This is a genomic window from Cupriavidus oxalaticus (genome assembly GCF_004768545.1).
Classification (GTDB): Bacteria; Pseudomonadota; Gammaproteobacteria; order Burkholderiales; family Burkholderiaceae; genus Cupriavidus; species Cupriavidus oxalaticus_A.
Genome location: NZ_CP038639.1, coordinates 114,206 through 170,325, shown reverse-complemented (window position 1 = coordinate 170,325; position 56,120 = coordinate 114,206). Strand labels below are relative to the sequence as shown.

At 58.0% G+C, this 56,120-nt stretch carries 54 protein-coding genes, 6 pseudogenes and 1 riboswitch (1 of these 61 cut by a window edge); of the genes and pseudogenes, 39 read left to right on the top strand and 21 right to left on the bottom strand.

Annotated elements, in window-relative coordinates; all coding sequences use genetic code 11:
- Positions 1-340 precede the first annotated feature (340 nt).
- Both E0W60_RS35315 and E0W60_RS35310 read left to right on the top strand, forming a co-directional pair.
- Positions 341-1,189, top strand: coding sequence for an AraC family transcriptional regulator (locus E0W60_RS35315; RefSeq protein ID WP_135707457.1), 849 nt, complete (start codon positions 341-343; stop codon positions 1,187-1,189).
- 76 nt (positions 1,190-1,265) lie between these two features.
- Positions 1,266-2,372: a threonine aldolase family protein gene (locus E0W60_RS35310; protein WP_135707456.1), complete on the top strand. Its 1,107-nt coding sequence runs from the start codon at positions 1,266-1,268 to the stop codon at positions 2,370-2,372.
- A 251-nt stretch (positions 2,373-2,623) separates the two neighbouring features.
- Here E0W60_RS35310 and E0W60_RS35305 read toward each other — a convergent pair whose 3' ends face one another.
- From E0W60_RS35305 to E0W60_RS35295, 3 genes are all read right to left on the bottom strand, one after another.
- Complete coding sequence (locus tag E0W60_RS35305) at positions 2,624-3,787, bottom strand: trans-sulfuration enzyme family protein (protein ID WP_135707455.1); 1,164 nt, start codon at positions 3,785-3,787, stop codon at positions 2,624-2,626.
- Positions 3,788-3,849: 62 nt separating this feature from the next.
- Positions 3,850-5,475, bottom strand: coding sequence for an MFS transporter (locus tag E0W60_RS35300; RefSeq protein ID WP_135707746.1), 1,626 nt, complete (start codon positions 5,473-5,475; stop codon positions 3,850-3,852).
- 95 nt (positions 5,476-5,570) lie between these two features.
- Positions 5,571-6,011 (bottom strand): tautomerase family protein, encoded by a 441-nt coding sequence (locus tag E0W60_RS35295; protein ID WP_135707454.1) that lies wholly within the window; start codon positions 6,009-6,011, stop codon positions 5,571-5,573.
- Positions 6,012-6,739: 728 nt separating this feature from the next.
- On the opposite strand from E0W60_RS35295, the gene adh reads away from it, so the two are divergent.
- The 15 genes and pseudogenes from adh to E0W60_RS35220 all read left to right on the top strand — a co-directional run bounded on the left by adh (position 6,740) and on the right by E0W60_RS35220 (position 22,122).
- Complete coding sequence (adh, locus tag E0W60_RS35290; protein WP_135707744.1) at positions 6,740-8,260, top strand: aldehyde dehydrogenase; 1,521 nt, start codon at positions 6,740-6,742, stop codon at positions 8,258-8,260.
- 104 nt (positions 8,261-8,364) lie between these two features.
- Positions 8,365-8,724: a DUF779 domain-containing protein gene (locus E0W60_RS35285; RefSeq protein ID WP_135707453.1), complete on the top strand. Its 360-nt coding sequence runs from the start codon at positions 8,365-8,367 to the stop codon at positions 8,722-8,724.
- A gap of 93 nt (positions 8,725-8,817) precedes the next feature.
- Positions 8,818-9,864: an IS110 family transposase gene (locus E0W60_RS35280; protein ID WP_135707452.1), complete on the top strand. Its 1,047-nt coding sequence runs from the start codon at positions 8,818-8,820 to the stop codon at positions 9,862-9,864.
- 383 nt (positions 9,865-10,247) lie between these two features.
- Positions 10,248-10,406, top strand: a pseudogene (locus E0W60_RS35275) (IS5/IS1182 family transposase); the annotation flags it as partial.
- Between the two features lie 80 nt (positions 10,407-10,486).
- Positions 10,487-11,290 (top strand): annotated as a pseudogene (locus E0W60_RS35270) (IS5 family transposase); the annotation flags it as partial.
- 87 nt (positions 11,291-11,377) lie between these two features.
- Positions 11,378-11,740, top strand: coding sequence for an IS66-like element accessory protein TnpA (gene tnpA / locus E0W60_RS35265; RefSeq protein WP_135707451.1), 363 nt, complete (start codon positions 11,378-11,380; stop codon positions 11,738-11,740).
- The gene (gene tnpB, locus E0W60_RS35260; RefSeq protein WP_012354502.1) at positions 11,740-12,087 is read left to right on the top strand and encodes an IS66 family insertion sequence element accessory protein TnpB; all 348 of its coding nucleotides are present in this window, start codon (positions 11,740-11,742) and stop codon (positions 12,085-12,087) included. Before tnpA (E0W60_RS35265) ends, tnpB (E0W60_RS35260) begins: the two co-directional genes overlap by 1 nt.
- A gap of 29 nt (positions 12,088-12,116) precedes the next feature.
- Positions 12,117-13,676 (top strand): IS66 family transposase, encoded by a 1,560-nt coding sequence (gene tnpC, locus E0W60_RS35255; RefSeq protein ID WP_135707449.1) that lies wholly within the window; start codon positions 12,117-12,119, stop codon positions 13,674-13,676.
- 25 nt (positions 13,677-13,701) lie between these two features.
- Positions 13,702-14,010 (top strand): annotated as a pseudogene (locus E0W60_RS35250) (transposase); the annotation flags it as partial.
- A 938-nt stretch (positions 14,011-14,948) separates the two neighbouring features.
- Entirely contained in the window at positions 14,949-15,818 is an 870-nt protein-coding gene (locus E0W60_RS35245; protein ID WP_135707742.1) for a fumarylacetoacetate hydrolase family protein, read from the top strand.
- 315 nt (positions 15,819-16,133) lie between these two features.
- Positions 16,134-16,973, top strand: a complete 840-nt coding sequence (locus E0W60_RS35240) for an AraC family transcriptional regulator (RefSeq protein WP_135707448.1) — start codon at positions 16,134-16,136, stop codon at positions 16,971-16,973.
- 93 nt (positions 16,974-17,066) lie between these two features.
- A protein-coding gene (locus E0W60_RS35235) for an IS5 family transposase (RefSeq protein ID WP_135707447.1) occupies positions 17,067-17,878 on the top strand; the annotation gives its coding sequence in 2 pieces (ribosomal slippage) (positions 17,067-17,415 and positions 17,415-17,878; 813 coding nt in all).
- A gap of 320 nt (positions 17,879-18,198) precedes the next feature.
- Positions 18,199-19,407 carry a trans-sulfuration enzyme family protein gene (locus E0W60_RS35230; protein ID WP_167884698.1) on the top strand — a complete coding sequence of 403 codons (1,209 nt, stop codon included), beginning with the start codon at positions 18,199-18,201 and terminating at the stop codon, positions 19,405-19,407.
- On the top strand, positions 19,407-20,570 hold the full coding sequence (locus E0W60_RS35225) for a pyridoxal phosphate-dependent aminotransferase (RefSeq protein WP_135707445.1): 1,164 nt from the start codon (positions 19,407-19,409) through the stop codon (positions 20,568-20,570). The genes E0W60_RS35230 and E0W60_RS35225 overlap by 1 nt, the downstream gene beginning before the upstream one ends.
- 60 nt (positions 20,571-20,630) lie before the next feature.
- Positions 20,631-20,728, top strand: a riboswitch (glycine riboswitch).
- Positions 20,729-20,895: 167 nt separating this feature from the next.
- A complete protein-coding gene (locus tag E0W60_RS35220) occupies positions 20,896-22,122 on the top strand; it encodes a D-amino acid dehydrogenase (RefSeq protein ID WP_135707444.1) in 1,227 nt (408 codons plus the stop codon).
- Positions 22,123-22,252: 130 nt separating this feature from the next.
- On the opposite strand, the pseudogene E0W60_RS35215 reads toward E0W60_RS35220, so the two are convergent.
- A pseudogene (locus E0W60_RS35215) lies at positions 22,253-22,498 on the bottom strand (transposase domain-containing protein); the annotation flags it as partial.
- Positions 22,499-22,622: 124 nt separating this feature from the next.
- Here E0W60_RS35215 and E0W60_RS35210 point away from each other — a divergent pair.
- Positions 22,623-23,855, top strand: a complete 1,233-nt coding sequence (locus E0W60_RS35210) for a site-specific integrase (protein ID WP_135707443.1) — start codon at positions 22,623-22,625, stop codon at positions 23,853-23,855.
- Entirely contained in the window at positions 23,852-24,406 is a 555-nt protein-coding gene (locus E0W60_RS35205) for a hypothetical protein (protein WP_240746164.1), read from the top strand. Before E0W60_RS35210 ends, E0W60_RS35205 begins: the two co-directional genes overlap by 4 nt.
- A gap of 73 nt (positions 24,407-24,479) precedes the next feature.
- Here the strand turns inward: E0W60_RS35205 and E0W60_RS35200 are convergent, their stop codons facing one another.
- A complete protein-coding gene (locus E0W60_RS35200; protein WP_240746163.1) occupies positions 24,480-24,680 on the bottom strand; it encodes a hypothetical protein in 201 nt (66 codons plus the stop codon).
- Between E0W60_RS35200 and E0W60_RS35195 the strand changes: the two genes are divergently transcribed.
- Positions 24,643-24,945, top strand: coding sequence for a tyrosine-type recombinase/integrase (locus tag E0W60_RS35195; RefSeq protein WP_221221545.1), 303 nt, complete (start codon positions 24,643-24,645; stop codon positions 24,943-24,945). The two genes, E0W60_RS35200 and E0W60_RS35195, sit on opposite strands and share 38 nt — an antisense overlap.
- Positions 24,946-25,022: 77 nt before the next feature.
- On the opposite strand, the pseudogene tnpC (E0W60_RS35190) reads toward E0W60_RS35195, so the two are convergent.
- From tnpC (E0W60_RS35190) to surE, 4 genes and pseudogenes are all read right to left on the bottom strand, one after another.
- Positions 25,023-26,029, bottom strand: a pseudogene (gene tnpC, locus E0W60_RS35190) (IS66 family transposase); the annotation flags it as partial.
- Between the two features lie 65 nt (positions 26,030-26,094).
- Entirely contained in the window at positions 26,095-26,430 is a 336-nt protein-coding gene (gene tnpB / locus E0W60_RS35185; protein ID WP_133303138.1) for an IS66 family insertion sequence element accessory protein TnpB, read from the bottom strand.
- A complete protein-coding gene (tnpA, locus tag E0W60_RS35180; protein ID WP_135707441.1) occupies positions 26,427-26,822 on the bottom strand; it encodes an IS66-like element accessory protein TnpA in 396 nt (131 codons plus the stop codon). The genes tnpB (E0W60_RS35185) and tnpA (E0W60_RS35180) overlap by 4 nt, the downstream gene beginning before the upstream one ends.
- A gap of 301 nt (positions 26,823-27,123) precedes the next feature.
- Complete coding sequence (gene surE / locus E0W60_RS35170; protein WP_135707440.1) at positions 27,124-27,897, bottom strand: 5'/3'-nucleotidase SurE; 774 nt, start codon at positions 27,895-27,897, stop codon at positions 27,124-27,126.
- Between the two features lie 248 nt (positions 27,898-28,145).
- Here surE and E0W60_RS38505 point away from each other — a divergent pair.
- From E0W60_RS38505 to E0W60_RS37950, 5 genes and pseudogenes are all read left to right on the top strand, one after another.
- Positions 28,146-28,398, top strand: a pseudogene (locus E0W60_RS38505) (alcohol dehydrogenase catalytic domain-containing protein); the annotation flags it as partial.
- Positions 28,399-28,581: 183 nt separating this feature from the next.
- A complete protein-coding gene (locus tag E0W60_RS35165; protein WP_135707439.1) occupies positions 28,582-29,394 on the top strand; it encodes an AraC family transcriptional regulator in 813 nt (270 codons plus the stop codon).
- 343 nt (positions 29,395-29,737) lie between these two features.
- Positions 29,738-30,370 carry an alanyl-tRNA editing protein gene (locus E0W60_RS35160; protein WP_135707438.1) on the top strand — a complete coding sequence of 211 codons (633 nt, stop codon included), beginning with the start codon at positions 29,738-29,740 and terminating at the stop codon, positions 30,368-30,370.
- A gap of 67 nt (positions 30,371-30,437) precedes the next feature.
- Positions 30,438-30,905 carry a RidA family protein gene (locus E0W60_RS35155; RefSeq protein WP_135707437.1) on the top strand — a complete coding sequence of 156 codons (468 nt, stop codon included), beginning with the start codon at positions 30,438-30,440 and terminating at the stop codon, positions 30,903-30,905.
- Between the two features lie 919 nt (positions 30,906-31,824).
- Positions 31,825-32,253 (top strand): integrase catalytic domain-containing protein, encoded by a 429-nt coding sequence (locus E0W60_RS37950; protein ID WP_240746162.1) that lies wholly within the window; start codon positions 31,825-31,827, stop codon positions 32,251-32,253.
- Positions 32,254-33,112: 859 nt separating this feature from the next.
- Here the strand turns inward: E0W60_RS37950 and catC are convergent.
- From catC to E0W60_RS35120, 5 genes are all read right to left on the bottom strand, one after another.
- Positions 33,113-33,388, bottom strand: a complete 276-nt coding sequence (catC, locus tag E0W60_RS35145) for a muconolactone Delta-isomerase (protein ID WP_135707436.1) — start codon at positions 33,386-33,388, stop codon at positions 33,113-33,115.
- A 93-nt stretch (positions 33,389-33,481) separates the two neighbouring features.
- The gene (locus E0W60_RS35140) at positions 33,482-33,823 is read right to left on the bottom strand and encodes a 4-methylmuconolactone methylisomerase (protein WP_135707435.1); all 342 of its coding nucleotides are present in this window, start codon (positions 33,821-33,823) and stop codon (positions 33,482-33,484) included.
- Positions 33,824-33,944: 121 nt separating this feature from the next.
- Positions 33,945-34,439: an MFS transporter gene (locus E0W60_RS35135; protein ID WP_240746161.1), complete on the bottom strand. Its 495-nt coding sequence runs from the start codon at positions 34,437-34,439 to the stop codon at positions 33,945-33,947.
- A 50-nt stretch (positions 34,440-34,489) separates the two neighbouring features.
- A complete protein-coding gene (locus E0W60_RS35130) occupies positions 34,490-34,741 on the bottom strand; it encodes a hypothetical protein (protein WP_346769585.1) in 252 nt (83 codons plus the stop codon).
- Between the two features lie 467 nt (positions 34,742-35,208).
- Positions 35,209-36,102, bottom strand: a complete 894-nt coding sequence (locus tag E0W60_RS35120; protein WP_135707434.1) for a LysR family transcriptional regulator — start codon at positions 36,100-36,102, stop codon at positions 35,209-35,211.
- Between the two features lie 117 nt (positions 36,103-36,219).
- On the opposite strand from E0W60_RS35120, the gene E0W60_RS35115 reads away from it, so the two are divergent.
- The 6 genes from E0W60_RS35115 to E0W60_RS38270 all read left to right on the top strand — a co-directional run bounded on the left by E0W60_RS35115 (position 36,220) and on the right by E0W60_RS38270 (position 39,830).
- On the top strand, positions 36,220-36,963 hold the full coding sequence (locus tag E0W60_RS35115; RefSeq protein WP_135707433.1) for an SDR family oxidoreductase: 744 nt from the start codon (positions 36,220-36,222) through the stop codon (positions 36,961-36,963).
- A 701-nt stretch (positions 36,964-37,664) separates the two neighbouring features.
- Positions 37,665-38,858 (top strand): iron-containing alcohol dehydrogenase, encoded by a 1,194-nt coding sequence (locus E0W60_RS35110; protein WP_135707432.1) that lies wholly within the window; start codon positions 37,665-37,667, stop codon positions 38,856-38,858.
- 61 nt (positions 38,859-38,919) lie between these two features.
- Positions 38,920-39,168: a helix-turn-helix domain-containing protein gene (locus E0W60_RS38500; RefSeq protein ID WP_431189939.1), complete on the top strand. Its 249-nt coding sequence runs from the start codon at positions 38,920-38,922 to the stop codon at positions 39,166-39,168.
- The gene (locus tag E0W60_RS38280; protein WP_346769584.1) at positions 39,090-39,392 is read left to right on the top strand and encodes a hypothetical protein; all 303 of its coding nucleotides are present in this window, start codon (positions 39,090-39,092) and stop codon (positions 39,390-39,392) included. Before E0W60_RS38500 ends, E0W60_RS38280 begins: the two co-directional genes overlap by 79 nt.
- Positions 39,389-39,574 (top strand): hypothetical protein, encoded by a 186-nt coding sequence (locus tag E0W60_RS38275; protein ID WP_346769583.1) that lies wholly within the window; start codon positions 39,389-39,391, stop codon positions 39,572-39,574. Before E0W60_RS38280 ends, E0W60_RS38275 begins: the two co-directional genes overlap by 4 nt.
- 7 nt (positions 39,575-39,581) lie before the next feature.
- Entirely contained in the window at positions 39,582-39,830 is a 249-nt protein-coding gene (locus E0W60_RS38270; protein ID WP_346769582.1) for a hypothetical protein, read from the top strand.
- 9 nt (positions 39,831-39,839) lie between these two features.
- Here the strand turns inward: E0W60_RS38270 and E0W60_RS35100 are convergent, their stop codons facing one another.
- Complete coding sequence (locus E0W60_RS35100; protein ID WP_135707431.1) at positions 39,840-40,607, bottom strand: GntR family transcriptional regulator; 768 nt, start codon at positions 40,605-40,607, stop codon at positions 39,840-39,842.
- Between the two features lie 301 nt (positions 40,608-40,908).
- Positions 40,909-42,123: an MFS transporter gene (locus E0W60_RS35095; protein ID WP_135707430.1), complete on the bottom strand. Its 1,215-nt coding sequence runs from the start codon at positions 42,121-42,123 to the stop codon at positions 40,909-40,911.
- A gap of 78 nt (positions 42,124-42,201) precedes the next feature.
- Between E0W60_RS35095 and E0W60_RS35090 the strand changes: the two genes are divergently transcribed.
- Positions 42,202-42,558, top strand: coding sequence for an ArsR/SmtB family transcription factor (locus E0W60_RS35090; protein ID WP_135707429.1), 357 nt, complete (start codon positions 42,202-42,204; stop codon positions 42,556-42,558).
- A gap of 201 nt (positions 42,559-42,759) precedes the next feature.
- Here E0W60_RS35090 and E0W60_RS35085 read toward each other — a convergent pair whose 3' ends face one another.
- The 4 genes from E0W60_RS35085 to E0W60_RS35070 are packed head-to-tail and all read right to left on the bottom strand — an operon-like array spanning position 42,760 to position 47,218.
- Positions 42,760-43,368 (bottom strand): hypothetical protein, encoded by a 609-nt coding sequence (locus E0W60_RS35085; protein WP_135707428.1) that lies wholly within the window; start codon positions 43,366-43,368, stop codon positions 42,760-42,762.
- A 40-nt stretch (positions 43,369-43,408) separates the two neighbouring features.
- Positions 43,409-44,647 carry a CaiB/BaiF CoA transferase family protein gene (locus E0W60_RS35080; RefSeq protein WP_135707427.1) on the bottom strand — a complete coding sequence of 413 codons (1,239 nt, stop codon included), beginning with the start codon at positions 44,645-44,647 and terminating at the stop codon, positions 43,409-43,411.
- A gap of 25 nt (positions 44,648-44,672) precedes the next feature.
- Positions 44,673-46,037, bottom strand: a complete 1,365-nt coding sequence (locus E0W60_RS35075) for an MmgE/PrpD family protein (protein ID WP_135707426.1) — start codon at positions 46,035-46,037, stop codon at positions 44,673-44,675.
- A 14-nt stretch (positions 46,038-46,051) separates the two neighbouring features.
- Complete coding sequence (locus E0W60_RS35070) at positions 46,052-47,218, bottom strand: acyl-CoA dehydrogenase family protein (protein WP_135707425.1); 1,167 nt, start codon at positions 47,216-47,218, stop codon at positions 46,052-46,054.
- A gap of 242 nt (positions 47,219-47,460) precedes the next feature.
- On the opposite strand from E0W60_RS35070, the gene E0W60_RS35065 reads away from it, so the two are divergent.
- From E0W60_RS35065 to E0W60_RS35050, 3 genes are all read left to right on the top strand, one after another.
- Entirely contained in the window at positions 47,461-48,474 is a 1,014-nt protein-coding gene (locus E0W60_RS35065; RefSeq protein ID WP_135707740.1) for a MaoC family dehydratase, read from the top strand.
- A 51-nt stretch (positions 48,475-48,525) separates the two neighbouring features.
- On the top strand, positions 48,526-49,515 hold the full coding sequence (locus E0W60_RS35060) for an HpcH/HpaI aldolase/citrate lyase family protein (RefSeq protein ID WP_135707424.1): 990 nt from the start codon (positions 48,526-48,528) through the stop codon (positions 49,513-49,515).
- A 434-nt stretch (positions 49,516-49,949) separates the two neighbouring features.
- Positions 49,950-50,918, top strand: a complete 969-nt coding sequence (locus E0W60_RS35050; RefSeq protein ID WP_135707422.1) for a Bug family tripartite tricarboxylate transporter substrate binding protein — start codon at positions 49,950-49,952, stop codon at positions 50,916-50,918.
- 184 nt (positions 50,919-51,102) lie between these two features.
- On the opposite strand, the gene E0W60_RS35045 is transcribed toward E0W60_RS35050, so the two are convergent.
- A complete protein-coding gene (locus E0W60_RS35045) occupies positions 51,103-51,378 on the bottom strand; it encodes a hypothetical protein (protein WP_135707421.1) in 276 nt (91 codons plus the stop codon).
- Positions 51,379-52,254: 876 nt separating this feature from the next.
- Here E0W60_RS35045 and E0W60_RS35040 point away from each other — a divergent pair.
- The 4 genes in view from E0W60_RS35040 to E0W60_RS35025 are tightly spaced (at most 46 nt apart) and all read left to right on the top strand, a layout consistent with a single transcriptional unit that may run on beyond the window.
- Entirely contained in the window at positions 52,255-53,421 is a 1,167-nt protein-coding gene (locus E0W60_RS35040) for a CaiB/BaiF CoA transferase family protein (protein ID WP_135707420.1), read from the top strand.
- 46 nt (positions 53,422-53,467) lie between these two features.
- A complete protein-coding gene (locus E0W60_RS35035) occupies positions 53,468-54,643 on the top strand; it encodes a thiolase family protein (RefSeq protein ID WP_135707419.1) in 1,176 nt (391 codons plus the stop codon).
- A gap of 26 nt (positions 54,644-54,669) precedes the next feature.
- Positions 54,670-55,410: an SDR family oxidoreductase gene (locus E0W60_RS35030; protein WP_135707418.1), complete on the top strand. Its 741-nt coding sequence runs from the start codon at positions 54,670-54,672 to the stop codon at positions 55,408-55,410.
- A 15-nt stretch (positions 55,411-55,425) separates the two neighbouring features.
- Positions 55,426-56,120, top strand: the 5' portion of a protein-coding gene (locus tag E0W60_RS35025; RefSeq protein ID WP_135707417.1) for an enoyl-CoA hydratase/isomerase family protein. It continues 109 nt past the right edge of the window; only the first 695 of its 804 coding nucleotides appear in the window; it begins with the start codon at positions 55,426-55,428; the stop codon falls past the right edge of the window.

The window sequence follows — 56,120 nt, the reverse complement described above, 5'->3', positions numbered from 1 at the left end:
CCCTTCGATGAGTTGTCACTAGGCGTTCGTTGGGCAACTCGGCGACAAGGTATGTATATGCACCCATATTACACGAGTTGCAGCCAGACCAGACGATGCGCCCGTGTGACTTGGTGCCAAATCTCGTATGGAACAGTACGTCTAAACCCTAACTCTTGCTCCTGCGAATACCAAGAGGGCGCGGGGTAGACCTGCCCGGCCAACACGCAAGCAGTCGTTGAACTTGTGGCAAGTTTGTGCCAATATGTGTAGATACAACTAGGTAGAGAGTTCACACAATGCGTATGCGTCCCTTCTGTCGGGGCGCTTAGAGTCAACGTTTGCCGTCCTGTTCGTCCATATGAAGCAATCTGCAGAGCCCCCCGCGTTCAATCAAGCAAAGTTGTGGCGAGAATCCTCGCTTGATGATGCCGAGTTTCTGCGTGCGAAGTATCGAACACATAGCTTTCCGCCGCACGAACATGCCGAATATGGAATCGGGTTCATCGAGCAAGGATCTCAAGCGTTTACTCTTAACCGAAGCACGCGTTTGATTATGCCTGCAGGCTCGGTCTGCGTGATAAATCCGGGCGAGCTTCATGAAGGAAGTCCAGCGACCGAGGCAGGTTGGGACTATCGAATGATGTACGTTTCTTCTGCTTCCCTCCAGGTAGCGTTAAGCGACTCGTTAGATGATCTTGGGGGGGTGATTGTGCACTTCCCGGACTCTGTCATTCATGATGATGATGTTCTTAGCCAGCTTCGTGCCGCGCATCTCTGCTCGGAATCCCGAGGCCCATCTGCGCTGGAAAAGTCTACGCGCCTCACTGTGGCATTGAAGGAGTTGACCAGAAGGTATGCTCAAAAACGCCACCAGCGGCCCCCTTCCACAGTTCTTCCTGGTGCGGTGAAGAGGGCTCGTGAGTACATCGACGCGTGCATTAGTTCGAATCCATCGTTAGGAGAAATCGCCGAGGTGGCGGGGATGAGTCCCTATCATTTCCTTAGGGCGTTTAAGCGATACGTAGGCATGGCACCTCACGCATACCTGATTCAGCGGCGCGTCGAGATTGCGCGTCATCTGCTTGTTAAGGGGCGGCCAATTCGATCCATAGCGATAGCCCTAGGCTACAGCGACCAAGCTCACCTAAGTCGGGAGTTCCGACGGTTCTATGGCGCATCACCAAGCAAAGTGGTCGGCAACTATTAGGCAATTTCGTTCAACTTGGCAGCAGGGCCCGCTCCGATAATTCGATACCACAACCTGACCTTTAGGAGAGAGTATCGTGATTGACCTACGAAGTGACACATGCAGCCAGCCCACTGACGCCATGCGCCAGGCCATGGCGACTGCTCCAGTTGGCGACGACGTGTACAGCGATGACCCTACGGTCAAGCGTCTGGAGCGGGAGGTTGCCGAATTCCTCGGCAAAGAGGACGCTGTGTACATGGTCACCGGGACCATGACTAACCAAGTTGCTATCCGAGCTTATACCGAACCAGGTGATGCAGTCCTGTTTGATCAGAACGCTCACGTCTATATCCTTGAGGGCGGTGCTCCGGCAGCATTTTCCGGTGTGCTTCCGCGTCTTCTGCCAGGTGTACGCGGCGTCTTTACTCCAGGCGACATTGAGGCAGCTCTGGGTGTACCGCATCGTTTCTTCCCCAGTACGATTGCGGCACCGGTTAAGCTACTTTGCGTAGAGAACACGCATAACATCGGCGGCGGAAAGGTTTGGCCGATGGAGCAACTGAAAGCAGTGTGCGAGACCGCGCGTCGGCGTGGTCTCGCATTGCACTTGGACGGAGCCCGCCTCTGGCATGCGTCGGTAGCCACGGGGATTCCAGAAAGCACTTACGCCGCGCTGTTTGACAGCGTGAGTATCTGCTTTTCCAAGGCGATGGGCGCGCCAGTCGGCTCGATTCTCGCGGGCCCTCGGGATTTCATTTCTCGTGCCCGACGCTTCAAGCAGCAGATCGGCGGTGGTTTTCGTCAAGCCGGCATCATCGCTGCAGGTGCGCTGTATGCACTTCATAACAATCGGGAACGCCTGGCTGAAGATCATTACCATGCCAAGCTTCTTGCCGAGGGCATTGCGGTGCTTCCTGGCATTTCGCTGGATGTGCAGTCAGTTGAGACCAACATCGTTCGCTTCTCCGTTACGTCGTTGCCTGCGACGGATTTTGCCGACAGGCTTTACGAACGCGGTCTCCATGTGCTTCCTTCTGGTTCTGATGGCATCCGTGCCATCCCATACCTGAATATCACCGAGGCCGATGTCCGGAAAGCAGTTTCGATCATCGAGTCCGTTGCCTCGGAGCACGCCGACAAAGCAGGCACCTATGGAACACAGGGTGTCGTGCAGTCAACAAAGAATAGCGCTGGCTACTAGCCATTGTTGGCGGTGAGTTCCCCTGCGATTGCGAAAGACGCCGTCGCAGGGGCGTCCCTCTCTTTCCGCGGAAGCCGAAATTTCGGCCGCGATGCCCGACTGAAGACGAAGGAATAGGCCCACGGCCCATTTCGCTGGATCGGAAGATGTAGGGCCGGAGATTCCGAGATTCTCGACTGTGCGGTTGGTCAAATATCTGCCCCCGGCCCCGGCGAGCAGAGAACCTTGGATCTCGCAAGAGGACAGAAGATCTAGGCGTGCCTGAGCGCTTGCTCTATCCGCGTCAGAAGTCGGTCGGTTTCACCGACTCCAACTTCCATGCAGACAAGTCCCTCATCGACACCTAGTTCGTCGTCTATGTCGAATTCAAAGGGTGCTTCCGAACACTCGATTGGATAAGAAGGCGATGCTACGCGGAGCGCATCGGCACTGTGGCCAATACAAGTCGATGACAACTTGAGCGCGCCAACGAATCTCTCAGCAGCGTTGTGTCCCCCGACCAAATTGAAGCTTAACGAGCCACCAAATGCGTCCATTTGCCTAAGCACCAGAGAACGCTGAGGATGGTCTTCATTTCCTGGATAGAACACCCGCTCAATCTTAGGATGCTCCTCGAGAAACGACGCCATTGCATACGCGTTTCTGCATCGCTGCTCTACGCGGTCCCTTAGTGTCTGAATCCCGCGGAGTAACAGCCAGGCATCCGGGAGATCGGCTGAGCCGAGATTCATACTTTTTGCCCGAACTCGTTCAACGAGCGTCCGTGAGCCGGCAACAATGCCTACTCGAGTGTCAAGGTACCCGCTGATATATCGACTTGACCTATAGACAACAAGGTCAATATCCAATGCTATTGGCATCTGAACAAGGGGCGTTGCAGCTGTGTTATCACAGAGCGTCAGCACTCCATGCTCCCGCGCGAGCGACGACACTGCAGCCAGGTCGGTGATATCGAAGCAGGGATACCGTGGCGCCTCGAGCACAATCAGCGTGGTTGCAGGGGTGATTGCTGCCCGGAAAGCGTCTGTGTCGCGATGATCGACCAAAGTCACATCAACACCGACCTTGGGCAGGACGCGAGTGAGGAAGTTCTTGGTCTCGGGGGAATGGTTCCGTTGCGCAATGATATGGTCGCCGCTTCGCAATAACGTCAATAGACACACGGAAAGTGTGTCTTTTCCCGACGAGTTCAGTAAGGCTGCCTCGGCGCCCTCAAGTGCCGCAAGGGTGCTAGACACGGCGGCGGCAATAGAACCTTTGTGTGGAGTATGGCAACCGGTGGTAGCAGTAGGAGCCCCGTTCCTGGCGAGCAATGCATCGTAGTCGGCAACCTGGATGAATGTTTGCAGTGGTTGCAGTCTCGCATGTGCATGTTCCGCGCAAACACTACCGAGGTTCGTTACTGGGTCGTTCATTTCAACGATTCCTCACCTCAAAAGGATCAACGGCCCGCCGAGTACCACGCGGGCCGTGAAGATCAGTCAGCGATGCTTCTGTTCTTTGTTTCGGGAAGGAAGAAGAGTGCTACCACAAAGGATAGGGCGGCAATGCTTACCGGGTACCACAGCCCAGCGTACATGTTCCCTGTGGCTGCGACCAACGCGAATGCAGTTGTGGGCAAAAATCCCCCAAACCAACCGTTTCCGACGTGGTAAGGCAAAGACATCGCGGTATATCTGATGCGTGTAGGGAAGAGTTCAACAAGCACGGCAGCAATCGGTGCATACACAAGTGCGACGAGTGCAACTAGAACTGTGAGGATCAGCATAACCATGGGGATGTTCATCTCCTCCAGAGCTGCTGTTTTGGGATACCCCACGGCTTTAAGCGTGTCACTCAGCTCGTTCTCGAAGGACGCTGCTCGCTGCTTCCGTTCGACCGGGTCAAGGGCTTTGCTCTCGTAGCTAGAGATGACGCGATCACCAATTCGAACATAGGCCGTCGTCCCGAGGGGAGCCGCTACGTTCTCATAGTTCACCGAGGACTTCGAGAGGTAGGCCTTCGCGATATCGCAAGACTTCGTGAATTCGGCAGTGCCAACCGGATTAAACTGGAATGAGCATGCTGCCGGGTCTGCAACCACGGTCACCGGTGCTGTTTTCTGCGCCCTGTCCAAAGCGGGATTCACATAATGTGTCATCGCTTTGAAGAGTGGGAAATACAGCACTGCGGACAAAAAGAATCCCGTAATCATCAGCGGCTTTCGCCCAATTCGGTCTGCAAGCTTCCCAAAGTACACAATCATGGGAACGCCGATGAGCAGGGCCGAAGCAATCAGTAGGTTGGCCGTGATCGGGTCTACCTTGAGCGATTGTGTGAGGAAGAAGAGGGCGTAAAATTGTCCCGTGTACCAGATCACCGACTGGCCTGCCACTAGACCGAACAGGGCAATCAGAACAATTCTTACGTTCTTCCAGTTTCCAAAGGCCTCGGAAATGGGGGCCTTGGAGGTCTTCTTCTCTTGTTTCATCTTCAGGAAGACTGGCGATTCGCTGAGAGAGAGACGAATCCATACAGAAATCCCAAGCAGAAGCACGGAGAAGATAAAGGGAACTCGCCACCCCCATGCGGCAAAAGTTGTCTCGCCGAGTAGCAGACGAGTTCCGAGGATGACGATCAACGAGAGGAAGAAACCCAGCGTCGCGGTGGTTTGAATCCAGGAGGTGAAGTACGCGCGCCGACCCTCAGAGGCGTGTTCAGCAACATAGGTGGCAGCACCGCCATACTCACCACCGAGGGCAAGACCTTGGGCGAGGCGCAGCAAGATCAGCAAAATCGGGGCCGTGATGCCGATGGATGCGTACGTCGGCAAAATTCCGACAAGAAAAGTGGAAGACCCCATCAGCAAGATCGTGACGAGGAACGTATACTTTCGCCCGATCAAGTCCCCCAGACGCCCGAAGAACAGGGCACCAAAAGGTCGGATCGCGAAGCCTGCAGCGAAGGCAAGCAATGCAAAGATGAATGATGTTGTTTCATTCACGCCCGAGAAGAACTGCTTACCGATAATTGCGGCAAGCGACCCGTAGAGATAAAAATCGTACCATTCGAATACGGTACCCAACGAAGATGCGAAGACAACTTTTCGCTCTTCCTTTGTCATGCCGCCCTTAGCTTCCAGGGCAAATGTAGTGGTGGTCATCGCTTTACCTCAAATCTTCGAACAACGATGCAAGTGCTGGTAAATGATCTCGAGCATCAGCGCTCGATGTTCGCCATGAAATTCCGCACTTCCGGAGCGAGGGACTCCATCCACTGAGCCTCTTCTCCCGGCTCCGGGAGGATTTCGCCGTACTCAATCATGTGGCTTGGGGGTAACTCAGAGATATATCCCCACACATTGACCTTCGGTACATCGGTCACTTGGCAGATCCCATCGACGATTCGGTTAAGCAAGTCTGCCTTCTGTTCGCGCGTTCGCCCGGACCGTACGTGGCCGTGGACAAAGATGTGGTCATGCCGTAGAGGGCGACCTCCCATGAAATGATTGCCCTGGGGGACATCCTGAAAAATCACCTGAGCAAAGAACATGTTGGCGCCGGTGACTTTGTTGTGGGAGACGGTGATAGCTTCGGCGATCGCTTGTTTCGCGTCCAACGAAAGCAAGCCGGCGGCGGCGGATACGATATAAGTAGGCACTGAATCTCCTTGATGATGAGCGACCGCATATCAAGATGCATATGCAACTATGTGGTCGGATTGCTGCAGAAAGTTGTAGGTACATCTTAGCAGTCGAGGTAATCAAACTGAAATCACGTATACCCCTAGCTTGCCAGCGGGTTGGGACCATCGGAAACGGCGACTACCCTTGGTGGGTCATTTCTGGGGGTGGTCACTGCAGGGTCGCGATCCTGTTGACAGGATGTCCCAGATGTGACTCATCGTCCTGGATAGCGGTCCTAGGGGAATGGTCACGCCAGCCGTCTAGGCACCGCACTGCCAAAATTCGAGTGGCCTGCGACTGAGGAGGCCCCTTCCGAGGGGTGCGTGCCAGAAGACCGCAATATTCTTCAACTTCGAAAGTCGGATCGGGCTGAACATGCCGGTGCTGCAACCTGTGGCCTACCAGTACAACTCGGGGAGTCGACTGGGTGAACCGTGTGCATCTCAATGAGCTGCGCGGGTGAAACATGGCAAACCTGGACGCTGACGCGTCGTTGCTCGCTGGCTGGAGGGCGTACCCAGACGGGCGCGCTGCCACCCGAGAATGGAACATGAGCCGTAGCAAGTTGCAGTTCCTAGCCGGAATGTAGGAAGTCGCGCCATGTCACAGCGCTTACGCGCAGCGTGATTTGGTGCATCTCTTGATAGGTGGGGATTTCGCCGCGAACAGTTTGGTGACCCCTCAACAATACACGAGACTTTTCATGATTTATGCCGCTCCGGGCGCTGCTGGCGCCAAGATTTCGTACAAGCCCCGTTACGACAATTTTATCGGCGGGGAGTGGGTGGCCCCGGTCAATGGGCAATACTTCGACGTCGTGACGCCGATTTCGGGCACTGTGTACACGCAGGCTGCCCGCTCGAGTGCTGAAGACATCGAGCTGGCGCTGGACGCTGCGCACGCTGCCGCCGACAAGTGGGGCAAGACTTCGGCTGCTGAGCGAGCCAACGTGCTGCTCAAGATCGCCGACCGCCTGGAAGCCAACCTTGAGCTGCTGGCCTACGCCGAGACTGTGGACAACGGCAAGCCTATCCGCGAAACGCTGAACGCCGATCTCCCGCTGACCATTGACCACTTCCGCTATTTCGCGGGCTGCGTGCGTGCGCAAGAGGGCGGTGTTAGTGAGATCGATGAAAACACGGTGGCTTATCACATGCACGAGCCGCTGGGGGTGGTTGGCCAGATCATTCCCTGGAACTTTCCCATCCTGATGGCTGCCTGGAAGCTGGCTCCCGCGCTGGGTGCCGGCAACTGCGTGGTGCTGAAGCCCGCCGAATCGACCCCCATCAGCATCCTGGTCCTCGTTGACCTCATTGCCGATCTGTTGCCGCCGGGTGTACTCAACGTCGTCAACGGATTCGGCCGCGAAGCCGGCATGCCACTGGCAACCAGCCGCCGCATCGCAAAGATTGCTTTCACCGGCAGCACAAGTACCGGCCGCGTTATTGCGCAGGCCGCCGCCAACAACCTGATTCCAGCGACCCTGGAGCTGGGTGGCAAGTCGCCCAACATCTTCTTTGCCGACGTCGCCGATAAGGATGATGCCTTCTTCGACAAGGCCATCGAAGGCCTGGTGCTGTTCGCCTTCAATCAGGGGGAGGTCTGCACGTGCCCGTCGCGCGCTCTGATCCACGAGTCGATCTATGACAAGTTCATGGGCCGTGTGCTTGAGCGCGTAGCCGCCATCAAGCAAGGCAACCCGCTAGACACCGATACCATGATCGGCGCTCAGGCCAGCAAGGAGCAGCTGACCAAGATCCTGTCCTATCTCGATCTGGGCAAGCAGGAGGGGGCCGAGGTGCTGGCCGGCGGCGCGCAGGCGCAGCAGGACGGCGAGTTGGCCGGCGGCTACTACGTGCAGCCGACTCTTTTCAAGGGCCATAACAAGATGCGCATCTTCCAGGAGGAGATCTTTGGGCCGGTCTTGGCCGTCACTACCTTCAAGGACGAAGCGGAGGCCCTGGCGATTGCCAATGACACGCTATACGGCCTTGGCGCAGGCGTCTGGACCCGCAACGGCAATGTCGCCTATCGCATGGGCCGCGCAATCAAGGCTGGTCGTGTGTGGACTAACTGCTACCACAGCTACCCCGCGCATGCAGCCTTTGGTGGCTACAAGGAGTCGGGCATCGGTCGTGAGAACCACAAGATGATGCTTGACCACTACCAGCAGACCAAGAATCTGCTGGTCAGCTACAGCGAAAACAAGCTGGGTTTCTTCTGATGTAGACCCGGACTTCATTGTTAGATATGCCCTGCTGGTAGCCAGCAGGGCATTTGATATCCGGCCCAATGGGTCAATACAAACCGCACGACGCGAGGTCTTGCATGGTCGACAAGGTTCTGGCTACCTCAGCGGCATTGGCGCTGATCGAGAAGCTAAAGAGCAAGCACGGAAATTTCTTCTTTCACCAGTCGGGCGGTTGCTGTGACAACAGTGCTGTCAATGCGTACCTTCCTGGCGAGCTGACGATAGGTGCAGGCGATGTCTATCTGGGTGACATCGGTGGCGTTCCTTTTTATATCGGTCAGAACCAGTACCAGTACTGGATGCATACCCAACTCATCGTTGACGTGATTGAGGGCACGGGCGGTACGTTCTCGTTAGAGGGACCGGAGGGCAGCGTGTTTCATGCTCGATCGCGGGTCTTCACCGAGGAAGAGATAAAGGAATTGGATCTGCGCTGAAGGGCGTTAATGGGATGGACGCCCCCTCCCCATGAAGGTACATGAGTGCCAAACTGGTGAGGCACGGCAACCTCTCAAACAGGAGCATCCCTCATGAAGGTCACGACGATCGGCATCGACTTGGCGAAAAATGTCTTTCAGGTTCACGGTGTGAATGAGCTTGGCAGAGCCACGTTGAGGAAGCAGCTCAAGCGTGCCCAGGTGGCCGAGTTCTTTGCGACTCTGCCGCCGAGTGTAATTGGGATGGAGGCGTGTGGCAGCGCGCACCACTGGGCTCGCAAGCTGCAGAGCTTCGGTCACACTGTGCGGCTGATGGCGCCGCAGTTCGTCAAGCCGTATGTCAAAACGAACAAGAACGATCCGGCCGATGCCGAGGCGATCTGCGAAGCGGTGGCACGGCCGAATATGAGGTTTGTGCCTATCAAGAACCTTGAGCAGCAGGCGGTGCTGGCGCTGCACCGTGCGCGTCAGGGCTTTGTGAAAGCGCGTACCTCGCAGGCCAACCAGATCCGCGGATTGCTGGCTGAGTTTGGGTTGGTTGTTCCACAGGGCATTGGGAAAATTGCCAGGCAGGTCCCGGAGTTGATCGAGGATGCGACCAATGAGTTGCCGGGCTCGTTCCGTCTGCTCATCCAGCGGCTGCTGGAGCATCTGAAGGAACTGGACCGTCAGGCCGATGAAATTGGCGCGCAGATCGAAGCATGGCATCGGGATAGCGAGTTGAGCCGCAAGCTGGCGCAAGTTCCAGGAATCGGCCCGATTACTGCCAGTGCGCTGGTAGCGACTGTAGGCAACGCGCGGAACTTCACCAGCGGCCGCCAATTGGCGGCGTGGCTTGGCCTTGTGCCTCGACAAAACTCCAGCGGAGGAAAAAACGTCTTGCTCGGCATCAGCAAGCGAGGGGATACGTATTTGCGAACGCTGCTCATCCATGGCGCTCGCGCGGTGATCTACAGGGCCAAGCCCAAAGGGGCGACGAGCAGTTGGCTCCAAACATTGCTCTTGCGACGCAATGTCAATGTGGCTGCCGTGGCGCTGGCAAACAAGAATGCAAGAATCATCTGGGCGCTGCTGACACAGAACCGCGACTTCTGTCCTGATTATGCCCCTACCGCAGCGCGGCAGCCTGCGGAGGCCTGAACGCAACGATACAAACGCACGCAAGAGAAATCTCCAGACCACCGATTGCTCAGGCGATCAAACAGTGATGGCAAGACGGTCAGACCGTGGTTGGCAGAAGCCTGATATGCAACACGAGCGCGAGGCTCGCAGCGTTGATAAGGCGCCGACCAGCGGATTCCATCAGGGACGGCAGGCATGAGCCTGACATCAAGTCCGGATACATGACTGCAATCTCGACCTTCTATCCATTGCTGAATGCATCGTTTGACAAACCGGGGGCGTCCATACATGTTGCATAAATCCGGGGTTGGTTGGGCCTGACGTTTACGCGCAACGGCTGGAGCGCTGGCTCTGTTAACTTCTGACGAAGCGGCGTAGTGTCTTGGACTTTTTCCGGGACGATGCGTAAGGACAACCGACAGCAAGCCGAGCCCAAGGGGGTCTACCGCGTCAAGAACTGGGCGCAGTACAACAAGGGGCTAATAGCCCGAGGAGACGTGACGATGTGGGTCGAAGAGAGCTTGCTCGTGCCACCGGCTAAAGCCCAGTCGCCTAACAGGTCGCTGAAATACCTCCAGCAGACGTCAGCGCGACAACTGGCTGAAGCGTTGATTTGAGGACACCATCCAACCCCACAATCATGCGCGGCGCAGACACCTTCACGGAAAGCTTGTTCACGATGCGGAGGCTGGACGATTTCGTGCCAAAGTCCCACCCGTTGCGCTCGATCCGCACCATGGCCAACCAGGCGCTGGTAAAGATGGACCGGTTGTTCGCGGAGATGTACGAGGCCGATATCAAAGGTGGTCGGCCCAGCATCGCGCCGGAGAAGTTGCTGCGGGCCATGCTGCTGCAGGTGCTCTACAGCATTCTCTCCGAGCGCCAGCTCATGGAGCAGACGCAATACAACCTGCTATTTCGCTGGTTCATCGGGCTGTCAATGGACGACCCAGTTTGGGTGCCCACGGTCTTCACCAAGAACCGCGAACGGCTGATCAAGCATGATGCAGTGATCGAGTTCTTCAACGAGGTGCTGGCCATCGCGCAGAAGAAGAACTGGCTGTCGGGCGAGCACTTCAGCGTGGACGGCACGCTGATTCAGGCGTGGGCGGGCCACAAGAGCTTCGTGCGCAAGGATGGCAGCGATGACGATAGCGGCGACTTCAGGGGTAGCAAGCGCAGCAACGACACCCATCTCTCCAGAACCGATCCCGATGCGAAGCTCTATCGCAAAGGCAAGACTGGCAGTGAGCTGCGCTACATGGGACATACGTTGAGTGACAACCGCCACGGCCTGGTGGTCAGCGCCCTGGTAAGCACCGCTGATGGACACGCCGAGCGCGAGGCTGCCAAGGTCATGCTCAACGATGCCCGGCAGGTGGCGGACGACCCGGACACCGAAATCACAGTGGGTGCAGACAAGGGCTACGACGCGCAGGAGTTTAGTAAGCGTGGCCACAGCACCGTCTGTTCATGACGAGCCGTAGGCGGCAATCTGGTTCCCACCAGAATTTGGTGGGAACCAGAAGAAATGGAAATCAAGGCGCGGGGTCGCCGGCGAGGCTCCAAGAATTACGCGAAGGAATTCCGCATGCAGGTCGTGGCGGAAACCTTGGACCCGGCACGCTCACTGTCAGAAGTTGCACGAGCGCATGGCCTTAACGCGAATCTCGTGTCGAAGTGGCGGCGGGATCAGGAGCGGGCGGCGGCGTCCGCATCCGAGCCGGCCGAACTATTCCTGCCCATAGAGATGGCATCGCCGCCGATGCCGGAGCCGATTGGATCGTCCGGGCTTGTCATCGAATGTCGTGGCGTGCGCGTGTGTCTCGACGGCAAGCCCGAGCCTGATGTCTTGCAGCTCGTGCTGGCGAGCTTGCTGGGAGTGAGTTCATGATGCCGGGCCTTCCCGCTGGAACGCGGGTGTGGTTGGCTGCCGGCGTGACCGATATGCGCTCTGGCTTCAACAGCCTGGCCGCGAAGGTGCAGACTGTGCTAGAGCGGGACCCGTTCAGCGGCCACGTGTTTGTGTTCCGTGGCCGACGAGGTGACCTTGTCAAGGTGCTTTGGTGGAGCGGTGATGGCATGTGTCTGTTGATGAAACGGCTTGAACGCGGACGCTTCGTCTGGCCGCGTGCGGATGGGGGCGTCGTCAGCCTGAGCCAGGCGCAGCTCTCAATGCTGCTGGAAGGCATCGACTGGCGACAGCCGGTGCGCACGGCGGAGCCGATCTCGGCGTTGTAAACCTGCCTGCCGGCGCGTAGACTGCTGGCATGACGACGGCGAACGCGTACCCGGACGACATCGAAGCGCTCAAGGCCCTGCTGCTGGAGCGCGATGCCCGCATCGGGCATCTGCAAGACGTGGTCGATTCGCAGAAGGCAGCGACGGCAACGGACAAGGCGGAGATCGAGCATCTCAAGTTGCTGATTGCGAAGCTGCGCCGCATGCAGTTCGGTCGTCGCTCGGAGAAGCTGGACCGCCAGATCGAACAGCTCGAACTGCGCCTGGAAGAACTCGAGGCCGACGAAGGTGCCGCACCCATCGAGACGCGTACGGTACCGGAACAGGTACAACGTAAGCCGTTGCCAGAACACCTGCCTCGCGAGATCCTGACCCATTGGCCTGAATCACGTGACACCTGCACGGCATGCGGTGCGCCGATGAAGCAGCTTGGCGAGGACGTCTCCGAACAGCTTGAATATGTGCCGGCGAGCTTCCGGGTCATCCGCCATGTGCGACCGAAGCTGGCATGTTCGTGCTGCGATCACATTGCCCAAGCTGCTGCACCGAGCCGTCCCATTGAGCGAGGCATGGCTGGCCCGGGACTGCTGGCTCACGTGCTGGTCTCGAAGTTCGCGGATCACCTTCCGCTCTACCGGCAGTCTGTGATCTATGCGCGTGAAGGTGTCGAGTTGGAGCGCTCGCTGCTAGCGAAGTGGGTTGGTCACAGTGCAACGCTGCTGCAACCGCTCGTCGACGCACTGCGTCGTCACGTCATGGCGGCGACGAAGCTCCATGCCGACGATACGCCAGTCCCGGTGCTCGCACCAGGTAACGGCAAGACTAAAACCGGACGCCTGTGGGTGTATGTACGTGACGACAGGTCGTCCGGCGACACAACTCCGCCGGCCGTCTGGTTTGCCTATACTCCGGACCGCAAGGGCATCCACCCGCAGCAGCATCTCGAATCGTTCACCGGGACGTTGCAGGCCGATGCCTATGGCGGCTACCAGGCGATTTACGAAACGGGACGCGTTGCCGAGGCAGCGTGCTGGGCCCATGCCAGGCGGCAGTTCTACGAATTGCATGCGGCTCGCCCGAATGCCCTGAACACCGAGGCGCTGGAACGCATCGGCGCACTATACAAGGTCGAAGAGCAGATCCGGGGCAAACCACCCGACGAACGCCGCGCGTATCGACAGGCGCAAGTGCGTCCACAACTCGATCAACTCCACGCGTGGCTGAGCGCCACCTTGGAGACGCTCTCGCGCAAATCTGACACGAGTCGGGCGATCCTGTACGCCCTGAACCGGTGGGAGGCGCTCACGCGCTATTGCGACGACGGACGACTGGAGATCGACAACCTGCCGGTTGAGCGCGCATTGCGCGGGGTGGCTATCGGCCGCCGAAATTACCTGTTCGCTGGTGCGGACTCGGGTGGGGAACGCGCCGCCGCAATTTACAGCCTGATCGGCACGGCCAAACTCAACGGCGTCGATCCAGAGGCTTACCTACGCTTCGTGCTGGCACGCATCGCGGATCACGCGATCAACCGTGTCGACGAACTCACGCCATGGGTCGTCGCTGAGCAACTGGCTACGCCAGCATAACTGCTGCCGACGTCAACACGGCGCTGGCTACACGCTTACGGAGTTTATTGAAGCCTGCCTGGAGATGAAGGTGACGCCGCATGTGGCGCAAAACACTTCGGGTCGACGCTCGGCAGTTCCTGATGCCATTGCCCGCAGCGAGGGCTATGCCATCTCGCAGCAAAAGCGCAAGCTGATCGAACAAGGCTTTGGGTGGGCCAAGACGATCGGGCGCATGCGCCAGGTGATGGTGCGTGGACTGAAGCGAGTCGACCAGATGTTCGTCCTGAGCATGGCAGCCTACAACCTCGTACGCATGCGTTCCCTGGGGAAAATCCGTCCGCAGTTGCAATAAGCGGGCAAAGAAAGCCGGGAATAGGCGCCCAAGAGCCGAAAAAACCTGCAGCAGGCGGAAAGCATACCGCTTGTGCAGGGAGTACTTCAGCAGCCTGCTAGAGCGTGGGCCTTTCACCTCAGACCGCCTTGAATAAAATTGCGAACTTCTGGCAAGATTTTTGACGAGAGTAAAAAATGCGACATAGGCACTACCGGTTCGGCCTGCGGTGTTGCATTACTTGGCAGGCTCGCACCGACGCGGCCAATAGGCGGCGTCGGGAGAGATTGCCAGGCCAAGTAGCGCCGAGGAGGATCCGTTCTGCGAACTCTTAGACGCAAGATGGCTCTGCGGCCAAGCGTAATGCAGGTTTCATCGCCGTCTGGCGGGTTGGCATCTCCCTCGCAAACTGCCAATGTGCAACATGACTGATGGTCGCTGATCACGTTTCGCCAATGGAGGCCGAGCGTACCACTCACCGCCAAAAGAGCAGCGCGCTCACAGCAGATATTGACCTGTCTCGGTCACCTTCCGCACCGCTCGGGTGCAGTACTCGCACGCAGGCTTGGTCGAAAAATCGGCTGCGTCGCGATCAAATTAAGATCAATAGCTGGGCGCCAACGCGATCCCGCATCAGGCCGTACCTCAGTGCGCCAGCCACCACGCACTTTGTATTCCATTCGCCACTTTTCTGATTGACGTGTTCGGCTACCGAGGCGCTCGCAAACGTAAAAAATACGCAATTTCATACAAAAAGATACGACGCATAGGAGCAATATCCACGTCGCCTGCCGGAACTCGTTAGCGGGCTTCTTACACATCGAAGATCACTGACAACGATTCAGTGCGCCCTTCGCAAGTCCGCGATCGAACATCAAATTCTCTCGGATAGAAAGAACTGCTTGCCTTCCATGATTAATCGGTTGGCGATTTATAACGACGATTTGGAGATCTTCTCTATGAAGCTGGTCCGATTTGGAGATGTTGGACACGAACGCCCTGGAATTGTTGACGTGAATGGTGATCTTAGGGATTTGAGTGGCTATGTATCTGACATTAGCAGTGAAACACTAGAACTTGAAGTTCTTAGTCAAATTTCCGCTCTTAGTACGAACTCGTTACCTCGTGTATCAGGTAACCCACGGCTTGGTTCACCACTTCGCGTAACAGGAAAGTTTATCGCTGTTGGACTAAATTATCGGGATCACGCCGAGGAAGCGGGTATGCCAATTCCTAAAGAGCCGATAATCTTCATGAAGGCCAATAGCTGTGTTGTCGGTCCTAACGACGATCTCATTATTCCGCGAGGGAGTATGAAGACAGACTGGGAGGTCGAACTAGGAATCGTTATTGGGTCACGTGCGTCTTACGTAACCAAGGACGAGGCATTGTCCCGGGTAGCCGGCTACGTAGTAGTAAATGACGTGTCAGAACGGCAATATCAGATTGAGCGGGGCGGCACATGGGATAAGGGGAAGAGTTGCGACACATTTGGTCCGATTGGACCCTGGATTGTCACCCCGGACGAGATCGATGACGTACAGAATCTTGACTTGTGGCTCGACGTGAATGGAGTTCGGCGCCAGACTGGCAATACTGCTACGATGATCTTCGGTGTCGCTGAACTTGTCAGCTACGTGAGCAACTTCATGACACTGTATCCTGGTGATGTTATCACTACGGGCACCCCGCCGGGCGTGGGGATGGGAATTAAGCCCGATCCGATTTATCTGGTCCCAGGTGACGAAATTTCTCTGGGAATCGATAGGCTAGGATCGCAGCGTCAGCGCTGCGTTGCATGGAGCGCCACCGTAGCGACCAGTAACTAGACCTGTGGCAGCTGTGCAGAAGGCGGAGTCTGCCGCCTGGCTTTGACTAGCACTGCAGATGTGCTGTCGAAAGAACCAGCCCGACGCAGGTGATTCGGTAGTTCACGCGCACTACGAACCGCGTTTCCATTGATAAAAACCGTCTGCCAAACGACAACGTCCGCGCATCTGTACGGTGCCTCTCTAACGCGCGGCGTAGGGCGCCATGTCAGCTGTTTATCGACGTGAAGATGCACCAGCACTCCCTTCCCAGCATTTTCGAACAAACTCCGGTGTTCCGCGGAAGCTGTCTCGATTTAGCCAAGGAGCCTCCGAATGAAATCATCTGTAAGGCAACGCAATAATCAGGCCAAGTTATGGCGAGAGACTTCATTTGCCAACGTGGAGATGCTGCGTGCAGCGTACCGGACGCATCAATTTCCACCGCATGCTCATGACGAATACGCCTTTGGTCTTATCGAGAAGGGTGCGCAGGAGTTCATCTACGCAACTGGGGAGCGACTAATCATGCCTCAAGGAACAATCTGCGTTGTGAACCCAGGTGCGGTTCACGAAGGCGGCCCTGCAACAGAGGCCGGATGGGATTATCGGATGGTCTATATTCCAACAGCCAGTATGGCGTCAGTCTTGATCGATTCCGAGTGGCGGCCGCAAGGTAAGCAACTTTACTTTCCGCAAACGGTCATCAACGACGATGACACCATGCGACTCATCTACGAGGCTCATATCTGCTCCGAATCTCGTGATACGTCGCAACTTGAAAGAGCCTCGAGACTTACACAGGCAGTCTATCAGTTGGCCTCCCGACACGGACAGTCCCTGCGACCCATCGAGCGTCTAATACCTATTCCCGGAGCAGTGAAGAGAGCGCGCGAGTACATCGATGCCTATGTCACCGAGAATCCCTCACTTGAGTCAATTGCTCGAGTTGCTGGCATGAGTCCCTTCCATCTGATCCGCGCATTCCGGAAGGCAGTAGGAGTCGCTCCTCATGCCTATCTGGTGCAGCGCCGTGTCGAACTCGCGAAGCATCTCCTGCTTAAAGGGCGGCCATTGCGTCAAGTCGCAGTTGAAGTGGGATATTACGACCAAGGTCACTTGAGCCGAGAGTTCTCGCGCTTTTTCGGTGTTCCCCCTAGCGTCGCTAGGCAGTGACCTCACTAAGAAGCCCTAACAAAATGAATCTACAGGGCTGTTAACTTCAAGTGATCTTTGTTAACTTTGCGTTGTTTCGTCAGCGCAAAGGACATGGCCAAACTAATACTCGACGACGATCTGTGGGCACTCATCCAGCCACTACTGCCGCCACCGAAAGCTCGGCGCCCCCGCTATCCCGGGCGCAAGCCGCTGGACGATCGGGCCGTGCTCACCGGCATTCTTTTCGTCCTGCAGTCCGGCATTCCTTGGGAGATGCTGCCCACGGAAATGGGCTGCGGCTCCGGGATGAGTTGCTGGCGACGACTGCACGCCTGGCAGAAGGCCGCTGTTTGGGATCGCCTGCACGAGGTGCTGCTGGCCAAGCTGCGTGCGGCCGACCGCATCGATTGGTCACGTGTCATCGTCGAGTCCTCTTCCATTCGTGCTGTGGGGTCGGGTCAAAAACAGGACCCAACCCCACCGATCGCGCGCGACCCGGTTCAAAGCATCACCTCCTGACGGAGGCCCAAGGCATACCGCTGGCGCTGATACTGACCGGCGCCAATCGCAACGACGTCACCCAACTGCTGCCGCTGGTCGAGGCGATTCCGCCTATCCGCGGCAAACGCGGCCGTCCATTGTCCAAGCCCTGCATCGTCCAGGGTGATCGCGGGTACGACCACGACAAGTATCGCAAGCCGCTTCACGCCGCCGGCATCGCCACTGAGATCGCCCGTCGCGGTGAACCGCATGGCAGTGGTCTTGGCAAAACCCGTTGGGTTGTAGAACGAACAATTGCTTGGCTGCACAACTTCAAGAGATTGCGCGTGCGCTTCGAGCGCCTCCCCACCATCCACGAAGCCTTCCTGAAAATCGCTTGTTGCATCATCTGCTGGCGTCATCTCAGGAAGTCATTTTGTTAGGCCCTCTAAGCAGCAAGTTGCTTCGGCACGAGTCGCCCTTGGTTTTGATTGCAGCAAATCTGACCCGTGCGGCCGCCGGCATCAGCCTGACAATGTACTGTTGGCCATCGACACACACGTATTCGTCTCAGGAAAGAAGCGCAAGTTTTTATCAATAGGGTGCAGCTTCAGCGCTTACTATCGCTCCACTCATGTTGCCGGGACTATCCGTAGCCATCGGGTTGAAGCGTTACCTGCAGTCCCTAATACCCCGGCCGACATCCCCACCCCTTTTGTGGCTTTACGTCGAGTGTGCTGCTACCGGCAGCTTGGAGAACAAGATGGCAAAACAGTTTACAGATAGCAACCACCACACCTACGAAGGCTTCGCTCCGGCGACCCGGGCGTTGCACATTGATCGCGCACTTGAACCGGGCTCTGGCGTCGCGCCAGCCATCATGCAGTCGGTGACTTACTTTTCTGAAGATGGGGCCGACTTTGCTGTGAAGGCGACCGAGCCTCTGAACGATCTTTTCTATGCCCGCCACGGCAACCCAACTGCATCCCGCGCCGCGCTCATTGTTGCGGACATGGAGGGTAAGGAAGCAGGTATTATGTTCGCTTCGGGGATGGCCGCAATTACCACGACGTTGCTTTCACTACTGAGCAAGGGTGACCACGTCGTGGCTCAGAAGAGTCATTACATCGGCACTACGACCCTGATGAACGAAACCTTCGGGCGGTATGGTATCCATGTAACGCTAGTTGATCAGGACGACACGGAGGCGTTCGCACGAGCGATACAACCGAGCACCAAGGTTTTCATGCTGGAAACCCCGGTCAATCCGACCATGAAAGTGACGGACCTTCGTGGCGTCAGTGACATTGCCCGTAAGCATGGAATTACGACCGTCTGTGATAACACATTTGCTACGCCGTTCAATCAGCGCCCGGGCGACTTCGGAGTCGACATTGTTGTACATAGCGCCACCAAGTACATGGGCGGTCATCATGACCTGCTCGGTGGCGTCGCAGTCGGCTCGAAGAGGCACATGGACTGTGTTTGGGACATGGGCATGACCCTCGGTGGTGTCATTACCCCGTTCAATGCATGGCTCGTCCTACGCGGACTGCGTACGATGAAAATGCGCGTCGACCAGAGCAACAAAAACGGGCTTGCGATCGCACAATTCCTTGAGGGACACGAGAAAGTGAGCCGTGTTTATTATCCGGGGCTCGAATCGCACGAGCAACACGCACTGGCCCGTGAGCAGATGAATGGGTATGGCGGTCTTCTGACGTTTGATCTGAAAGGCGGCTTCGAAGCGGGACAGCGGTTCATCAAGGCCCTAAAGATTCCGTTTTACGCTGCGAGCCTGGGTGGGATCGACTCCCTTGTGATTCAGCCGGCAGCGCTGTGGCTCGGACGTCTTTCTCCGGATCTGGTTGGAAAACAGGGCGTTGATCCCGGTCTTATCCGTTTCTCCGCTGGCATCGAAGATACGGATGACCTGCTGAAAGACATCGGTCAAGCACTGGAGTTCGCGTGATGACAGCGAGTCGCATTGAAACCCTTACGCGCTCGGGGATTCGCCGCGTAATGCAGCTTTCCGCGGCGGCGGAAGCGCGCGGCGAGAAGGTAATCCACCTCGAAGTCGGCCAACCTGACTTCCCCACGCCAGCCCACATCCAAGATGCAGCAGCAAAGGCGGTGAAGGAAGGCAAGACCGGCTATACGGCTTGCGCCGGCATTCCTGAATTGCGAGTCGCGGTAGCGGAGCGTGTAAGTTCGAGAACGGGGAGGAAAGTATCGTCGAACGAAGTCTTAATCACCTCAGGGGCGGTGAATGCGATTTACCTGGCGTTGTCATCGATCCTTGAGTCTGGCGATGAGGTTCTCGTCCCTGACCCTGCGTGGCCCAATTATCACAGCGGCGTAAGTCTGGCCGAAGGGAAGTCGATCCGATACCCGCTTCTCGCTCACGAGAAGTACGAGCCCGACTTTGAAGCGCTTGAGAGACTTGTGACACCGCGAACTCGTGTGATCTTTGTCAACACACCGGGCAACCCAACTGGGGTTTCCTGGTCGAGGAAGACGATGACGAGCATGGCCGAATTTGCGGAACGACACGGCCTGTACATCCTTTCTGACGAGGTGTACGAGGATATGGTGTACGAAGGACGCCATGTCAGCATGCTAGAGATCGCGCCCATTCATCGTGTGCTCCTTGTGTCTGGCACCTCTAAGAGCTACGCCATGACGGGATGGCGTATTGGCTGGCTGATTGCGGACGCTGAAATTATCAATGCTGCCGCGGCCTTCGTTGAGCCCACCACATCGTGCGCAGCCTCGCCATCTCAGTATGCCGCACTGGAGGCTGTGAACGGTCCACAGGACTCGGTTGATGATATGCGCCGCATCTATCATGACCGCATGATGAGGGTGCAGGATCGGTTGCAAGATGCCGGAATTTTGCTGGCGGCACCTACCGGTGGCATGTTCGCAATGCTGGACATTTCAGCAACGGAGATGACGTCAGATGTTTTTGTAGAGCGGTTGCTTGCCGAGAAGGGCGTGGCGGCAGCACCCGGGTCAACCTTTGGCCCGTCGTCGGAGCGTAGCATCCGAATATCCTTCGCCACGGCGATCGAAGATCTTCAGCAAGGCGTCGACGCGATTATTGATTTTGTTAAGGATAACTCGCGAAAATAGATCAGTGGTGCTAAATTACGGCGTCGCGTCGCTTGGTAGGCACCATGCGGACGCGGCCCATAGTTGGTATCGGGAGAGATTGCCTGGCCAAGCAGCCAGGCAGCGCCGAAGGAGCAACCGCCCCGGAAACTCTCAGGCAAAAGGACCGGTATCACGTTTGAACTCTGAAGAACCTCGGCACTCGTCAGCCGACGGTACCGAAGGAGCAAGCGATCCGCGCCACATCGAAGTGGTACGTCGTGAATCTCTCAGGTCAAGGACAGAGGGGGCGTCTTTCGCGCATTTCGCGCAAAAGGCTCCCACTTGACGTTTTGGAACCTTAGAGATGAAGAAATTTGCCGTAATCGGCGGTGGCATCACCGGCGTGACCACTGCCTACGCACTCGCCAAGCGCGGTTTCTCGGTCACCCTGCTCGAAAGACACCGCTACGCCGCCATGGAAACCTCGTTCGCCAATGGCGGCCAGCTCTCCGCCTCCAACGCCGAAGTCTGGACCCACTGGTCCACCATCCTGAAGGGCATCAAGTGGATGCTAAAGAGTGATGCGCCGCTGCTAGTCAACCCGCGCCCTAGCTGGCACAAACTCTCCTGGTTCGCCGAGTTCATTGCCGCCATCCCCCAATATCGCAAGAACACAGTGGAAACGACGCGCTTGGCGATTGCCGCGCGCGATCACCTGTTCTCCTGGGCAGCGGCCGAGGGCATCGACTTCGACTTGAAAAAGGAAGGCATTCTCCACATCTATCGCGACAAGGCCGGCTTCGACCATGCAGGCCGCGTGTCGAAACTGCTCGCCGAAGGTGGATTGGAGCGCCACGCCGTCACGCCGGAGGAGATGCGCGTCATCGAGCCAACGCTGGCGGGTAACTACTACGGCGGCTATTTCACCGAAAGCGATTCCACCGGTGACATCCACAAGTTCACAAACGGGATGGCGGCGGCGATCGCCCGCCTCGGCGTGCGTTGCCTGTACAACCAGGACATCCGCTCCGTGAGTACCGACGGCCGCCACGTCACCATCGCGATCTACGACGGCCAGCGGTCGGAGTCGCTGGTGTTCGATGGCGTGGTGGTTTGCGCCGGCACCTCCAGCCGTGCGCTGGCGGCGAGCTTGGGCGACCGCGTCAACATCTATCCGGTCAAGGGCTATTCGATTACCGTCAACTTAAACGACGCGCGCAGCCAGGCTGCCGCACCGGTCGTCAGTCTGCTCGACGACGAGACCAAGCTGGTTACCAGCCGCCTCGGCACCGACCGCTTCCGCGTGGCGGGCACCGCGGAGTTCAATGGCTACAATCGTGACATCCGCGCCGATCGCATCCGCCCGCTGGTGGAATGGGTCAACGAGTGCTTCCCCGACGTCAGCACCCGTAGTGTGGTGCCGTGGGCCGGTTTGCGGCCGATGATGCCGACCATGCTGCCGCGCGTTGGGCGGGGCCGCGCGCCCTGCGTGTACTACAACACGGGCCACGGTCACCTGGGATGGACGCTGTCGGCGGTCACCGCTGACATGATCGGAGCTGTCGTTCAGCAAACAGTAGGCGCCCGCTGAACCTGTTTTGACGGAACGCAAGAGAGCAAGGAGCATCGTGTCCATTTAAATTCTTGGTGGACACGTCAATACTTTCGAGAAGATCGATAAGCGGCCAGCGAACCCGTCTTGACGTTGATGATCGCAGCGGCTAGGTGGCGCTGGTTGCCGGCTTCCAGCGATGTGGTAGCAATTCGGCGATGTTGCTGGCGCGGTGGGTTGGTAGCCGTGTGAGCACGTCTTTCAGATAGGCGTACGGATCGTGACCATTGAGCTGCGCTGACCGAATCAAACTCATGATTGCCGCAGCACGCTGTCCGGCACGCAAGGAGCCGGCGAACAACCAGTTGGCCCTGCCAACGGCCCAGGGGCGGATCTGATTCTCGACCCAGTTATGCCGGCTCCCCGATTATGCCGCGTCGTGCACGCGCGTGACGGTGGGTATGGCCTTTCATGATCGCTGTGTCGGCATAAACATATGATGTCTCAGGCTGGCTAATGAGCTGGCCAGGAGAGATCAGATGAATGCAACACGCACAGTCAGCGAATCCGGCGGGCTGCCGGCCCATCACATCGATGCATTTCTTGATCGTCTACGGACGGCACACTATTCCGAGGTATCGCTTCGCAAGAAACGAAGAGTCCTGTGCGCGTTCTCCGGGTGGATGAAGAACAGGAACATTGACCTGATCGATCTCGATGAGTCTGTCACAGCTCGTTTTATGAATCGCATGATCGACGCTTCAAGAGACCGCGTCCAGCGTGCGCGTCCCACCTTACGGCAGTTTCTTGCCTATCTGCGCGCGGAAGCCATTGTGTGTTCGCCGACATTGGGCGGCCAGTCCGAGATTGCGCGCATTTATCGCCGATACCTGGACCATCTGAGGCAGGATCGTGGACTCGCGAAGAACTCGCTGCTCGTCTACGGCCCCTTCATTCGCGACTTTCTCGACAGCCACTCGGCCAACGACGGAACGATATTGGCAGATGCATTTTGCGCCGTAACGATCCGAGATCATTTCCTTGCCTACAGCGAAGGTCGATCGGCGGAGTACACGCGGCTGATGCCAGTTGCGCTTCGCTGGTTCTGCCATTTCCTCTTTCTGCGCGGCGATACGCCCCGAGACCTGTATGAGTCAGTGCCGTCAGTTCGTAAGTGGCGACAGTCAACTGTACCGACGTTCCTCACGCCTGAGCAGCAAGAAGCTCTCATTGCGTCCGCAGACCGGTCGACTCCGACTGGGCGCCGTGACTACGCAATCCTGCTGTTGTTGGCGCGGCTCGGTCTACGTGCCGGAGAGATAGTTGCCATGCAGCTCGACGACATTCACTGGCGCTCTGGGGAACTCGTCGTTCATGGCAAGGGGCAGATGGTGGAGCACGTCCCCCTGCCATCGGAGGTCGGAGCAGCAATCGCTACATATCTCCGCGATGGTCGCGGAGCAAGTGCATCGCGGCACGTATTCCTTCGTAGATTGGCACCTCGGATTGGTCTGGCGGGACCGGCGGCGATTGGCAAGATTGTTTGTCAGGCCTTCGCACGTGCAGGTTTCCGCCCCGCGTGCCGTGTTTCCGCACATCTGTTCCGTCACGGTCTGGCGACGACGATGATTCGCCACGGGGCCTCGATCGCAGAAATAGCCGAGGTCTTGCGGCACCGCTCACCGGACAGTACCGCGATCTATGCAAAGGTCGCGTTTGAGGACCTGCGCGGGGTCGCGCGCTCGTGGCCCACGGCGGGAGGTGCAATATGACTTCGATCCGTGACTCCCTCGCTCGGTACGTGGCGGTCCGCCGCGCTCTCGGGGCATCATTCTATGAACCTGCATTGGCACTCGGTCATTTCGTTGATCTTCTGGAACATGAAGACGCAGAGTTCATTACTACCGATCTGGCTCTGCGCTGGGCGATGACGCCCGCACTCGTCGAACGCGCCACCTGGGGGCGGCGCCTCTCTCAAGTGAGAGGATTAGCCAGATGGATGAACGTCATTGACGGTCGAAACCAGATTCCTCCAGCAGGACTCCTGAGTGCCCGCAGACGGCGCAATGCCCCGCATATTTACACGGAGCAGGAAATTGATCTGCTTATGACCCGCGCCGCTCAACTGCGATCCCGAACCGGCATGCGAGCACTGACCTATTCGACGCTCATCGGGCTTCTTGTAGCGACGGGCCTCAGGCCAGGCGAAGCGCTTCGGTTCGACCGGTCCGACGTTGACCTCGTCAGCGGTATACTCTCCATCCGGGAATCGAAGTTCGGCAACTATGCCGCGTTCACGGCAATGCCGATCAAGCTGGGATAGGATCACGATGATGCTTGTAAGGAGGCAGCAGGAGGTCATTCCCAAGGTCGCTGGAGCGGCATAGTTTTAATGACTAAAGGCCCTTGAGAAACGTCGCGAGCTTACTGTCAGGCCGGTATCGTACGGGCTTGCCATCATGTGGTCCGACATTAGCGAGAATCTTTTCCTTCAGCTCCAGACTGGCATCCAGGTACATCTGGGTTGTCTGGAGCGATTCGTGGCCCATCCACAGGGCAATGTTGAATGGATCCACGCCAGCTTGCAATAATTCCATGGCTGCCGTGTGCCGACTATATCGTGAACGATATAGTCGGCATAGCTGTGCGGTCGCGTTGTTGCAGTCTGGCACTGACATAACGGTGATTCGCGACTACCTTGGCCACACCAGCGTCGCAACGACAGGTCGTTACGTCACAATCAATCTGCAAATGAAGCGAGACGCCATGCCGGCGTTCTGGAAGAAAGCCGGCATTAAGCCAACGAACGCAAAACCATGGAAGCCCAACGCCGACCTGCTCGCGTTCCTGCAGTCCTTGTGACTGCGGTCAAATTTTATACGGAGTTCTAACCTCCGATTAACGCAGGCACGCTGGCGGCAAGTTGATTCTCTCCAGATAAAATCTCGCTCGGGATAATGCGCTGCGCATCCGATTTCGATGATGCCTTGCTGGAATCCGGCCTTATACCCGCCGTAGTCATCGCACACAAGCTTGCCCTGCCAGTCACCCAGGAAGGATCTGGCACGCTCGCCGGCGCCTGTCGGCGAAGTCATAGACCACGGCCCGCAAGTCTGCGAATTGCGTGGCGGTATACGCCCACAGGTATGCACGATGCGTTTTTCCCTTGCCGGGACTGAGCATCTGCACCGGCGTCTCATCGGCATGCAACAAGCCCTGCTGCAATATTTCCTGATGCAGCGCGTCGACCAGCGGCTGCAGCCGCACGCCACACACGCCTACCCAGGCTCCGAGCGTCGATCGCGGGATCGCCAGACCGGCGCGCGCAAAGATACGCTCCTGCCGGTACAGTGGCAGGTGGTCTCCGTATTTGGAGATCAGCGTATGGGCCAGCAGGCCGGCAGTAGGAATGCCCTTGTCGACGACGTGCGGCAGCACCGGCGCCTGGATAAGCGTCTCGCACATCTTGCAGGCCCACTTGCCGCGGATATGCCGTTCGACCGTAAACACACCGCGTATAGTCCAGCTTCTCGCTGACGTCCTCGCCGATACGAACTCGCTGACAGCCGCATTGGCACGTCACATCATCCGGCTCATGATAGATGTCGGTGCGCGGCAGTTGCGGCGGCAACGGCGTTCGTTTCGGCTGCTGACGTTGCTTTTGCTCAGGTGTATCTGATTGGAGCTGTTCGAGCTCGGTTTCGATCGCGGCCAGATCCGCGTCAATGGTCTCATCGAGCAGGCTCGCCTGCTCGGCATTGAGCTGCTCGCTGCGCTTACCGAATTTCAAGCGCTTGAGTATCGAGATCTCGTGCGTGAGCTGGTCGATACGCGTCTGGCGGTAACGCAACTCACGATCTTTCTCACCGACCTGTGCGATCAACTCAGCAGCCAGTGTCCGAAGCTGTTCCGGGCTGAGGTCGTTGAGGTCTGTTGGCGAGTTCATATGGCCAGTTTGCCAGAACCGAACCCACCATGGAATCGAAACTGTTTACGTCCCGGCGAAAGGCCTTACACCACGCAGATTGCGTGATCGTGCGTCAATGTCTGCCACGGCAGGCCCGTCACAAGCGCCCGTAGTTGCTCGGGATTCAGCGCAACAGCGATCGCCGTCTGACCATTCGTCCATACGAAGCGCCCTTTGTTCAAGCGACGCGCAGCCAACCAGATTCCGAAACCGTCGTACACCAAGACCTTCATACGCGTCGAGTTCTTGTTGGCGAACAGGTAGGCATGGTGAGGACGCGCTGCCCCGAACACTTTCACTACGCGAGCCAAGATCGTATCGGTGCCTGCGCGCATATCCAGTGGTTCCGTTGCCAGCCAAATTGCGTCGATCCGGATCACCGAAGCCACCCTTGCAGCCACAGCGCACAATCGCTCGCGGCCGATAGCGGCCAGCGGATGGTAACCGTCGCCGCTCCTCGGCGCACTTCGATCTGGATCTCCGTGGGACCGGGTGCAACGCTCGGCGTCTCCAGTTGCAACGGCAAAAATTCCACTGGCGGCGCACCCATCAACTTCCGGGCCTCGTCTGCCGCATCCAACTCCTCTTGCGTAGCGACCCAACTCCGTACCATGTTCGCATTCAGACGGTAGTGCAGCGCCACCGCCGCAATCGACACGTTCGGCTGCATCGCCGCACGCACCACTTGCGCCTTGAACTCTTTGCTATGTCGCCGGCGTCGCGCCGGCTGCACTACATCCTGGACTACCTCGGCCCCTTCCATCGTGTACATTTGTCCATGCCAAATTTAGATGGACACGATCCTTGCCCTTAACATCTTCCCGGATCAAGGTGTGTTCGCTGGGCGCTTACGAAGATCGCGCCTGCTGACGTCGACGTCGGCGCAGATTTCAAGGCCAAAGCGGTCCAGAACTGCATGCAACCGTGTGTCTCGATTGCGGCAGTGGCCCTGCTCCATCGATTGAAAGCGAATCTGTTGCGGCGCTGGGTCGCCAGTAGTTCCTGCCGCCAGCCCCGCGATCGTGCGCCAACGGCGCCGGTCCCCGCGAACCTTTGCGGGCCGCTTCAGCCTCTCAGACCAGCCGCCCCGCCAGCGCCGCCACCTCCTCCTCATCCGTGCGCTCGAAGCGCAGCGGCGTCACCGAGATGCACCCTCTGCCAAGCACCATCGCCTCAGTATCCTCCGCATCCGGCCGCGGCCCCCGCGAAAATTGCAGCCAATGATAGGGAATGCCTCGCGGATCAACATGCGCCCTGACTGCGATGCCATTGACTAGCCCGACACCCTGCCGCGTCACGGTCAGCGGTCCCGCGTCTTGCGCCGGCACGTCGGGGAAATTGACATTCAGGCACGCTTGCGTGCCCAAGCCGGAAGCGACCAGGCGGCGGATCACGTCGGGCGCCAGCGCACTCGCGGTGTCCCATCGCACGGCTTCGCGGTCGGAAAAGGCCTGACTTAGGGCGATGGCCGGAATCCCCAGCAGGATGGCGGTCATGGCGGCGCCCACGGTGCCGGAGAACACCGTTTCCAGACCGAGGTTAGCGCCTCGATTAACGCCGGATAGCACCAGCGTGGGCGGGTTATCGGCCATCAGGTGGCGCGCGGCCATGACCACGCAGTCGCCTGGCGTGCCTGACACACCGAAACGACGCTCACCCTGGCGGCTGTAGCGCAGCGGTGCGTGCAGGCTTATCGAGTGTGAAGTGCCGCTCTGGTCATGCTCGGGCGCTACCACCCACACTTCACGCGCTAATGTAAACGCTACGCCTTCCAGCACCGCCAAGCCGGGTGCGTCGATTCCGTCGTCGTTGGTGAGGAGCACGCGTTCGAATAGGGGTTCGGACATGGATAAGGATCAACTTGGGAATCGAAAGGAGCCCTGCGGCCGTGCCGGCTGCGCCCGCAGCGAAACTTCAACTATAAATCGAGGCCCCGGGCAGCGTCTGGCCTATCAGCAGTTGATAACTATTGGCAATTTTTTACAAGTGCGCTTAGGCCCAAACGATCACAGTGGTAATGTTGCGCGAAGAACCTCGGCGGGGGCACATCGGTTTGCCAGCGCTCTTCACTGAACCAGCTTGGAGGTTGAAAGATATGAAAGCCGCCTACTATTCGTCAAAAGGCCGGCTCGAGACGTTCTCATGGTGGGCTAAGAGCCTGATCCGGCACCTCAAATGAGCGAAGTCCTGGTTCGCATCGCACCCTCGGGCGTAAATCCATCAGACGTCAAATCGCGATCGGGCGTCCAAGCCCCGCGATGGAGTTTCCGCGCGTTATTCCTCACGGCGCCGGCGTCATCGAGGCAGTCGGGGCAGGCGTTTTGAAGCAGTGGATCGGACAGCGGGTCTAGACAATCAACGGCCAGTGGCAACGAACCTGCCAATCTCCGTGAAAGGCTGCCATCGATGTGCTCCCCCTCCGCTGAAACGAGGAGAACTGCAACACCCGCAGGCCGAAAACTTTTTAGCAAGTTTCGGCTTGGGGCAACAGTTCGCTCCGATGTCGAAGGAAAGCCCCCCAGGAGGCCCTGATGAAGGATCGCGTCGAGTACAAACGCAGCAACGAGATTCCGGGTCTCGTGCTTAGTGAGGCGCGCTTTTCCGATTTCCGCTTCGAACGTCACTACCATCTGGACTACCATGTCGCGCTGGTGACCGAGGGTGTCCAGCGCCAGGGATTCCACGGCGAAACGCTGCTACTTACGCCGGGCAGCATCCAGTTGATGCCACTCGGCGAGGTGCATGACGGCATTAGTGCCGGGGACGAGTCTTACACACTCAAGACGTTTCGCCTCTCCCCCCAGTTGCTGAACGGACTCGGAGAGGAAATCTCGGGGCAGGATCGTTTCCCTGCGCTGGGTGGGGCGGTCATTCAGGATTCTTCGCTGGCCGGTCATCTGTGCCGATTGCACGATGCACTGCGGGCGGCTCCGCCAGGGTCCGAGCCGATGAAAGTTCAGTCCGAATGGCTGACCTTACTTGACCGCCTGTTCGTCCAGACGCGGATGGTCAAGCCGCAGTTTGTCAAAGGGACACTCACACAGGTGCAATGGCAGCGAGTGAGGGACTATTGCGATGCCCATCTGGCCGAAAAAATCACCCTCGAAGAGCTTGCGGCCATTTGCAACCTTGAGCGCTTCCATTTTCTCAAGCTTTTCAAGCAGACAGTCGGCATGACTCCCCACGCCTGGCTCGTACGGCTCAGGCTGGAGCGCGCGTGCTCCTTGCTGAGTCACACCGACCGGTGTCTGACCCAGGTGGCGCAGGAAGTTGGCTTCTACGACCAGAGCCACTTCAATCGGGCGTTCCGGCAAGCCTTTGGTGTATCTCCCTCGAGGTACTGACATTCCAGATCGCAGCAGGCCACCTAGCTAGGGCGCTGCGCCCCCAAGCACTGAGACTTAGCTTCCCCTCGCAGCATCAACGTCACGCACTCATCCTAGGTAGCCGGATGCAGGGCATCTCCTTCGCGCCGAGCGTCCCCGCCCACGCGCCCCCCAAGCACAAACACTCAATTTTTTACAAGCTGAACGGGCGCACGCCCTTTAAGTTTGCGTCATGCGGGAAGCAAGTTGTCTTTCCGCGATTGTCGCGCCGCAGGAGTCGCCTGATGGCAAGAGGCCACGAGCGAGTCAAGGACTCTGGAGAAGCTGCACCGCGATGAGAAATAGCACTGAAGGATACGAAATGACACAACGCACCTACTTCAACAGCGACGAACTGACGATGCGCACCCAGGTGATCGATTGCTCGCCCGATGATGCCGGAAAGTTCCGGGTGACGCTGGCCGAGACCCTGTTCCACCCGCACGGCGGAGGTCAGCTCTCAGACAAGGGGAGTATTGCCGGCGTGAACGTCGAGCGCGTGATTCTGGAAGGTGACAAGGTCATTCACATCGCCGACCAGGAAGTCGCTGTCGGCGAAGCGCTGATTGAAGTATCGCCAGAAACCCGCATGCTGCACGCTCGACTCCACTCTGCCGGTCACTTGATTTCCGGCGTAGTGGAGCAGATGGGCTGGTACGCAAGCAAAGGTCACCACTGGCCTGGTGAAGGACGGGTGGTTTTCGAGCCACGCGGCAACCCACAGCCGCTGACCGCCGATGGCGTTGAGCAGACAGTAAATCGGCTCATTGCAAATGATGTACCTCGCCATCTGGCCGAGCTGGATGGCATGAGGTCTGTGTGCTTTGGCGACCTGCCGATGCGTAACTGCGGCGGGACTCACGTCAGGTCCGCTGGACAAGTTGGCCCTATCAAGATCCTGAAGCTCAAAGAGAAAAAGGGGCAGCTCTCGATCCAATATGACCTCGTATCCTGAATTTTCCGGTTTCACACGTGCCGTCGGCATCAAGCTTCGGCACCTATTTCACCCTTAAGGAGATTTTATGAACCGCGCTGAACTCGATGCCCGTCTCGCAGAACTCGGCATTGAACTGCAACCGCCGAAGGCAGCGATTGCCAACTACGTACCCACCGTTCTGGTAGGTGGCTTCTTGCACATTTCTGGACAGGTCGCCTTTAAGGACGGCAAGCCGTTCGCCCTCGGTCAAGTCGGCACGGAAGTGAGTATCGAACTGGCGAAAGAAGCAGCGCGGCTGAGCGGCATGGCCATCTTGTCCCAAATTCGCTCGCAACTGACGGACGGCCGGAGCGTGATCCGCGTCTGCTCCGTGACTGGCTACGTGCATGCCGCCACTGAATTCGCGGCGCACGCGGAAGTCATTAACGGTGCCTCGGAGATCCTCGTTGAAGTCCTGGGCGATAAGGGTAGGCACAGTCGCACCGCAGTGGGCGTATCGAGCCTGCCCTTCCGATGCCCAGTTGAGGTCAATGCTGTCGTCCAGCTTGGCTAACCGACAAGTACCATTACTGCGCAAGGCCAATCATCAAAAGGCGGTCAAAACAACAGGGAAACCGTTCTGACAAGAACCTCGGGCTATTCGCCTGTTGGCGAGCGAACGGGTGTGAGAACCAAGATGACACGGATGACGGTCGTTCTGCCATTAGGTTCGCGTGGACACCGTCGCCAACGTTCTCTTATCAATGCCAACGCCTTTCATCAATGAAGTCCTGCTATGCCGCTGCTGTTGCAGATCGCCAATACCCCCAGCGGTAGCCGCTATATCCGCTAGCATTCACCTCGATCCAACTGATTGATCCGTAATGGATCTTTCGTCCGTTGTGACGTCTACCACTGTTGCTGGTAGGCAACGCGTTTTGGGGCGTTGGGTCCACTAATTCCGCCAGCCTGGGTCACCCGTTCAGTAAATCGCCTAATGTGACTGAGACCACTGTCTTGGACACGCGATGAGGATTGCAACGAAGCGCGAGCTGGCGATTGCGAGGGTCTTGCGTCCGCTTGGGAGGGCTCCTCTCTCGCGTAGGCAAGCCGAGAATGCTGGCAAATTGCTGGGAATCCATTGGGCGACGGTTTACCACTTGCGCCGGCGCTTCCTCGCGGATCCGGTGGCGAGCGCGTTGATACCGTATGAACGAGGTCCCAAAGTGGGAGATACGCGTCTAGCGGCGACTGTCGAGGAAATTGTGAGGGAGGTACTTTCCGATTGGCTGCCGCGACAGCCTTATCTTGCTCATCCGCTCTTCGAGCTGGTCGTCGAAATCCGGAAGCGATGCGCAGCGGCAAGTATTAGTCCGCCAAGCAGATCTACCATTTCGCGACGCTGGCGCGCACATCGGGAAGAAGAGGCACTTCGGCTCGCAACGCTGCCGGGTTCTGAGATTCCCCCAGGCCATCTTGTGGCGCGCTGTCCGATGGACATTGTGCAGATTGATCACACGCTGGCCGATTTGATGCTGGTGGATGATGCGAGCCGACGCCCCATTGGCCGGCCATGGCTAAGCATCGCCCTCGATGTTTCGACAAGATGCGTCGTTGGCGTATACGTCGGGATGGACCGCCCCAACGCGGCAACTGTTGCGTTGCTATTGACTCGCGTTGTCTTGCCAAAGGATGGCTGGCTCGCCAGCCTCGATGTTAGCGTTGATTGGCCTATGCACGGCATTCCACAGCTACTTCATCTCGATAATGCGGCGGAATTCAAGAGCAGGGCATTGCGAGCGGGGTGTCGGGAGTACGGCGTCGAACTGATGTACCGACCTGCGGGGAGACCGTACTTCGGGGGCCATATCGTGAAGAGTAATAAAGATGTTACGTCGGGGGCTGAGAGCGAAGTTATGTAAATCAATAAGTTATAAATTATTTTGTGGACGTCCGTATCAACATTGCGACGATTTTTCGAGTAGTAATGTTTGTACTCCCCGGCGGCAAGTAGTAATCTTGGAACGATCGCTGGTCCGTCACTTCGTATCATCTTTACTACTTTTCGCTCTGACTATGCGGTTTCGCTCTGGTTGATCAAAAGGAGCGTTCGCGCGAAACATGCCTAAATAGAGCTGCAATCACAGCCGAGGACCGAATACGAGGTGGCCTTGCCGCAGAGTGAGAGTAGTCGAGCAGGGGACACGATTTCTCCGAACTGCAGTAGTAAAGATGATACTTTCCGCGTGATTAAGCGCGCGGAGGAACATTTCTACGAATTGGTACCGCGATTACTACAGTTCACGGCTTTGCTGTGAATCGTGCCAGTGTCGGGCTCAACGAAATGGATTTGGAAAACGTGCTTGGCCAGGTCGATGGCTACTGTGGTCGGTTCCATTTGGATCCTCCTTGGCAGGCTGCGACGACAGAATCACCACTGTGACACACATGGGAGCTCAGCCTTACGAACTGCTCCGGCACGGTCGGCGATTCGCCGAGGCGGGAGGCGACCATTCCATCTACAGTTCACGATTTTCCGAGCTGCACCAGAGCGACTTGGCGTTGTGCATTTCGCAGACTGCGTCTGGCGAAATGGTCGACGGGCCATGCCTGGCATTCCGCCCGCAACGTGGAGCCTTGGTATGCATCGTCCGCCATGTCGGATCAGAAGGCGCCGTCAGCGTGACAGCGCCATACCTGTCAAAGGCAGCAGGTATCGCCTTGCCGGATCGAACGATCCAGCGCCGCAGACGAGGCATTTCGATTCAGGGGTGACGCTGCTCAGATCGCTGACGGATGTCGTGCCAGCGGCGTGACCTGAATGGTCATGTAGGGGAATAGGGGCAGTGATGACAGCAGTTCATGCAACTCGTCATGGCTTTCTACATCGAAGATGCTGATATTGGCGTAGCGCCCTGCCACGCGCCACAGGTGTGGCCACTTTCCGGCTTGCTGGATTTCGATCGCGCGCGCCTTTTCCGCCGCCTTGAGGGCATCGGCACGGTCTGCGGGGACTGAGTCTGGAATCTTCACGTCCATCTGAACGCAGTAAAGCATGATGTCTCCTTGTCTGTTCCAAGTAAGTGGGACCGGGACCGGACCGCCTCCGGTCCGGCTTCAGAGTATGCGCTAAATCGGTTAAGGCGGTGCTTAGTCAGCGCTCCTCTCGCCGGCGACAGATGCGGTGCGAAATGGCTTGAGCCGGCCGATAAAGGTCTTGCCGTGTTCGAACCACGCCTTGCGGACGTCGGAAGCCATGTGGCGGTCGTAGTCAGCTTCGTTCTCGAACCAGCATTCGCCGATGGCGTCCACATGCCCGATGCCGAAAAAAGGCACATGGGTGTCGGTCGGCTGCCCGGCGACGAGGCGGCCCTCATACCGATGCAGACCAGGCACATCGTGCGACATCTCGTAGTGGCGCAGGCAATCAGCGCGGAAGGTTTCGTCGGTCATGCCTTCCGGCTTGACCAGCAGGTACAGCATGCGAATCATGTGCATTCCCTTTTCGCTGGATTAACCATGGTCAATGGCCTTGTGGGCCTGGTAATCGTGCGATGCCCTTCAGGAAGGTGCGCGCGCCGGGTTGGCGAGCGTGACCGTGTCGATGTCGTTCTCAGTGCCGATTTTCTCGATGGCAATACCTCGGGCCTCGGGCAGCAGCATGCCGCGTGGGGCGGCGCTTGATACGATCGCACAGGTCCGCCGCCACGGCGAAGCCGCAGAACGAGCCGAAGGCCATGATGAAGACGGTGACGATCCGCGAGGTGGCGGCGATGACATCACGCTGGCTCAGCAGGGACGGCAGCCAGACCAAGATGGCGTAGCAGCCGGCCTGAAGCCCGATCGCCAGCACGCTCAACAGGATAAGCGAACGCGCGTATCTGCGATTGAACACCGAAGCCAGCGACGCGCGCGGCGCGCTGCTCTGCCGAGCACGCTCGAACATGGGAGCGTCATTGATATGGCGACGGATAAAGAGCACGATTGAGGCCGGGATGATGCCGATCCAGAACGCGGCCCGCCATGCCATGTCCTGCGGCAACCAGGCCAGCAGCAGCGTTGCGACCACCGCAGCCAGTCCCCGGCCAAGAGCAAAGCCGGATTGCACATAATGGCCTTGCCGCGGTGCTTCGGGCTTGTGGGCGCGGCGGTAGCGCGCTAGTTCGGGGTGCGGCGGTAGCGCGCTAGTTCAGCACTCAATTCGTAGTCGCCGGCACCAGTCCGGGTCTTGCTGCCCTTGCTGGTCATCTCCAGCCACCAGCGCTCAATGTCCTGGGCATTGCGGCGGCAGAAGAACGCGCCCATGGTGGTGGCCTTCAGTTCCGACGCCCGCAAGCCCCCGGAAAGCACGGTCAGTACCGACCGGCAGCGGGCCGCGTGTAAGCGTTCCCGCGCCGTCTCGGTCGGCATTGCCGCTCCCGCTCCATGGCAAGATCTCACTGTTCACAGCGCACGCGTTAGGCGTGGTCTTGCTGGTGTCCAAAGATGAATTGTCCGCTCTCACGCTATTTCGTGTGCTTCAACCGGTCCGTTGCCTCGCTGTGAAAGTAGCCGTTCGTCGTTGACAGAGAGCCGTGCCCGAAGTTGTGGCGCACATGGTGCAGTCTACCTGGTGGGCCATGTGTGAGCCGGTGGTGTGGCGCAGCCAGTGCGCCGAGGCGCCGGCCAGTATCGCGGCCATGCCCAATACCTCTTTCAGGATCGAGTGAAGCGCGCCGCGTGACAGCGCTTTCTCGCTGCCCGCATTTCCACTTACCGGCAACTCCATGACGCGTCTTGCAGAACTGCTCGGCAGGGGCAAGGCACGGGCGCCGCGGTAGCGCGTCACATCAAGGATACTCCCCGCGCCGACTAGAATTTCGACTGGATAGCGATCGCTAAGCGTGGGACAGTGTCTTTACAAGGGAATCGAAAACTAGGCGTACACGTAGCGGTACCGCTCCCGGTCGCGGCCGATATACGAAGATATCCCAAGGATCCGGTTCGAACTGTTTCAGTACTGGTACTAATTTGCCACTGGCAATATGCTCGTCCGCTAGTGATGCGGCGAGTTGGCCGAAAGCTAGGCCTCCAAGCACCGCATCGCGCTCGGCCTCAGAGTCATTGCTGGTAAAGACGGGTGCCGCCGGCGTGTACTGTTGGCCGTCAGCAAACCACCATGGCCATGGCCGCCCAGTGGTGACGTCCTGCATGACCGTCGTGGGCAGCGCCTCCAGATCGCGGATTTGGCTTGGTGCGCCGAGCCGCTGGATGAGGGCCGGCGCGCCCACAATATGGAAGCGGTGCGTTGCTACCTTGCGAGCCACAATCCGGCTATCGCGCACAGCGCCAAAACGCACCCCGATATCTATTCGCTCGTCCACCAGGTCTGCCGGCACGTCGCTCAGGTGCAGCTCGATACGCAAACCCCTATGCAGCAAGGCAAGTTCAGTTAAGGCCGGCAGCACTCTAATACGGCCCAACGCCACGGGAGCTGTGACGCGGACTACGCCCGCGAATTCCGCCTCTTCGGTGCCTCGGTGGGCCGAAAACAGCGCATCGAAAAGCAACAAACTGTCGCGCGCCCGCTCTGCTAACTGCTCGCCAAACGCAGTGATCCGTACTTGGCGCGTGTTGCGGTGAAAGAGCAGTTCGCCTTGGATGCTTTCCAGTTCTTGGATGGCTCTCGTTACAGCCTGAGGGGAGATACCCAGTCGTACCGCCGCACGCTTAAAACTTCCGGCTTCAGTTGCGGCGATAAAGATACGCAGCATTTCGAGACGGTTAAGCATGGCCTGGACAATTCCAATTTCCGGAATTCAGAAATCTTAACATTTCCATTTTACGTAATCCGTGGGGCGCCGATACTGACCTTCATCCAGGGAGCGTTACTGACAAAGGGAGATGAAATGAGCGTCAATATCGAAGGCAAAGTGGTCGTTATCACGGGCGCCAGCAGCGGACTTGGTGAGACAACAGCACGTTACTTGGCCGCACGCGGTGCGTCCGTGGTGCTGGCTGCACGCCGTGCTGACCGGCTGGCGAATATCGCCGAGGAAATCCGCGCGGCAGGCGGAAAGGTGGAAGTAGTGCCAACTGACGTGACGCAGCAGAGCGAAGTACGTGCACTGATCGATACCGCCGTGCGGGTATTCGGCAAGATCGACGTGCTTGTCAATAACGCTGGTTTGATGGCCATAGCTCCGCTGAGTGAAGCGAAGGTTGAAGAGTGGGACAGTATGATCGACATCAATGTCAAGGGCGTGCTCTACGGCATCGCCGCCGCATTGCCGGTATTCCAGAGGCAAGGCAGCGGCCATTTCATCAACATCGCTTCGGTTGCAGGCATCAAGGTTTTCAGCCCCGGCGGCACGGTGTACAGCGGCACTAAGTTTGCGGTGCGAGCCATCTCTGAAGGACTGCGCCACGAGGTCGGTGGCGCAATCCGCACGACCACTATCGAGCCCGGCGCGGTCGACTCGGAACTGAAGCTCGGCAGCAGCCACGAAGCCAGCACTCAATTCTTGAAGAACCTCTATGAGATAGCGATCCCGTCCGAGGCGGTCGCGCGCGCCATCGCGTACGCGATTGAGCAACCAGCAAACGTAGATATCAACGAGATCGTTCTGCGTCCAACCATACAAGACTTCTAGGCATCGCAGGGCAACCTTACCGGAGGAATTGCGTGAGGCCTTGCGCCGGCACGTGGGCGGTGCCGGTGCGGGGCACCCCAACACCTGTGGTCGCGCGGAATTCCGCCGCTGTGGCAGCAATTGCGCGCTCCCCCGTAGCTTCACTGCCCTGGCCGAAGAGTGGTATAGATCACAACTGGTGGACCACCCTTTCCGTTGTAATTGCAGGCCACAACCTCCGAAGTAGGTGGACTTGCAGCGGTCTCGTTTTCGGTCACGGCTACGGTGCTGCAGCGGGAGCGAAAGGCGCTCTGGGCTTGGTAAGAAGCGTTCATGTCGGAGAGGCCGGCTGAAGCTGGCAGCCCAGGTTGGCAAGGCCCATGTTACCTCTGGCGTCGATGGGGCGCCCGCCACGCGCGCGCTTCATCCTTCGGGGTCGGGCCATGCCCGATAAACAACTATTAAGGAGAGGGAAGAGTCTAGGCCGTGAATAAGGAGCACCTGGCGGGGGGCGGTGTCGCGGAAGCCATGTTTTGTTTTCGTTGCGGGTTTGCCGGCATGGAAGGCAGAAACCGAGGACAGTTAATGTGATCTGTAGACCTACAATGCAGCTTCACTTCTGCCATCGTAACCGGCGATGGCGCCTTCTTGATCCAATGATTTGCTCGCGGCAATCCTTGCGCGATCATTTGACTGCCTGTCAACCTTCGTAAGGATGTCAAATGCACCAAATCGAACCCAAGCGCTACCGTTTCACCGGGCATGATCGTGTTTTCCACGACGTGTCTGCCATAGAAACCCTGCCAGAGGTGTTGAAGTTATTCGGGTATCGCCGTGTATTCGTGGTGTGCTCGCGCTCGATTCGAACCAAGACCACGTGGGTCGACCGCTTGGAAGAACGGCTTGGCGATTTGCTCGTCGGCCTCACTGACGAAGTCGGGGAGCATTCGCCCCTGTCCAACGTACTAAAAGCCGCCCAGCAGTTGCGCGACTCTCGCGCAGACGTGATCGTGTCGGTTGGCGGAGGGTCGGTCATGGACATGTGCAAGGCGATGCAGCTTTGCATCTCCGAAAACGTATACGACCGCGAATCGTTGCTCCGACTCCAGTTCGTTTTATCCGATGACGGCACTGAGATGCTGACGACCTCGCATGCGCCCGCTGCCATTCGCCACATTGCGATTCCAACTACCTTGGCCACGTCAGAATGGACCCCGGTCAGCACGCCAATTGATGATGAAACCAAGCTGAAGGCCCGCTTCGTGGTGCCGGACGGCTCACCACAAGTAATTCTCTACGACCCAGAACTTCTGCGGCAGACACCAGTGCGACTGCTGTGGTCGACTGGCGTCCGTGGCCTCGATCATGCAATCAATACCGCCTGCTCGTCTTCACCTCATCCCTTTGCTAGCTTGCTGGCGGAGCAAGCCATCGCGCTGTACCTCCGACATCTGCCGGGACTTGATAACACGAACGCCCCAGAAGCGCTGATTTCCTTCACGCAATGCCAGTTGGCCACCTGGTATACCGGGATGGGTCAGATGTCGGTGCCGCACGGATTTAGTCATTGGATGGTCCATATCATTGGGCCTTATGGCGGCATCGCGCATAGCGATGCCGCATGTGTATTAATGCTGGCCCAAGCGAAATGGCTGGAAGGGTGGGTTGAGCCGCAGCATGCCCGCTTGCGCGCCGCCATCGGCCAGCCGGACAGGCCATTCCACGCCATTCTTCATGACCTGTTGGTACGGCTGGGCATGCCGACCTCGCTCGACGATCTTGGGCTCAGTCGCAGCCAAGTCGACGCGATGATCGGGCCGGCGCTCGAACATCCGATGGTGACGCGCAACAACGTACGGCCGATCCGGAACGAAGCTGATCTGCGCGCTGTGCTGGAGCTCGCCTGGCGGGCATAATGGCTGCCATCGGGCCGATAAGTCGGCCCCACTCACGGTCCACAGAAAGGCCGCCCACGCCATGAAGATTGACCCCGTCTCGCTGCGGCTATTCCTTGCGGTGCCCGAGCTCGGTACCATTACCGCTGCCGCGGAACGCGAGCATATCGCAGCTTCGGCAGTAAGCAAACGGATCAGCGACCTGGGGCGGCGCTGCGCGCACAGCTGCTCGAGCGCAGCAACAAGGGCATCGTGCCCACCCCGGCGGGCATTGCCTTGCAGAACCTGTCCCGAAGCATCGTCAATGATCTCGAGAACGTCGCCGCGATGATGCAAGATTATGCCAGCGGCACCCGCGGTCTGGTTCGCATCTATGCCAACGTGTCATCGATCGCCCAGTTTCTCCCTGCGGACCTGCACGGCTTCATCGAAACGTATCCCGACGTGCAACTGCAGCTCGAAGAGCGCATCAGCACCGCAAGCCTCAAGGGCGTGGCCGAAACGCTGCAGACATTGGCTGCTTTGCGGATCTCGGCACTAGGCAACAAGACGTGATCGTGCTGCCATATCGTGAGGATGATTTGGTGGTGGTGATGTCACGGCACCATGCGCTGGCATCGCGCAAAAAGCTGACGACGCACGAAGTGCTGGGTAATTATTTCATTGGCCTGCAGACCGGTAGCTACATTAATATGCAGTTGCTACGCTATGCGCGCCGAGCGTGGCGTGCCGGTTAAATTCCGCATGCAAGTCTACAGCTACGATGCCGGCTGCCTGATGGTAAAAGCCGATATGGGCATCGGCATCTTGCCCGTCAGTTTGGCACGGCGCTATGCCAGGACCATGGGCATCCGTGTGGTCACACTTGATGCGCCGTGGGCTCATCGCAAGCTCAAAATTGCATCTGTTCCTACGAGGCATTATCGGTCGCGGCGCGGAAACTGGTCGATCACCTGTGCCCTCGGTGCACGTGATTTTCGTAGCCGCTTCTGAATCCTGGGACTAACCGGGGCTTCGCTTAAGATGGAAGGTGACGGAGGTGCGATCTGCCGGATAGACGGTGTCCGAGATTTCGAGAATCTTGCCGGCGCGCTTATAGTGGCGAACCAAATGCAGGCCCGCTGATCCCGGCTGTACGCCAAGTTTCGTGGCCAGAGGCTCCGCGATGACAACGGCGGTCACGATTTGTCGTATTTCATCGATTGCCATGCCACGCTCTCGTTCGATGATTTCGCTGACCAGCGTCGCGGGTTGGGCGAGAATGATGTCGGTCAATCCTGTGAGAGCGGCGTCGACATAAATATCTGCTTGAGCAACCGGCCTTTTGCTCTTCCGAGCATCCACGCGTGTACCGCTCAGCAGCGTCCAATGGCTACCAATCGGTGCCTCAAGCCGCCTCGCCAGTTCACGGTCTAGCGTTACCTCTTTAACATGCTCCGTGACTCGCACTTCTGTTGCGGCCACATGCACTAGATCTTCGATCGTTCCGATGGATTGGGTGTAGGACGCAGACGGATTAGCACTTGCCACGACGGTGCCGACTGCCTTCTTGCGGTTAATGTAGCCCAGTTCCTGCAGAACCTTGAGCGCGGCACGAACAGTATGCCGGCTCACGCCATACTGGTCGGCGAGCTCCAGCTCCGTAGGAAGTAAGCTCCCTACGACCCGACGACCCCCAGTGATATCTTTGGCAAGTAGGCTTGCAAGTTCGGCGTATCTTGTTTGCGTACTATGGGTGGCATCGTCGCTTTCCTTCTGCGCTGAGGACATTGTAAACGGAGAGTATAGGGATCATGAAGAGACCGGTCTGGTCCCGCTATATCACTATTGTACTGTCGACCCGTTCCAGGACGTCATGGCACCCTTGGGCAAGGCACACCGCCTCCGTGCCGCCCCGCGGCAAGCGTTCAGATAGCATGGTTATGCTTGATGCGCAGCGCGGGACTTATGTGACGGTATGGACAGAGGAAGCCATCCCCCATTTAGAAGCGGTTCTAGCCGGTACGAAAAATGGCATTGCGCCGGTTTCCCAGGTCTGAAGGGACGAGGCTTGCGTGGCGCCGTCATCAGGTCAGTCGCCGATCTTCCCGGCCCGCTGCACGGCCCAGGCACCTCCGGCTATGGCCGTTAGACCCAACACAAATGCGAACAGCATCGCGCCCGATGCCAGTCCAACGGCATCGATTAAATACCCCGTCGCCACTGGCAGTAGTCCCGCGGGGATATATCCGCCAATGTTCAGTACTGCGTTCGACTGTGCGCGATGGCTGTCCGGTACGTGGAGGCCGATAAGGGTCAGTCCTCCCAGTTGACCGAGTCCCTGTCCGGCCCCAGCGAGCAACGCTGAAGCAATCAGCGCAGGAACCAGCGAGGCATGGATCGCCATCGCCAGGCAAACCATCGCCAGCACAGTGGCCGACGCGCTGCCAGCAAAGATTCGCGCCACCGACCACTTCCTTACAGCAAGCTGCACGCCGACAGCAGTAAAAAACATTGCGCAGGCCATGCCGCCCGCCAGCAAGGGGCTGCGCACTTCGAGCAGCCGCGAAAGGAGGGATGGTCCCAGCGCCAATACGAAGGAGGTCGCTGTGATGCCGGGGCCAAACGTAGCGATGCCGTATAAGACCTGTTTCCGGTTGGCGGCCGGCACGTGAGGGAGTCGCAGACTAAGTCGGCCAGCCTCCTGTGTGCTTCGTACGGGCAAGCGCAGGGCTGCAATCACGGCGCTGACGAGTACCAGCGACTCGGCTGCAAAGATAGGCAGGACCGGTTGCGCGAGAAGTTGGGCGATTCCACCAGCCACGAGCGGTCCCAAGCCGGCGCCGAGCACCATAGCGATGGAGGCCAGCAGCGCCGCCCGACGTTTGTGCTCGGCACCACCGGCATCGACCACCGCCGCCATGCCAGCCGAAACTATGACGCCCACCGCCACACCGGCCAGCAACCGGCCCACAGCGAGCATGCCGATCGAGTTAGCGTTGGCAAACAGACCGCAGGCAATAAGCGCCGCGACCAGGCCCGGAATCAGTACCGGCTTACGCCCATAGTGGTCTGAAAGCTGACCCGCAACCAGCAGCGTTCCCAGCAGTCCGGCGATGTAGAGCGCAAAGATAACGGTAAGGACACCGGAGGAAAAGCCCAACTGCTCCTGCCAATGCACGTAGAGAGGAGTAGTTGAGTTCGACAGCATGAAAACCGACGTTACCACCCAGGCGGGCCGCCACAGATGTGCCAGTGGGGAACTGGTAGAGGGATTGGCGTTGCTGACAGTTGAAGGGACCGACATGACAATACTCCTGTACGAGATTTTTCGAACTATACGCCAGTTCGAAAAATCTCGTACAGGTGCTATAGTAAGTGCACTATGAGCGCAACCGTCACTTCCACTCCCGCCAATCTTCCGCAACCGCTTGAGGAACCAGCCGTCGACGAACTACGGTTGGAAGTTATCTTGGGCGCACTAGCCGACCCGCTCCGCCTCACCGTCGTGCACAAGCTGTTGCAGGAATCGGATGCTTACGACCACCCTTGCGGGTGGTTTGGTTTCGCGCGGCCAAAATCGTCGCTGACCCATCATTTCAAAGCCTTGCGCGAAGCTGGGATAATTCGGCAGCGGCAATATGGCCTAGAACGGCGCAGCCGCCTTCGCCGTGAAGATCTTGACGCGCGTTTCCCCGGCTTGCTGGATTTGGTAGCAAACTGGCAACCGCCGGCCCTGTAAGCTCGATGGCCGCTCGGGGTAGGCGATGTCCACATCGTCGATGACCAGATACTTGGCCTCGCCGTTGGCAAAGATCCGGCCCGGCGGGCGAATCTTCAGGGTAATTGGCCGTTCTCGGCTGGCAGAGCTGGTTTCCCGCTCTTTCGCCTTTGGAGCCGAGGAAGACGAGCTGGTGCAAGCAGGCGTGCGCCATCCAGCCTATCAAGCGTCCCGGTCAGCGTGCGACGTCGACTCAAGTTTCGGGAACAGGTTGCCGGTGCCAAAGCGGATGCTGGGCACCTTCGACGCCAGACCGGCTTCCACAGCCGCCAGTCTTGAAAGCGCTGTTAGGGTATCGGACATTGCTTCGAGGTCACCTGGGGTAACGGTTCCTGGTGGCCCTGCGGTTGAACCATCCAAGGCCGAGCGCGCTAGCCTCATCGCGGCGTCCCCGTCGATAGGACATGGATGTAGGGCTATGCTGGCGATTTGGGAGTCAATATCCCGGCCTTCCCCAAGCATTACGACAGGTCCCAGGCACGGAATCAGCATAGTTCCGAGTAGGCGGCCGTGCTCAGTCGGGAGCCTACTACCCACAATTCCGTTAATTTTCGTGCCCGCAGGCATATTGTTGAAGACATCACCAAGTTGCTCGCGCAGTTGCACCTCGCCGTGCAGGTGGACTAGCGTGCGACGCACTGGTAGCTCAAATGTATCCACTGTTGAAAGCAGCTTGAGCAATGCTGGCGCCCCCAGTGCATGCGCGATTAACGTGGCCATTTCATGGATGGCCTTGGGCCGCATCCCGGCCAGTGGCGGGGTTGGTGTCATCGTTGTTTCGAGACCGTGGAGTCTTGCGGCGATGCGGTCATCACAGGATTGTCCCGAAATCGCGAAACTTTGCGATCTGATGAGGCGAGTAACCTGCAGCCGTCAAGATTTCTTCGGTGTGCTCGCCAAGCATTGGTGCGCGGTGGCGCACTGTCCCAGGGGACTCGCTGAGCTTAATAGGTACGCCCGCGATCTTCACTGGTATAGCGGAACCAGGCTGTTCAACTTCCACTAGCATCTCTCGCACCGCGTAGTGCTCGTCGGCAAAAATCTCGGTCGCCGTATAAACCGGCCCGAACGGCACCTTGCCGCCTAGGATCAAGCCAATCTCTCTTTTGGAGCGCACACGGGTGAACGCTTCAATGGCGTCAATCACTTGCTCCTGATGCGCTACGCGTGCCGCGTTAGTTGCGAAGGCAGGGGCATGGGCCAGATCCTCGCGACCGATAGCGCAAGCCAGCTCGACCCAAAACGCGTCAGTGGCACATGCGATCGATACATGGCCATCGCGTGTCCGGAACAATCCAAACGGGCACAGCAAAGGATGCCGATTGCCTTCGGCTGCCGGCGCTGCACCGGTGTACGAAGCCTGGTAAACGATACGTTCGCAAATGGCCAGCACGGCGTCCGTCATTGCGACATCGACGAATTGTCCTTCTCCTGTATCCCTGGCTCGGTGCACTGCTGCAAGAATGCCAATGCAAAGCATGAGGGCCGGTATGGTGTCGCCCACCCCCGGGCCGACTTTTGTGGGCGTGTGCCGGTCCGGGCCTGTGATGCCCATCATGCCGCCCATGGCCTGTGAGACGACATCATAGGCGGGCCATTGGGCATAGGGACTCGCGCCGCTGCGCGGATCCCCAAACCCTCGCACTGCCGCGTAAATTAAGCGCGGGTTGGTCTCGCGAAGCACCTCATACGACAAGCCCAGGCGTTCCATAACACCAGCGCGGAAATTTTCGACTACGACGTCAGATTCATCGATTAGTCTACGCAGAATTTCGCGGCCACCTTCGGTTTTGAGATCCACCGCGAGGGAGCGTTTATTGCGGTTGACGCTCTGGAAGTAGCCGCCGAAGGCGCGAAGGTTGTCGTCTGCACAAAACGGACCGGTGATGCGCGTGCCATCACCGGTCAGTGCTTCGACCTTGATCACGTCCGCGCCGTGGTCAGCTAATATCTGAGTGCAGAAGGGCCCGGCAAGCATTTGGGTGAAATCGATCACCAGCAGGCCGCTAAGAGCGCCGGTCTTTAAGTGTTGTTGGCCATCGCGCTGCATTCGTAGGATTCCTGAGTTGATTTGATTATGCGGCGCCGCCAGCCATCCAGGCATGCAAGCGCGGATACAGTACAGGAGCCTCCTGAGCTTCCAGTGTGTCAATGAGCTCCCACAAGGCCTCCGCCCGCTGCGCACCCAGCAGCGCCTTTGCTTTGCTTCGGAGCTTGGCGGCCCTGATGGCGTATGGTAATGGCCTGTTGACGTCGACAGCAGCAGTCAAGGTTGCCCCCGACTTCGTCACAACTGCGCCATGGCAGGCAGTATCGGCCATGGAGGGATCGGCAATGATTTCTACTCGCCGGGCCAGATTCACCAACGTGGGATTCCTGCAATTCGCGTCTGAGAATGAAGCCAGTGCAGCTGTGTTGAGCCCTGCTAGCGTCATGGCGGCCGTCAGTGCAAGGCTGAACTTGGCTTCCAATCCGGTTGCCGGTTGCGCAATGCAGCAGACCGATAGCCACTGCGGGGCAACGGTAAGCATGATTCGCGCGATGTCGTCAGGTTGCAGAAGGTGTTTGTGACGCACGGCTGTCAGTGCTTCGAGCGCAGGGTGGGTGCCATGGCAGCATGCGTGAAACTTGTGCTGAATCCGGGCAAAGTGAAATGTGTCTGGCAAGCCAGCGAATGCGTCTTCCGTGGCATCCTGTCGGCCAGAATGCGTGTCGGCGAATCCGCCCACGCATGTGAGAGCATCCGTACGTGAGACAAAACCCAACGCGGCGAGGTTGGCAGCTTCCACGCCCGTGGACGCTGCCATGCCCGCATGGAAGGGCTTAGCCATGGTGCCGAACTGACATTTCAGGCCGGACGCGCGCGTTGCTGCCACGCCGAACGCATGACTCGCACGCTCCCCATCGAGGTTGAGTAGACGCGCTGCAACCGCAGTTGCGCCGAAAGCCCCTGATGTGGCGGTCTGATGGAAGCCGGCATTGTAGTGCGATCGTCCAAGCCAGGCGCCCACTCGGCAGGTGATTTCCACACCAATAAGAAACGATTCCAACAACGCCTTACCGCAAGCCTGCTGTTGCTCGGCAACGGCTAGCGCCGCGGGAAGCACCGTCACGCTGGGGTGGCCAACAAAATCGAAGTGCGTGTCGTCGTAGTCCAGCGCGTGCGCAACGGCTCCGTTCAGCAGCGCCGCGGCGCGTGCGGGTACGCGCTGCGCAAGGCCAAAGGCGCTGGCCTGCGGCGCGCCGGCCTCGGTGCGCACCAGTTCGCGCACAGCACGGCTGACCGGCTCCTGCGCGCCGGCGCTTGCGACGGACAGGCAGTCATAGATGGACAGTCGTGCGAGGGCGAGCGCCTCGGGGGGGAAGCGCAGCGTGCGTTCGACCGTGAAGCTGGCGGCGCGCGCGGTGATGCCGCTCGGTATTGAGAGGTTCTGCGTCATGGCTAAGCTACCGCTCAGGCTGCGACCTTACCCAGCATGGCATCGGAGATGATGCGCATCTGGATCTCGGATGTGCCTTCGAAAATCTTGGTCAGCCGGGCGTCGCGCCAGTAACGCTCTGCGGCGAAGTGCGTGGTGTAGCCTGCCCCGCCGTGGACTTGTAGGCCTTCGCTGGTGACGCGCTCGCACATCTCGCTGGCAAATAGCTTGACCATCGAGGCCTCGGTGTCAGCGCGTACGCCTTCGTCGATCTTTTCGCACACCGCGTAGAGCAGCGCGCGCGAGGCTTCAATCTGCGTTGCCATGTCGGCCAGCTTGAAGCGGATGGCCTGGAAGTTGCCGATCGGGTTGCCGAATTGGGCTCGGTCCTTCGCGTACTGGATCGAGTCCTCCAGGCTGCCCTGCGCCAGGCCGATCGAACGCGCGGCGGTGTGGGCACGTGCGGTTTCGAGCCCGGCTGTAGCCAGGTAGAACGCTTTGCCTTCCTCGCCAACCATTGTGGAGTGGGGAACGCGGCAGCCGTCAAAAGCCAGCTCCCAGGTGGTCCAGCCGTGGTAGCCGATCTTGGGGATGACACTGCCCTTGACGCCCTTGGGCAACTGGCCGCGCGGCTTTTCCACCATGAAGGCGGACAGGCCCTTGTGGCGCGCCTTGGAGGCTACCACCGGGTCGGTGCGGCAGATCACCAAGATGAAGTCAGCTTCGTCGGCGAAGGTGCACCAGTACTTGCTTCCGGTAATGACCCACTCGTCACCGTCGCGCACGGCGCGGCAAGCGATATTGGCCACGTCTGAGCCGGCATTCGGCTCAGACAACGAGAAGGCGCCCAGAAACTCCCCGCGGGCCATGCGCGGCAGGTATTCCGCTTTCTTTTCCGGCGAAAGCCCCTTCAGCGCTCCAATCAGCCCATTGCCGCGGGCGATCAGGCTTCCCACGCTCATCCACGCGCGCGACAGTTGCTCGGCCACCAGGCAGTACTCGTAGGCGCCCAGCCCCAAGCCGCCGTATTCCTCCGGAATCAGGATGCCGAAGTAGCCCAGCTCGGCCATCTCGTCGATCAGCTCGCGCGGAATCTGTCCTTTTTCGGGATCCAACTTGTTTGCGATGGGTAGCACTCGCTCCATTGCGAACTGGCGTGCTGCCTCCTGAATCATGCGCCGCTCCTCAGTCAGTCGTAGCAACTCACTCTCCTTGTTTGTTTATCGACCTTCATCCTACTATGTACGTACATAGTAAAGCAAAATTTTCGGCGGCCCGCAACATGCCCTTGCAATCTCTGTGGTTAGATCAAGAATCTTGACTTCGCGCCGAAGACGAACCAGTATGTACGTACCTAGATTCGATTGTTTTGTGGTGTAGGCGATAGGAGAAACCCGTGCAGAACCGGTTAGACGGCAATTACTTCGAAGACTTTCATGTCGGCATGAAGATCAACCATGCAACGCCGCGTACGCTTACGGAAGGTGACCACAGCTTGTATATCGGGCTGACTGGTAGCCGCACCGTGGTGTGCACGGCAGAGACAAATGCGCGACAACTGGGCCTATCGCGACGGCCCCTGGAGGATCTGCTCGTCTTCAACACGGCCTTTGGCAAGACCGTTCATGACATTTCGCTCAATGCTGTGGCAAATCTGGGCTACGCGGACGTGCGCTTCATGTGCCATGTGTATTCCGGAGACACGCTGGCTGTGGAGACGGAAGTCATCGGTTTGAAGGAAAACTCCAACCGCAAGAGTGGGGTGGTGTACGTACGTTCGGTCGCCCGCAATCAGCACGGACACGAGGTTCTTAGTTGGGTACGGTGGGTGATGGTGCACAAGCGCAACCATGGCGCATCGTGTGGCGCGCCGGTGGTTCCAACCACGGACGCAGTGGTGTCGGGCGTGCGCTTACGGCGCGACGATTATTCGGCCGGGGTGCGTGAGATTACTGCAATGACCGGGGTGACCGACCTGTGGGAAGACTACACCGTGGGGACACGCATCGACCACCCGGGCGCCATGACTATTAATAACAGTGACCATAGCATCGCCACGCGCCTGTACCAGAATACAGCGCGCGCGCATTTCGACGGTTATGCGATGCAGAGCGCCGGTTCGCAGCGCTTGGTCTATGGTGGACACATCATCTCGGTATGCCGCGCGCTAGCCTATGACGGGCTTGAGAACAGTCTGTCGATCCTTGCCATTAACGGTGGCAGTCATGTGAACCCAACTCATGCTGGCGATACCATCGCGTGCGCCACCAAGGTGATCGACAAAATCGATTTGGGGCAGGACTATGTCGGCGGGCTGAGGCTTCGCATGATCGGCGTGAAGAATGCGAATGCCTCATCCATCAGCTTTCCAAAAGCGTGCGAAAGCCGCCCCGCGCACCCTTCTAACGTTGTGCTCGACCTTGATTACACCATCGCCATGCCGAAACGCTCGGCATAACACGTAGGGTTCCTTACGCAACCAAGCCAGAATCTTCTAGAAGACAACCCAATGAATATCCATCCAAGAGACGCTCTGTTTTCCGGTGAAAAGCCCTTTCCCGTCCTGGCCACCTGTGAGCACTTCGCCGGAAGCGAGAAGCTGATTGGCAAGGCTCTGGACCTGCAAGTTGAATACGGTCCAGTCTTTGATGTGACATGCGACTGCGAGGACGGCGCAGCTGCAGGGGAGGAATTGGAGCATGCGGCTATGGTGGCACGTATGATCGCCTCCGAGCGCAACCGGTTCAGCCGCGCGGGGGCGCGCATTCACGACCCGTCGCATCCGGCCTGGCGACAGGACGTTGACAAGATAGTGGGCGAGGCGGGTAGTCGACTAGCGTATGTAACCGTACCGAAAGCGACGAGTCACAAGCAGGTGGCTGAAGTTATCGAGTACATCAATGAGGCGGCGCAGAGAACAGGTCTAGACAGATCTATTCCGGTACACGTGCTGATTGAAACCCACGGTGCTCTACGCGACGTATTTCAGATTGCGGAGCTGCCGAACATTGAGGTATTGGACTTCGGCTTGATGGATTTTGTCAGCGGCCATCATGGAGCGATTCCTGCGGCTGCCATGCGCAGTCCTGGCCAGTTCGAGCATGCCTTGTTGGCACGCGCTAAGGCAAACATGACGGCGGCGGCGTTGGCGAACGGTATCGTGCCAGCGCACAACGTGTGCCTGAATCTGAAGGATGCTGCAGTAATCTCGGCCGACGCCAGTCGAGCGCACAACGAATTTGGGTTCCTGCGCATGTGGAGCATCTACCCGGCGCAAATCATGCCCATCGTCAACGCCATGCGGCCTGATTTCGCTGAGGTGGAGGATGCAGCCAGCATCCTAGTTGCTGCACAGGATGCGAATTGGGGCCCGATCCAGTACAAAGGCGAACTGCATGATCGTGCCACCTACCGCTATTTCTGGGCAGTTCTGGAGAAAGCAAAGGTCACCGGCATGATAATTCCTCCAGAGGCTAGCAGTCGCTTCTTTGCAGACTGAGACACTAGCTTGCTTGAGAGCTGCTGCTGCAACAGAGGTGATGGGGTGCCACCCAGAAACCTGTCCTCGCCAGAAGAGTTCATGGACCTCTTGTACGAGGTTCGTGAAATCAGCAGCGAGTTACAGAAGGTGGCTCGGGCACAGGTTGCGTCTGAGACATCAACGCCCTGCCTCACCGAACTGAAGGCCTTGATCCTGGAACGGTTGCATTCCGATGACTTGCGGACCGGGATCATCTATTACGCGTCTGCGGCGGAACTTGGAGTGCCCCTAAGGCTTCCCTTGGAACAATGCGAGCGCGTTATGGCAGGGCATGGAGGCAGATCGCTGCGAAGCCTTTTCTGGGCCGCAAACCGACGTATGCAGAATCTTTGCCAGTTCGAGTGGACGGGGCATGCGCACCCATTAGCATAATCACTACAAAAGGAGACAACATGAAAAATTTCAAGACGCTGGCCATCGTTTCGGTTCTGATGGCTGTTTCTGCGCCGCTGAAGGCATCGGACTATCCCTCTAAGCCAGTTCGTATCGTAGTGGGCTTTCCGCCGGGACAGACCACGGACATTATTGCCCGCAAGCTGGCACAGCGACTGACGAGCACACTGGGTCAATCCTTTTATGTCGAAAACCGGCCAGGCGTGGGTGCCGGCCTTGCAGCGGAACTAGTCGCACGGGCTGAACCTGATGGTTACACGCTGCTAGCGACATCCAGCGGACCGATGGCAGTGAATCGCTGGGTCCACACCAATTTGAAGTACGATGTGAAGCGAGATTTCAAACCCATTGCGTTGATCGGGACCTTTCCCCTGGTACTCGTGACGAGCACAAACTCGCGTTTCTCCACAATGAAGGATCTACTGACGTACGCCAAAGGCCATCCCGGCAAGATTAACTACGGTTCTGGCGGAAACGGCGTCACTAATCATCTTGTGATGGAAATGTTTAAGGAACGCGCCGGTGTCGACTTGACCCATGTCCCGTATAAAGGAGGCGTGGCCGCTATGACCGACGTGGTGGCTGGACAGGTTGATGTCATGTTTGAAGTCGTTTCCATCGCTGAGCCTCTAATTCGGCAGGGTAAGCTGAATGCACTCGCGGTGGCGAGCGACAAGCGGGTAAGCACGTTGCCAGAGGTGCCAACCGTCGGGGAACTTGGATACCCGAACTTTCGTGGTGAGCCTTGGATCGGCCTAGTCGCTCCCAAGGGCCTGCCGCCACCGGTGTTGGCAAAGCTGACTGCGGCAATAGACCGTGCGGCGAAAAGCCCTGAATGGAAGCAGGAAATCACGCTTCTCGGTGCCACGCCGAGACCAATGGGGCACGCCGAATTCGGTGACTTCATCCAATCAGAGATGGCGCGCTGGGGCGACGTCGCGAAGCGGGTGAATGTGAAAGCAGATTAAGATCGGGTTCTTGTGGACGCCTACCGGATGGCAAGCCGTTTGGCAATTAGTCGAAGGTAAAGCAGCGCGCTTTTGTCCGTGCCTGTTCGCGCAGGCTGGCAAACTCAGCTCCTTTCGCTCCAACCTGCTTACCGTCATGCCGCGAGTGATCGCGCAGCTTGATGTGGTTGTGATATAGGACGGATCATATCATCTGGACAAAGCCGTTTGCCAATAGCTGCCGCCACAAGGTTGAAAGGACGTCGCTGAACCAAGCTACCCCAGCCATGGCGATCGTATGCCACGCGTTATCACTGCTCGAGGCGCCGTGCATCAGTATGGTTCGCAAAGTGGTGTCGCCGCGTTTTCGAGAGCCGCGACCTTGTTGCTGCTTGAGTGTGCGATAGAACTCGCCGAAGCGCGGGAGGATATTGTCCACCTCTTCGATCATGCGCAGGCGGGGCTGGTTGGTGGCCTGCATCAGGCAGCCAGCGCGTACTACTGAATATCTTGTGCGGACGCATGTGACGCCTGGCCCTCGTGACAAGGGGGCCGCGTTGCGCTGCGGCAGCGAGCTGCTGCGCCAGATTTTCCAGTTCGGCCTCGAGGTTAGACAAGCCCACCTCGGGGCATTGTCGCTCCAGGCGGGGGGCTTGCGTCTGAAGCTGAGTACTCTGGTCATGAGAGGAGACCCTTGCAAGCAAATCGTCTTGCCTGCTTGGGAAATTTCCGCGTCAGACTTTGCTTGAGCCGAGTCAGACGTATAGCGTTACTGGGACACCCAGCATGCGGGTGACAGGCATCAGGCGCCCCGAGCGATGCCAGCGCCGTAGCGTAGCGACAGCCACACCAAGCGCGGCGGTTGCTTCGACGATGGATAGAGGCGGGTTCCCCGGTTGGTTCATAACCGGGCCCAGGCATGCAGTTTATACCTGCTTGATCAGGATTGCGCTGCCTATGCGCTTACCGGCCCCGCGTCATCGCACTAGCACCGCCGTATGGAGGTTTCACTTCTAGCACGGACTATGCTGCGCGACTCCGGATCAGTATCGCGAGGATCCGCTTCGCCAAAGCAGCGTGGCGCCAAGCCCACTCTCGTCGGTCTTCTTACCGCAAGAAGCCGCTAGTAGCGTGAGACTGTGTCAAAAACATTCCTTTTGAACTTTTGCCAAAGAGCCCAGCACAACTCCTTCGTCGATGATTGAGAAAAACTCAATCGGTCTCGTCGAAAATCTCGTTTGTCACGGGGCTGCAATCGAACGAAAGTACAGGGTCCCGGCATCTAGTTTTTGAATATTCTTAGTAAGCAGATGCCTTCGAAAAAAATCAGTAAAACGTAATAACGGCGGACGAGAGAATGGAAGACAAGGGCGGAAATCTGGCCGGTCACCTCGTTGTTGACTTTTCGCAGATCGCAGCAGGTCCGACCTGCACAATGATGCTAGCGGATCGGGGAGCAGAGGTAATTAAGATTGAGCCGCCGGGGGGCGACCTCGGTCGTACCCTTGGGCCGCCCTTCATCGAAGGTCACGGTGCAATCTTCATGTCGCTGAATCGAAACAAGCGCAGTGCATCCTTGGATCTGAAAAAGCCCGAAGACCTTGAGGTGGCTCGCCGTCTCGTTCAGCGAGCAGATATAGTCGTTGAAAGCTTCCGGCCAGGCGTCATGGAACGCCTAGGGCTTGATTATAAGACCGTCGCTAGAACGAATAGTCGTCTAGTGTATTGCAGCATTTCGGCTTACGGGCAGCAGGGTACTTTGAGTGGCAAGCCGGGTGTGGACGGAATCGTTCAAGCGACTTCCGGACTGGTTAGCACGCTGGGCAACGGCGACGGTGTCCCGTCCAAGGTGCAAACTCCGATCGTGGATATGGTAACGGGTTTTTTGTCGACCACAGCGATCCTAGACGCTTTGATGGCTCGGCAGCGTACAGGCCGTGGTGCACATCTCGATATCAGTATGTTTGCAGCTAGTGTACAGCTTCAACAGGTGAGCTTGGCTTCCTACGTTGCTTCTGGTGATCTACCGCGCCCTAGCGGTAGTGCAGCGCCGTACTCCGCACCAAACGAAGCATTTCCTTCTTCGGACGGGTGGCTCATGATAGCCGCGTATCAACCCAAGCGATGGACAAAGCTCTGCGAAATCCTCGGAATTCCCGCTGCCGCAACGGACGCTAGATTTGCAACCTCCGATCTACGCGTAGCAAATCGTCCTGAGATGTATGCGCTTGTCGCATCAAAAACACAACTCTGGACAAGAGAGGCGCTCTTGGCGGCGCTCGAAGAAAACGACATCATTTGCGGTCCTGTTAACACATATGCAGATGTTGTTGAAACCGAGATATTCGAAAGCATGACTTCGACGTTCCACCACCCCGAGGCCGGCAACTTTCGCTTCGTAGCTTCCCTTGCCCCGGGTTTGGCTGATTCATTTCGAACGACTCCGACGTGGCCCGCACCGCTGTTGGGACAACATACATGCGAGGTCGTTGAGCTCGCAAATGCAGGCGCTACGACTCAGTGAGAGACCCGCGCACAAGGTCAAAACATTAACACATAACGAGGTGATTATGAGCGAAGCAGTGATCGCAGGCGTCGGGATGACGCAATTCGGAAAATTTTTGGATCGCAATCTGAAATCATTGTGCGAAGAAGCGGTGCGTGACGCACTAGTCGACGCCAATGTACAGCCGTCACAGATTGAATGTGTTTTCTTTGCAAACGCCGCAGCCGGAGTAGTGACCGGTCAGGAAATGATCCGTGCCCAGTCATCACTTCGCAACACCGGGCTTGCTGGTAAGCCGATGTTCAATATCGAAAACGCATGTGCCTCAAGTAGTTCCGCATTGAATCTTGCACGCGCTACGGTGGTATCAGGCCAATATGAATGCGTCCTTGTAGTTGGTGCTGAGAAGCTGACCCATGAGGACAAGCGCGTTAGTTTTGGCGCGTTCGCGGCAGCGGTGGACCTCGAAGAGACGCTCGATGCCACTATCGGTACCGGTACTGGAAGCGTTTTCATGGACATTTACGCTAACAAGACGCGTAAATGGATGAAGAATGCCGGTGTGGAAATCGAAGACTTTGCCCGTGTATGCGTGAAGAGCCGGTTGGCCGGTTCGCTCAACAGTAAGGCGCAGTTTCGTCGAACCACAACCATCGAGGAAGTTCTCAACAGCCGCATGGTGAGCGATCCCCTGACGCTATTCATGTGCTCATCGATCGGCGATGGCGCTTCAGCGATTGTTATTTGCTCCGCTGAATTTGCTAGGAAGCTTGGCGTTAAAGTACCCGTATATATCAAAGCCTGCTCTGTGGTCAGCGCCACTGGCGTTCCAGGAGCAGAGCTTGTAGCGGTGAGCGCGGCAAGGCTGGCGTATGAAGAAGCAGGTGTGGGACCGGAAGATATCCACGTTGCCGAGCTGCACGACGCTTCAGCTCCGGCTGAGCTGATTCACTACGAGAATCTTGGACTATGTCAGCCTGGTGAAGCGGGTGCATTGATTCGCTCTGGCGCTACTTCGATTGGCGGTCGGATCTCGGTGAATCCCAGCGGCGGCTTGCTAAGCCGCGGCCATCCTGTCGGTGCCACTGGGTCTGCTCAGATTGTCGAACTGACAGAACAGCTGCGTGGCCAGGCCGGTTCGCGTCAACGTCCCGGGGCAAAGGTCGCTTTGGCCGAAAACAATGGTGGACAAATGTCGGGCGACTCTGCCGTTGCGCTCGTAACGATCCTGACAACCTGAATTACCCCAAATATTCGAGCAACAGCATGACTGAGCAAGTAGCAATCGTCACCGGCGGAGCACAAGGTATTGGGCGCGGCATTGTAGAAGCGTTGCTGAACAATGGCTATCGTGTAGCGGCATTCGATCTGAACGAGCAAGCGCTGCAGCACGCGGCAGACGTGCTGGGATCCGATCGCTTCCTTCCCCTTAATGTGGACGTGACTTCGTCGGAGGCCGTCTATAGCGCAACCGCCGAAGTCGCGGGTCATTGGAAAACAGCTGATGTCTTAGTCAATAACGCAGGCATCAGTCGCGACAAACGTATTACGAAGATGAGCGAGGAGGATTGGGATTTTGTCATGAACCTCAATCTTCGTTCGCAGTTTCTTTGTGTGAAAGCGGTGGTAGAGGGCATGATCGCCCAGAACTATGGGCGCATTATTAACCTATCCTCCCGCGCATGGCTTGGTGGATTCGGGCAAGCCAATTACTCCGCAGCGAAAGGTGGGGTGGTAAGCTTCACACGGTCGCTGGCGATCGAACTGGCATCTAAAGGCATCACTGCTAACTCTATTGCACCAGGAATCATTGAGACTCCGCTGTTCAACAGCTTCACTGACGAAGTCAAGGAAAAGTTGAAGAAAAGCGTTCCCGTGGCCCGGATTGGCCAGCCGTCTGACGTGGCCGCAGCCGCATTGATGTTTGCAAGCAGGGAAGCGTCATACATCACCGGACAGACATTATACGTCTGCGGTGGGCGGTCCTTATCCAGTCCCAGCGTCTGAAGTTAGGAGGTCTGTATGGCTATCGACGTACAAACGGAAAATTCGATTGCAATCGTGACCCTAAATGCTCCGGAATCGCTCAATGCATTGACGATTCCCGACTTGCTCGCGTTGCGGAACCAATTGCGCTCCTTGCAGGATGACGATGCTGTGCGTTGCATTGTCCTCACAGGAGCTGGTGACCGATCATTTTGCACGGGGGCAAATTTAAAAAACACCTTGCCGACATCGGAGTCGTTCGGAAGAACTGGTTTCCTCGGCGTAGAGGCTGAGGTGTCTCATGGAGGATATACCCGCCTTATCGATCTCAACGGCCTTGAGCTTTGGAAGCCAATAATCGCTGCAATCAATGGCTATTGCCTCGGCGGGGGTCTCGAACTGGCAATGCAATGTGACTTGCGAATTGGTGCTAGCACGGCCTCCTTCGCTTTGCCTGAAGTCCGGGTCGCGAGCGTGCCTGCGGCCGGCGGTGTCCAACAACTGCTTCGGGCGATTCCTGCTGCACATGCGATGAAACTCGCGTTGACCGGTGATCGGATCGACGCGGATCTAGCACTCCGCATCGGCCTAATCAGCGATGTGGTGGAACCCGAAAAACTGATGAGCGCGGTCATGTCAACAGCTCAACGAATCGCCGGGAACGGGCCATTGGCAGTACAGGCCGTTAAGCGCCTTGCGCTTGAGACCTCGCATCTTTGTCCTCGCGACTA

Excerpts from the sequence above, each read along its gene's own strand:
- E0W60_RS35315 (WP_135707457.1), top strand. The coding sequence starts at position 341 with ATGAAGCAATCTGCAGAGCCCCCCGCGTTCAATCAAGCAAAGTTGTGG.
- E0W60_RS35305 (WP_135707455.1), bottom strand. The coding sequence starts at position 3,787 with ATGAACGACCCAGTAACGAACCTCGGTAGTGTTTGCGCGGAACATGCA.
- E0W60_RS35300 (WP_135707746.1), bottom strand. The coding sequence starts at position 5,475 with ATGACAAAGGAAGAGCGAAAAGTTGTCTTCGCATCTTCGTTGGGTACC.
- adh (WP_135707744.1), top strand. The coding sequence starts at position 6,740 with ATGATTTATGCCGCTCCGGGCGCTGCTGGCGCCAAGATTTCGTACAAG.
- E0W60_RS35285 (WP_135707453.1), top strand. The coding sequence starts at position 8,365 with ATGGTCGACAAGGTTCTGGCTACCTCAGCGGCATTGGCGCTGATCGAG.
- E0W60_RS35280 (WP_135707452.1), top strand. The coding sequence starts at position 8,818 with ATGAAGGTCACGACGATCGGCATCGACTTGGCGAAAAATGTCTTTCAG.
- tnpA (WP_135707451.1), top strand. The coding sequence starts at position 11,378 with ATGGAAATCAAGGCGCGGGGTCGCCGGCGAGGCTCCAAGAATTACGCG.
- tnpB (WP_012354502.1), top strand. The coding sequence starts at position 11,740 with ATGCCGGGCCTTCCCGCTGGAACGCGGGTGTGGTTGGCTGCCGGCGTG.
- tnpC (WP_135707449.1), top strand. The coding sequence starts at position 12,117 with ATGACGACGGCGAACGCGTACCCGGACGACATCGAAGCGCTCAAGGCC.
- E0W60_RS35245 (WP_135707742.1), top strand. The coding sequence starts at position 14,949 with ATGAAGCTGGTCCGATTTGGAGATGTTGGACACGAACGCCCTGGAATT.
- E0W60_RS35240 (WP_135707448.1), top strand. The coding sequence starts at position 16,134 with ATGAAATCATCTGTAAGGCAACGCAATAATCAGGCCAAGTTATGGCGA.
- E0W60_RS35230 (WP_167884698.1), top strand. The coding sequence starts at position 18,199 with ATGGCAAAACAGTTTACAGATAGCAACCACCACACCTACGAAGGCTTC.
- E0W60_RS35225 (WP_135707445.1), top strand. The coding sequence starts at position 19,407 with ATGACAGCGAGTCGCATTGAAACCCTTACGCGCTCGGGGATTCGCCGC.
- E0W60_RS35220 (WP_135707444.1), top strand. The coding sequence starts at position 20,896 with ATGAAGAAATTTGCCGTAATCGGCGGTGGCATCACCGGCGTGACCACT.
- E0W60_RS35210 (WP_135707443.1), top strand. The coding sequence starts at position 22,623 with ATGAATGCAACACGCACAGTCAGCGAATCCGGCGGGCTGCCGGCCCAT.
- E0W60_RS35205 (WP_240746164.1), top strand. The coding sequence starts at position 23,852 with ATGACTTCGATCCGTGACTCCCTCGCTCGGTACGTGGCGGTCCGCCGC.
- E0W60_RS35195 (WP_221221545.1), top strand. The coding sequence starts at position 24,643 with ATGTTGAATGGATCCACGCCAGCTTGCAATAATTCCATGGCTGCCGTG.
- E0W60_RS35200 (WP_240746163.1), bottom strand. The coding sequence starts at position 24,680 with ATGGAATTATTGCAAGCTGGCGTGGATCCATTCAACATTGCCCTGTGG.
- tnpA (WP_135707441.1), bottom strand. The coding sequence starts at position 26,822 with ATGTACACGATGGAAGGGGCCGAGGTAGTCCAGGATGTAGTGCAGCCG.
- surE (WP_135707440.1), bottom strand. The coding sequence starts at position 27,897 with ATGTCCGAACCCCTATTCGAACGCGTGCTCCTCACCAACGACGACGGA.
- E0W60_RS35165 (WP_135707439.1), top strand. The coding sequence starts at position 28,582 with ATGAAGGATCGCGTCGAGTACAAACGCAGCAACGAGATTCCGGGTCTC.
- E0W60_RS35160 (WP_135707438.1), top strand. The coding sequence starts at position 29,738 with ATGACACAACGCACCTACTTCAACAGCGACGAACTGACGATGCGCACC.
- E0W60_RS35155 (WP_135707437.1), top strand. The coding sequence starts at position 30,438 with ATGAACCGCGCTGAACTCGATGCCCGTCTCGCAGAACTCGGCATTGAA.
- E0W60_RS37950 (WP_240746162.1), top strand. The coding sequence starts at position 31,825 with ATGGACATTGTGCAGATTGATCACACGCTGGCCGATTTGATGCTGGTG.
- catC (WP_135707436.1), bottom strand. The coding sequence starts at position 33,388 with ATGCTTTACTGCGTTCAGATGGACGTGAAGATTCCAGACTCAGTCCCC.
- E0W60_RS35140 (WP_135707435.1), bottom strand. The coding sequence starts at position 33,823 with ATGATTCGCATGCTGTACCTGCTGGTCAAGCCGGAAGGCATGACCGAC.
- E0W60_RS35130 (WP_346769585.1), bottom strand. The coding sequence starts at position 34,741 with ATGCCGACCGAGACGGCGCGGGAACGCTTACACGCGGCCCGCTGCCGG.
- E0W60_RS35120 (WP_135707434.1), bottom strand. The coding sequence starts at position 36,102 with ATGCTTAACCGTCTCGAAATGCTGCGTATCTTTATCGCCGCAACTGAA.
- E0W60_RS35115 (WP_135707433.1), top strand. The coding sequence starts at position 36,220 with ATGAGCGTCAATATCGAAGGCAAAGTGGTCGTTATCACGGGCGCCAGC.
- E0W60_RS35110 (WP_135707432.1), top strand. The coding sequence starts at position 37,665 with ATGCACCAAATCGAACCCAAGCGCTACCGTTTCACCGGGCATGATCGT.
- E0W60_RS38500 (WP_431189939.1), top strand. The coding sequence starts at position 38,920 with ATGAAGATTGACCCCGTCTCGCTGCGGCTATTCCTTGCGGTGCCCGAG.
- E0W60_RS38270 (WP_346769582.1), top strand. The coding sequence starts at position 39,582 with ATGCAAGTCTACAGCTACGATGCCGGCTGCCTGATGGTAAAAGCCGAT.
- E0W60_RS35100 (WP_135707431.1), bottom strand. The coding sequence starts at position 40,607 with ATGTCCTCAGCGCAGAAGGAAAGCGACGATGCCACCCATAGTACGCAA.
- E0W60_RS35095 (WP_135707430.1), bottom strand. The coding sequence starts at position 42,123 with ATGTCGGTCCCTTCAACTGTCAGCAACGCCAATCCCTCTACCAGTTCC.
- E0W60_RS35090 (WP_135707429.1), top strand. The coding sequence starts at position 42,202 with ATGAGCGCAACCGTCACTTCCACTCCCGCCAATCTTCCGCAACCGCTT.
- E0W60_RS35085 (WP_135707428.1), bottom strand. The coding sequence starts at position 43,368 with ATGACACCAACCCCGCCACTGGCCGGGATGCGGCCCAAGGCCATCCAT.
- E0W60_RS35080 (WP_135707427.1), bottom strand. The coding sequence starts at position 44,647 with ATGCAGCGCGATGGCCAACAACACTTAAAGACCGGCGCTCTTAGCGGC.
- E0W60_RS35075 (WP_135707426.1), bottom strand. The coding sequence starts at position 46,037 with ATGACGCAGAACCTCTCAATACCGAGCGGCATCACCGCGCGCGCCGCC.
- E0W60_RS35065 (WP_135707740.1), top strand. The coding sequence starts at position 47,461 with ATGAAGATCAACCATGCAACGCCGCGTACGCTTACGGAAGGTGACCAC.
- E0W60_RS35060 (WP_135707424.1), top strand. The coding sequence starts at position 48,526 with ATGAATATCCATCCAAGAGACGCTCTGTTTTCCGGTGAAAAGCCCTTT.
- E0W60_RS35050 (WP_135707422.1), top strand. The coding sequence starts at position 49,950 with ATGAAAAATTTCAAGACGCTGGCCATCGTTTCGGTTCTGATGGCTGTT.
- E0W60_RS35045 (WP_135707421.1), bottom strand. The coding sequence starts at position 51,378 with ATGCAGGCCACCAACCAGCCCCGCCTGCGCATGATCGAAGAGGTGGAC.
- E0W60_RS35040 (WP_135707420.1), top strand. The coding sequence starts at position 52,255 with ATGGAAGACAAGGGCGGAAATCTGGCCGGTCACCTCGTTGTTGACTTT.
- E0W60_RS35035 (WP_135707419.1), top strand. The coding sequence starts at position 53,468 with ATGAGCGAAGCAGTGATCGCAGGCGTCGGGATGACGCAATTCGGAAAA.
- E0W60_RS35030 (WP_135707418.1), top strand. The coding sequence starts at position 54,670 with ATGACTGAGCAAGTAGCAATCGTCACCGGCGGAGCACAAGGTATTGGG.